A 56014-nucleotide genomic window follows, 5' to 3' on the forward strand; every position below is an offset into this window, starting at 1 on the left:
GGAACCAGTGATTGGTTCCGGATTGTCCTACAGCAGAAGGATCGGTCAATGGATCCTTAACTGATCAGCATTGCGGCACTGGGCCGGCTTGGATGCGTGGGATGCCACTTAGTGGGCAGAGGCGCCGGAGGCACCGAGACCGGTCTGGGAGCGGACGAACTGCGGGAAGAACTTCGCATGCTCGTCGGAGGCTGCCTGGGACTTGTCGGTGACCGAGAAGAACCAGATCCCGGCGAAGGCCAGCCCCATGGAGAAGAGCGCCGGGTATTCGTAGGGGAAGATGGCCTGGGCATGACCCAGTACTTTCACCCAGACGGTGGGGCCCAGGATCATCAGGGTCACGGCGCTGATGAGACCGAGCCAGCCGCCATAGACGGCGCCACGGGTGGTCAGGCGGGACCAGAACATGGAGAGGAAGAGCACCGGGAAGTTGCAGCTCGCCGCGATGGAGAAGGCCAGGCCCACCATGAAGGCGATGTTCTGCTTCTCGAACAGGATGCCAAGGCCGATGGCGACCACACCCAGCACCAGGGTGGTCATCTTGGAGACACGCAGCTCGTCGGCCTCGTTGGCCTTGCCTTCCTTGATGACGCAGGCATAGAGGTCGTGAGAGACCGCTGAGGCCCCCGCCAGGGTCAGCCCGGCCACGACCGCCAGTATGGTGGCAAACGCCACGGCGGAGATGAAGCCCAGGAACAGGCTGCCACCCACGGCGTCGGCCAGATGGACGGCCGCCATGTTGGTGCCCCCCAGCAGGGCGCCGGTGGCGTCCTTGAAGTCCGGGTTGGTGCTGACCAGCAGGATGGCGCCAAAGCCGATGATGAAGGTGAGGATGTAGAAGTAGCCGATGAAGCCGGTGGCATAGAACACCGATTTACGGGCTTCCTTGGCATCGCTCACGGTAAAGAAGCGCATCAGGATGTGGGGCAGACCGGCGGTACCGAACATCAGGGCCAGCCCAAGGGAGATGGCGGAGATGGGGTCGGCGACTAGGCCGCCCGGGCTCATGATGGCCGCACCATTGGCATGCACCTTGACCGCTTCGCTGAACAGGGTACCGACGTCGAAGTTGACGGACTTCATCACCATGATGGCCATGAAGGAGGCACCGGAGAGCAGCATCACCGCCTTGATGATCTGTACCCAGGTGGTGGCCAGCATGCCGCCGAACAGCACGTAGAGCACCATCAGGATGCCGACCAGCACCACGGCCACATGGTATTGGAGGCCGAACAGCAGCTCGATGAGCTTGCCGGCACCGACCATCTGGGCGATGAGGTAGAGGGCGACCACCACCAGGGAGCCGCTGGCGGAGAGGCTGCGCACCGAGGTCTGCTTGAGGCGGTAGGAGGCCACGTCGGCAAAGGTGTACTTGCCGAGGTTGCGCAGCCGCTCCGCGATCAGGAACAGGATGATGGGCCAGCCCACCAGGAAGCCGATGGAGTAGATGAGACCGTCGTAGCCCGAGGTGTAGACCAGGGCAGAGATGCCGAGGAAGGAGGCGGCGGACATGTAGTCACCGGCGATGGCCAGACCGTTTTGGAAGCCGGTGATGCGCCCGCCGGCGGCGTAGTAGTCGGAAGCCGAGCGGTTGCGCTTGGAGGCCCAGTAGGTGATGAACAGGGTCGCGGCCACGAAGATCACGAACATCACGATGGCCGAGATATTGAGGGGTTGGCGTTGCACCTCGCCGCTGATGGCGTCGGCCGCCAGCAAGGGGGTGGAGATCAGACCTGCCAGCGGCAGCAGAAACTTGCCTTTCATGATTGCGCTCCCTTGAGGATCTTCTGGTTCAGTTCGTCGAACTCGCCGTTGGCACGAAATACGTAGATACCGGTCAGCACGAAGGCCGATACGATGAGACCAATCCCGACCGGGATGCCACGGGTGATGCTGGAGCCTTCGCTCAAGGGGGTGCCAAGCCAGCCCGGTGCAAAGGCGATGAGCAGGATGAACGCCAGGTAGAGCCCCAGCATCAGGATGGAGAGGGTCCAGGCAAAACGCTGGCGTTTGGCGACCAGTGTCTGGAAGTTGGGATCTTGCTGGATCCGAAGATACGGTTGCTGTTCCATTGCAGTTCTCCATGACAGTGAATGTCAGCGGTGGATGAGGGGTTCCCTACCGGACAGCACGGCTGTCCATGTAAGCAAAATGTGAATTAAATGTTATTTCCGAACAATTAGACTTTGGGATAAGCCAGCGGGCCGCCCTGATGCAGGCGTACAAAGACAAGGGCGGCGGTGACAGCATCGCTCAGGGCGTCGTGGGGGGGCAGGGCTGGCAGCGCCAGATGGCGACAGATCGCGGCCAGGTGCAGATCGATGGCGGCGTCGGGATAGCGGCGATAGAGGTGATCGTGATAGAGGCGGCTCACCTCGATGCCGCGCTGGGGCAGGGTGAGCCCCCACAGCCGTTGGCAGGCGAGGTTGAGAATGCGCAGGTCATAGGCGATGTGATACCCCACCAGCTCACGGGGGCCGATGAACTCCAGCAGCGCGCGCAGCGCGGGCTCCAGTGCCATTCCCTGTTGCAGATCCTGATGGCGCAGGCCGTGGATCACCACGGACCCGGCGCTCAGGCTGGCGGGAGCCTGGACCCGGATGGCAAGGGCATCGCCCGTCTCTATCCGGTTGCCCCGGATGCGCACCGCCCCGATGGAGACGATCTCCGCCAGCGCCGGATCCAGGCTGGTGGTCTCGAAGTCCAGCGCCACCCACTCGTCGCCAGCAGGGCGGGCAAAGAGCGGGGCAAACTCCCCCTCCCGAAACGTCCTGCCAAGCCAGCGGCGGCGCCAGTGCATCCACATCGCTATTGCCTAAGACGAAAGTGCAAGGTGAGCCATTGCTGGAACTTCTTCACCTGGTGCAGGGCATGGCGCAGCAGATCCCGCTCTGCGGGGCCGAGGTCGGCCACCCGCACCCGTCCGTCTCCCTCCTGCAACTGGCTGCGCAGCCGAAGCCGCATGAACAGCCGGAAGGCCTCCGCCAGATTGGTGCCATAGTCCCGGCTGAGGCGTCCCTGGCCCACCAGGGCCTCGATGCGCCCCGTGGTCGAGGTCTCCAGGATCCCCGCCTCCAGGGAGAGTACCCGGACGCCGTGGACCAGAGGGAAGAGGCCGCCCCGCTTGAGATCCAGCCCCTCCGGGGCTTGCTCCAGCCTGCCAAAGAGGGTGAGGGGGGCGTGAAAGGCGACGGCGGCCCTTGCCATCTCCGCCAGCAGATCCGGCCGGTCGGCGAGGCAGGCCCGCAGGTGACGGGCGACGGGGGCGAGCCGGGCGCGATCTCCCGTGATGGCCTGGGCATCTGCCAGGGTGGCGAGCCAGAGCAGATCCGCTTCGCTGGCGCGCACACAGGCCTGCTCTATCCCTTGCAGCCAGCCGCCAAGCGGCTTCACCCAGGCCGGGTTGTTGACCATCACCCTGCCCGGGCAAGGGGGATAACCCAGGTGCGCCAGCAGGGCGCTGAAGGCGGCCAGATCCGCCGACTGGGTGGGCCACGGCAGGCCATCCGGCAGGATCAGGGCATTGTCCTGATCGGTTTTCTGGATCTGTTCGCCACGCCCCTCCGACCCCAGCATCAGCAGGCACACCTGCTCTTGCTGCGCCGCGGGGATCACCAGGGAAAAGGCCTTGGCGATCAACTGCTCGTTGATGGTGGCGATGAGCTTCATCAGGAACAGGGTGTGGATCCCCTGGGCAAACAGGGAGCGAATGAGCTGCTGCTGCTCCCGGGCGACCGCCTCGAGGGCGGCCGGGGAGTCGGCGCGGGCGATGCGCAGGGTCAACACATGGGAGTGGGTGGAGAAGAGCCCGAGCACCTGGGTCAAATGCAGGATGCCTGCCACCTCCTGCCCCTGCCAGATGACCAGGCGCTTGATGCGGTGGCGGGTCATCAGCAGCAGGGCATCGAACAGATAGCTCCCCAGTGGCAGACCCGTCAGCGGGGTGGGGGTCAGCACCGCCAGCGGCGCACTGAGCGGCAATCCCTTGAGGGTGAGGGCGTGGAGCAGGGTCTTGCGGGTGGCCAGGCTCAGGCTGCCGTCTGCTCCGGGATAGAGCAGGCAGTCGGTGCCCCTGGCCACCATGGCCTCGGTGGCGGCCAGGAGCGAGAGGCTGCTTTCCACGATGAGCGGCGCCTGCAGATGGTCGGGAGCGATGCGGGTCAGGATGAACTCCGCCAGGTTCTGCTGCCCGAGCTGGCTGCGCCGCTCCTGCTCCCGCTGGCGCTCCGCCAGGGTGGCGGTGAAGTAGCGGGCGATATGGGGGTGCGCGTCGCACAGGGCCAGAAAGACGGGGCGGGGAATGAGCTGGCAGAGGGTATCTTCCAGGGCGGCGAAACGGTGGCGGCAGTGCCCGTCAAACTGGGCACGGACGTCGAACATGTCCCCCTCGCCATAGTCGCCAAAGGATTGATGGGGGGCAGACTCTTCCACGGCCCCCTTGATGATGAGGTAGAGCCCGGCGGGCTCCTCCCCGGCGTGCTGCACCGTCTGGCCCGCGCGAAAGTAGCAGATGCTGAGGTGCTGACCGAGCCGCTGGCGTGCCTCCTCGTCCAGGCCGTCGAACGGTGGACGGGCAAAATTGAACAGAAGTGACATGAGAGGCTCCACCGTGACCATGGGGCCAGTCTGACAAAGGCTCTACCACCGGGCCAGCCGACTTTAGTCGCAGGCCCGGGGCGGCCTCCCTGTACCTGCCCATAACACTCTGGTAACGTTGTGGTATGACCAGTTGAATCAAAAGGACGAAGACGGAGATGGAAAAGCCAAGGGTCAAATGGGTGTTTCAGGAGGGGATCGCCGAGGTGATGCTCTGCCGGGGGGACAAGCTCAACGCGCTGGATCGGGCCATGTTCGACGCCATCGACGAGACGCTGAACGCGCTATCCCGGCAAAAAGGGCTGCGGGCCGTGATCCTGCACGGGGAGGGGCGGGCGTTCTGCGCCGGGCTGGATGTGAAATCCATGCTGAGGCAGCCTGTGGCGGCGCTGGAGATCCTCAAGCGCGAGGCGGACGAGGCGACCAACCTGGCCCAGCGGGTGGCCTATGGCTGGCATCAACTGCCGGTGCCCGTGATTGCGGTGACCCAGGGGGTCTGTTTTGGCGGCGGCCTGCAAATAGCGCTCGGCGCCGATTTTCGCTTCAGCACCCCGGATTGCCGCTTCTCGGTGATGGAGATCAAGTGGGGCATCATCCCCGACATGAGCGGCAGCGTCACCCTGCGCAACCTGATGGGGATGGATACCGCCATGGAGCTTGCCATGAGCGGGCGCGAGCTGGAAGCCAGCGAAGCCAAGTCCCTCGGCCTGGTGAGCCGGGTGTGCGCGGATCCCCTGGAAGAGGCGCGGGCCTTTGCCCGGACCCTGATCACCAAGTCGCCGGATGCGCTGGCGGGGATCAAGCAGCTCTACACCCAGGCCTGGGCTCGCAGTGACGAGGCCATGCTCAAGGAAGAGACCCGGTTGCAGAGGCAGATCCTGGGGCGCCCCAACCAGTGGCGGGCGACCCTCAACAGCCTGTTTCGCTGGCGCCTGCCATTCGGACCGCGCCGCAACGCGCTTTGAACCCCTCACCCATCCAACACAAATGAAAATGGCAGCCGAAGCTGCCATTTTGCATTGTGCCGTCTGATTACTTGGCAACGGTATCCGGGTCCGCCTCGAAGGGGTGGCCGGTTTGCTCGCGCATCAGGTTTACTTCGGCGCGGTTTTCAATCCAGTAGTCCGCGTTCTTGATGCCGAGCTTTTCCGGGTGGAACACGGGATCCAGACCCTTGGCCAGCTGTGCCTCGTAGTCTTTCAGACAGGCGAAAGCCGGCTTTTGCAGCATCAGGATGGCACCGATGTTGAGCCAGGCCATCAGGCCGACCCCGATGTCACCCAGGCCCCAGGCCAGATCGGCGGTCTTGACGGTGCCGTAGACGGTGGCAGCCATCAGCGCAATCTTCAGCAGGAAGGTGAGCCAGGGGCGGTTAATCTTGCGGTTGACAAAAGCGATGTTGGTTTCGGCGATGTAGTAGTAGGCCACGATGGTGGTGAAGGCGAAGAAGAACAGGGCGATGGCGACGAAGTAGTTGCCAAAGCCTGGCATCATGCTCTCCATGGCGGTCTGCACATAGCCGGGGCCTGCCGCGATGCCGGCGATGCCGGTGTAGAGGGCGGCACCGTCCGGCCCCTGCACGTTGTACAGGCCAGTGATGAGCAGCATGAAGCCGGTGGCGGAGCAGACGAACAGGGTGTCGATATAGACGGAGAACGCCTGCACCAGGCCCTGCTTGGCCGGGTGGCTCACCGCCGCGGCGGAGGAGGCGTGGGGGCCAGTCCCCTGGGCGGCTTCGTTGGAGTAGACCCCGCGCTTGACACCCCACATGATGGCCAGACCCAGAATGGCGCCGAAGCCGGCTTCCATCCCGAAGGCACTCTTCCAGATGAGCAGGATCACGCCCGGCAGTTGGCCGATGTTCAGGGCGATGATGACGCAGGCCACGATGATGTAACCCAGCGCCATGAAGGGCACCACGGTACTGGCGAAATTGGCGATGCGTTTGACGCCGCCGAAGATGATGAAACCGAGCAGCAGCGCCAGACCGGCGGCGGTCACGTTGGGGTCGATGGCAAAGGCGGTCTGCAGGCTGGAGCCGATGGAGTTTGCCTGCACGCCCGGCAGCAGTACGCCGCAGGCGAAGATGGTGGCGATGGCGAAGGTCCAGGCATACCACTTCATGCCCAGGCCCTTCTCGATGTAGAAGGCCGGACCGCCGCGATATTCACCGTTGATCTTCTCCTTGTAGACCTGGCCCAGGGTGGACTCCACGAAGGCGGAGCTGGCGCCAAGGAAGGCGACCATCCACATCCAGAACAGGGCGCCCGGGCCGCCGAAGGTGATGGCAGTGGCCACACCGGCGATGTTGCCGGTACCGACGCGACCGGCCAGGGTCATGGAGAGTGCCTGGAAGGAGGAGACACCGGCATCGTTGCCCTTGCCCTGAAACATCAGGCGTATCATGCCTTTCAAGTGGCGCAGTTGCAGGAAACGGCTGCGCAGGGAGAAGTAGAGGCCTACCCCCAGACACAGATAGATGAGCGCTGGGCTCCAAATCACGCCATTGATGGCATTGACGATCTCATTCATGTACAACAACTCCTTTGTTGCGCTGTCTTGGCGAGGTCTATATGCCTCGCTCCCTTAACATTGAAATATGCGGTGACCAAGGGGGTCACTCAGGATTGTGCGGGACTTTCGACTGGTTAGTCCGCGGGATTTAACATATCGGTTTGTTCAGGGCCTTCCTAGTGAAAAGTGTTGTGGCTTTGTTAATTTGTGAATTGACATTAACAAATGGTGAATGGAACTGGACAAGATTCGGTACATACCGATCATCTGCCGCTTTGCCATGCCCAGAGGGCTGATTGAGGTAATGCAAATAGGAGGCCAGGAGTGGCAACAAGGGAAAACAGATACATCATTCGCCTCGCCGGGGAGGCGGATGGGGCCGGATTGACGGGGTTGTTTGCCCAGTTGGGCTACCCCAACCCTGACGGGGCGGTCAGCGCCAGGCTGGCCCAGCCCGATCCGGCGCGGGAGGTACTGGTAGCCCTGTGCGAGGGGATCCCGGTGGGGGTGCTGGTGTGGCACCACTTGCAACCCATGCACCTTGCACCAGCCTGGGGCCTGATCTCGGCGCTGGTTGTCGATGAGGGTGCAAGGGGCGGGGGCATCGGGGCCCTGCTGCTGGCGGCGGCAGAGCAGCGGGCGGCAGCCCTGGGGTGCGGCCAGCTGGAGCTCTCCAGCAGCCTCAAGCGCGAAGGGGCGCACCGATTTTATCTGGCGCAAGGGTATTGCGAGCGTCCGAAACGTTTTGTGAAAGCTGTCTGATTGGCAAGAGGAGTCTGTGTGTTCTGGTCCAGGTTGAAAGAGGTATTGGGTGGTGCATCTCCCCGGGAGCCTCGTCTCCCAGAAGAGCAGGAGTGGCGCGAGGCGCTGGCGGCGGTGCCCATCTTGCAGGGGCTTGAAGAAGAAGAGGCGCAGAGGCTGATGGAGCTGGCGCGCCATTTTCTCTCGCGCAAGACCCTCACCCAGATCGGGGTGGAACTGACGCCCCGCCAGCAGGGGGTGCTGGCCCTGCAGGCAGTGCTGCCCATCCTGCACCTGGGGTTCGATTGGTATCGAGGTTTCCACGAGGTGATCATCATCCCCGAGCCCGTGACCCGTCGTCAGGAGGTGCAGGACGAGTTCGGGCTGGTGAGCGAATTTGAAGAGGAGAACGCCGGTGAATCCTGGCCCCAGGGGCCACTGGTGCTGGCCTGGAGCGAATTGCAGCAGGACGGGGACTGGGACGGATTCAACCTGGTGATCCATGAGCTTGCCCACAAGCTCGACATGCTGGGAGGGGATGCGGACGGTGCACCGCCCCTGCCGCGGGGCATGGATCCCCAGCAATGGACCCGGGCGCTGCAAGGTGCGTTTGACGAGATGAACAATCAGTTGACCAGAGAGGAGGTGACCGAGATAGACCCCTACGCCGCCTCGCACCCCGCCGAATTCTTCGCGGTGTGCAGCGAGAGCTTCTTCACCGATCCGTTGCGTCTGCGTGCCGTCTACCCTGCGGTCTATGACCAGTTCGCCCGCTTCTACGGTCAGGATCCCGCTGCCCGCTACCCGGCCACCCGGTTGCTGGCCGGAGATCCCGGAGCGCAGGGCTGACCGGCACTGCGTCCGGGCGGCAGAAACACAAAAGGCACCCCTGAGGGTGCCTTTTTCGTGACAGCGATGTCGCCGGGTGCTTAGGCAGCGGCTTTGAGCTGGGCGGGAGCGGCTTTCTTCTGCTCGCCGATGGGCAGCACGGTGCGACCGAACTGCTCGTTGATCACGGTGGCCATGGCCAGGTAGATGGCGCTGGCGCCGCAGATGATGCCTTCGAAACCGGCGATGGTGCCGATCAGGGTACTGCCGGTGAAGTCACGGGCAGCCAGCAGGAAGAACAGCACGGTCAGGGAGGCGAACACGAACTGCTTCACGCGGGGGAAGTTGACGGTCCCGATCAGCATGAACAGGGTGAACATGCCCCACATCAGCAGGTACCAGCCCATGTAGGCGTGCGGGGTGGCCTCGGCCAGACCCATGGTCGGCATCACCAGCAGGAACACCAGGCTCCACCAGAAGGTGCCGTAGGAGATGAAGGCGGTGACACCGAAGGTGTTGCCACGCTTGTACTCCATGATGCCGGCGATGATCTGGGCCAGACCGCCATAGCACAGACCCATGGCCAGGATCATGGCGCTGATGGGGAAGAAACCTGCGTTATGGATGTTCAGCAGAATGGTGGTCATACCGAAACCCATCAGACCCAGAGGGGCAGGGTTGGCCAATTTTTCGCTCACGTGGTGTTCTCCAACAATAGAGGTGGGGTTGATAAAAGACGCGCGATTTTAGGCAGGCTCAGGGTCCCGGGCAAGGGGGGGACACACAGAAATGGTAAAAAAAGAACACGAAAGTTTAAGTGGCCAACCATTCGTGCCATTCAGGTAGACGAGTGGTGAATGAAAAACGTTTTCAACGTTGCGATTTTGTATAAAAGGCAACTTGGCATGAAAGTCGGCAACGACGATGGTGACTGGGACTGGTGAGGGAAACGCGTCCCGGATGGTCGCGTCATGGCGGTTTGATTGAAAAATGAGTTCATATGCCATCAGACAAGAGTGTTTCCCTCCTGTTTGTGGCGCATGGACCTCCCGTATCGCTTGCCATCGCAGTGTCCGTTGCGCTCCCCATTTTCTCGTCAACCCCGCGCTCGCCACCGTGTTCCCTACACAAGGGCGGGGCGCCTGAGAAACCCGCAGGCGCGCTGTGTTGACTGCCACGGGCGAAAGGGGCGCAAGATTAACGGGCAGGATCAGAGGCTGCCCTTGTCAGAAAGCCAGAGGCGGGATGGGCCCAGATGACAAAAACCAAGACGTAAGAGGGTGAGCCAAGGGATCGCCCTGTGGTCGGAGGCTTCAACATGGCAGACACGGCAGCACGGGGGCTCCTGTGAAGACGCTTCAAAATGTAAGGGGGGCGCGGGGTTGGCCCTGTGGCGTGCGGGAGAGGGTGTTCAGGATTGGCCCGATTAGACACTGTATATCTGATCGGGCCATCTATTTTGACATGCCGACATGCTGGATAAAGGGATAACCGGATTGTTCGGGACGGCTAGCGAGAGACATATCCTGATGGAAGGGGTCAGGGGAGGGAGCCCCTCGGGCCATGTGCCGTCGGGGCAAACAAGAGGGGCATCCGGCGGGCGCCGGATCAGTTGTCCAGGGTCAGCACCACCTTGGCTTCCTTGTCCGTCTCCTTCACCTGGCTGTCGAGCACGAAGAGGCGCTCCGGCGCGATGCCCTGGGTATCCACCAGATACTCCTTGGTGTTCTGGGCGCGGCGCATGGCGAGGTTTCGCAGGGACTTGGCGGTGATGAGCTGCTGATCCCGCAGCAGGAGCACCGCCTGGGCGCGCAGGGCCTCGCTCCCTTCATCGAGTCGCAACCGGTCGGCCAGATCCCCGAGATCTTCGTTGAACTTGGCTTCATAGGCCTCTGCCAGTGCGGATTGCATGGCGGGATCCTGCTCCAGCAGCGTCAAATCCACCGGGCTGCCGGTGGTCTTGGCCAGCAGCCGCTCAAGCTTCTGGCGCTGGAGGATGGGGCGCTCTTCGTTGAAGTTGACCTTGCCGCGGATGTTCATGCTGAGCTTGGGCCTCTCCTTGAGGGCCTGGGCGAGGGTGGTCAGCTTGGTCTGCTGGGTCGGGGTCAGGGCGGGATCGCCAGGCAGGAAGGGGAGCTCGTCGAGATCCTTGGTGCCCCCCGTCAGGGACGCAAGCAGGGAGAAGGGGGAGGTGATAGCCTTGCCGAGGGTATTGCCGAGCACGTCCCAGAAGATGTTGCCCAGGCTGAAATCAGGCTGATCCAGATTGCCCTTCACCTTGAGGTTCATCTTGATGACGCCGCTCGAATCGCTCAGCAGGGCGATGGCGAGGCCGAGGGGCAGATCCTTGGCCTGCTCGCTCTTGACCTTCTCCCCGAGTTGCAGCTTCTTGATGGTGATGTCGTTGTCCCCCTCCAGCCGGTTGCCCTGCAGCTTGTAGTTGAGCTTCATGGAAAGCTGCCCCTTGTCGATGGCATAGCCTGCATAGGTGCTGGAGTAGGGGGTGAAGGTGGTGAGTTCCAGATTGTTGAAGGCCACGGCCACATCCAGCACGGGATCCTCGATGAGCAGGTTGGCGCCCCCCCGGATGGTGACGGGGGCGTAGCGGTCCACCTTGCCGTTGAAGGCGAGCTCGGAGCGCTGCCCCGGGGTGTTGCTGATATGGCGGCTCTGGCCGTCTAGGGAGGCGATGTCCACCACGAACTCAGGGCTCAGGCTGCGATCGGCGAAGCGCAGGTTGCCCTGGGCGGTACGGATCTGATCGATGACGATGTGCGGGGCGGGGGCGCTCTCCCTGGCGTTCGCGGCGGGTTGCGGCAGCAGCAGTTGCTGCACGTTGGTGATCCCCTCTTCGTTGATCTCGATGCGGGCATAGGGTTTGCTGAGCAGGATGTCGGCGATGCGCAGTTGCTGGCTCAGGCCATCATAGTGCAGGCCGCTCAATTGCAGATTCTCTATCTGGAGCAGGCGCTGGTTGTCGGCCCGATCCAGCACGTTGAGCCCCGCGACCTCGAGTCCACCGCTTATCTCCAGCTTGCTGATGGCCCCCTGGCGGTCGGTGACCAGGTCAAGCCTCGTGCGACTGGCAAGCTCGCCGCCCCGCACGCTGATGCGCAGCAGATCCTGCAGGTAGGGTTGGGCCAGGGTCAGCGGCAGCCCCTGCTGGCGGATGGCGCCGTTCAGGGTGAAGGGGGTCAGCCCCAGGGTGCCGTCAAACGCCACCGTCGTCCTGGTGTCGAGGGCTGCGTTGAGGGTGAGGGGGCTGGGTTGGGCGGTCTGGCTGCCAAGGGGCCCCAGGGTGAGGGCGATGGCGGAGATGGCCCGTTTCAGGGGCTTGCCGCTGGTGGCTTCGGTCAGGGTGAGGCTGCCCTGGTCGATGCGGGTCTGCTTGAGGGCCCATTGCCAGGGCTTGGCGGGGGTGGCCGGTTGTTTGCCCCCCTTGGGGGTCTTCTGGGGGATCAGCAGGTCCGCGAGATCGAGTTGTTGCTGGTGGTCGAGGACGGCGGTGATGGCCGGGCTCTTGAAGGTGGCGGCATCGAGCTCAAGGCGCTGCTTGTTGCCATCGATGCGGATCCCGGTCAGCGCCAACTGCTTGAAGCGGGCAAATTCCTCCCCCTTGTTGCGTGTGAGCTGCCAGTTGGCCAGGGTCAGCTTGCCCTTTGACAACTGCCAGTCCAGTCCCTGCTTGCCCTGGGTGAGGCGATAGGCGAGCTCGGCGCTGGCCTCCCCTTTGGCGAGGGTCGCCTTGAGATAGAGGGCCCAGAGGGGGGCGAAGGGGGCGATGGCCACCTTGCCAAGGCTGAGGTTGCCCTTGCCGGCGCCGCTCATCATGTCGAACTCCCCTTCGGCCTTGAGGGGGCTCTTCTCGTTGACGGTGGCGCTCAGGCGATAGGGGTTGAGCACCCCCTCTGCGGTGGAAAAGCCGGGCAGGTGCAGGGCGAGCTTGTCCAGGGTGAGGGGCGGGACCCACCCCGGGCTGCTCTGCTTGCGGCTGTCCCGGTAGCTGAGCCGGCCCTGCTCGACGGACAGCTTGCCGATGGTCACCAGCACGGGCTCGGCGCTAGCTGGCGGCGTTTGCTCCGGCGCAGGGGCGAGCAGGGAGGCCAGTGCATCGGTCAAGTTGAAGCGTGCCTCCCCCTTGAGATCCTCGAGGCGCACCAGATCTGCCCTGGGGGCGGTCAGGGTGGCCTCTTCCAGTACCAGGGCGCGCTGCTGCCAGCTCGCTTTCAAGGCGGGAATGAGCTTCAGCTCTTCAAATGACACCAGTGCTTGCTGCTGGTCATCGAGCAGGGCGCTGGGCCCCAGCACGAGGGAGGGGGAGCGGATCCCCACCTCTATCTTGCCAAGGGAGAGGTGCAGACCGTAATGGGTGGCAAGCCAGCCGGGGAGATGGCGCTGGATGAGGGTCGGCGCCTGCCAGAGCAGGATGGTGATGCCGATGAGCAGGAGCGCGAGAAGATAGAGGGCATAGCGCAGCAGACGAGCGGGCAGAGGCTTGAGCATGATGGTCTCCATTTGATGCGCATATGGTAGCAATTAATCGTGCCCGGTTCATGGGAAGGACTCATGAGGTGCGCCGCACTCTGACCGGGCTGGGGAATTATTGTGCGACCAAGGCCGGATTTCCCCCGTTTGTCCCACCTCGCCGCTTGCCCAAACCGCCCAGTCTGTCCGGCATGCCGTGACGGGCGATGTGGGGAACAAGGGGGTTGCCGGGTCAGGGCCTGCCACTGCGGATATCCACTGGAAAACCGGGATACCGGGGGCGAGATACCCCCAGAGTCTGTCAATCCCCGTCGGTTTTCAAGCCGCCGAGGGAGTGGATGCAGCGCTGCTCGGCGGCATCGAGCTCGGCCATCACCATCTGGATGTCCTCCAGCTGCTGGCGCAGGGAGTGGCGTCTGGCTTCGATGAGCTGGATCATGGAGTGAAGCTGCATCCGGCTGGAGCGGTCGGTGTCGTACATGTCGAACAGCTCGCGGATCTCCGCCAGGCTGAACCCGAGGCGCTTGCCGCGCAGGGTCAATTTCAGGCGGATCCTGTCCTTGTGGCTGTAGATACGGGTCTGCCCCTCCCGGGTCGGGGTGATGAGCCCCTCGTCCTCGTAATAGCGGATGGTGCGGGGGGTGATGTCGAACTCCTGGGCCAGCTCCGAGATGCTGTAGGTTCTCTCCTTGCCACTGGCGTGTCTGGCTCTCATGGTGCGCCCTCCTGATGAGTTGGCGGGGTCCTGGCCCCGCGGCAAGGGCCGGGGTCATGATGCATGATGGCCTCCCGGGGTGCGCTGCTCGCGCTCTTGTGCTAGGCGCCGTCCCCTCCCGTGCAGGGCCTGGCCGACCCGGGAGCCGTTGGGGCGCCCCAGCAGCTCGCTCACCCACTGGCCGGTGGCGGCCAGCTGGTCGAGATCGACGCCGGTGCTCATGCCAAGGCCGTGCAGCAGATAGACCACCTCTTCCGACGCCACATTGCCGGAGGCGCCGGGGGCATAGGGGCAGCCGCCGAGCCCGGCCACCGAGCAGTCGATGGTGCGGATGCCGCGCTCGAGCGCCGGCAGCAGGTTGGCCAGCCCCTGGCCGTAGGTGTCGTGAAAATGAACCGCAAGCCGGCCCGCCGGGATCTCGTGCAGCACCGCATCCAGCATGGGAGCCACGGTGCCCGGGGTGCCGACGCCGATGGTGTCGCCGAGGGATATCTCGTGGCAGCCCAGATCCAGCAGCCGCTCGGCCAGGGCGGCGACCCGTTTCGGGCGGGTCGGGCCGTCGAACGGGCAGGCGATGACGGTGGAGAGGTAGCCGCGCACCTTGATGCCGAGGCTGCGCGCCTCCTGCACCAGGGGGGCAAAGCGCACCAGGGACTCCTCCACGCTGATGCCGATGTTGGCCCGGGTGAAGCCGTCCGAGCAGGCGGTGAAGAGGCCTATCTCGTCGGCGCGTGCGGCGATGGCGGCCTGCAGACCCTGCAGATTGGGCACCAGGGCGCCATAGCGGGTCGGCCCCCTGCGCGGTAGGGCGTTAAAGAGTGCGGCGGAATCCGCCATCTGCGGCACCTTTTTGGGCGACACGAAGGCCCCCACCTCGATGCGCTGCAACCCGCTCTCGGCCAGGCGGGCGATGAGCGCCAGCCGCTGCGCCAGGGAGAGGGTGGCGGTCTCATTTTGCAGGCCGTCCCGCGGCCCCATCTCCACCAGGCTGACCTTGTCGTCCCGGTTCTCGTGCGTGTGGCTCATGAGCGCTCCTCCTGCGCGGTATGGTCCTCGGCAAAGCGCACCAGCACGGCGCCCTGGCTCACCTGTTCCCCCTGGCGGCACTGCAGGGCCTCAATCACCCCGTCCCGGTCAGCCTTGAGGACGTGCTCCATCTTCATCGCCTCCAGCACCAGCAGGGGTTGCCCCTTGCTGACCGGCTGGCCGGCCTCGACCTGCAGCGCCACCACGATGCCGTGCATGGGGGCCTGGATGCCCGGGACATGGCTCGTGTCGTGATCATGGTGGAGCTGATGATGCTGATCATCGAGCGAGAAGCGGATGCGTCTGCCCGCCAGGTGCAGCAAATAGGCGCCCTCGCCGAGGGGCTGCACCGGATAGCGCTGCCAATGTCCACCCTGGCACAGGCGGATCTGTTCTGCTGTGCGCTCGCAGGGGATCTGCTCGCCCTGCCAGAGTAGGTTGCCTGCCCGCTCGGCGAGGGTGAGAGTGCGGGTCTCCTCGCCGATGCGCACCGTGGCGCAAAAGCGGCGGGTGGGGCCCAGCCGAAAGCCTGCGGCCTGCTGCCAGGGGGAGGCATCGCGCTCGCAAGTGGCGAGCCAGAGCGCGGCGAGCGGCCAGGCGAGCGCCGGAACGGGCAGGGTGTCGGTGGGAATGGGCCACTGGGAGTGGTGGCCCATCGCCAGCACCTCTGGCGCTTCGCACAGGCGTTGCAGGAGCGGGCCGTTGTGCACCAGAGGGCCGAGCTCCAGGGCTGCCAGGGCATCGGCCAGAGTGGCAAAGGCTTCGCTGCGGCTCGGTGCGTGGGCGACGAGCTTGGCGATCATGGGGTCGTAATAGGGGCTCACCTCATCGCCAGCGGTGACGCCGGTGTCGATGCGCACCCCCTTGGGCCAGGTGAGCCAGTGGATGGGGCCGCTCGCTGGCAGAAAACCGGCGGCCACGTCCTCGGCGTAGAGGCGCGCCTCCACCGCGTGGCCACGCAGCACCACCTCATCCTGGGTGAGGGGCAGCGGTTTGCCCTCGGCCACCGCCAGCTGCCAGGCCACCAGATCCTGGCCTGTGATGGCTTCGGTAACCGGATGCTCCACCTGCAACCGGGTGTTCATCTCCATGAAGAAGAACTCCTCCTTGCAGAGCAGAAACTCGATGGTGCCAGCCCCCTGATAGTGGATGGCCTTGGCCGCCGCCACGGCCGCCTCGCCCATGGCGCGGCGCAGGGCAGGGGAGATGTCGGGGGCGGGGGCCTCCTCGATCACCTTCTGGTGGCGGCGCTGCAAGGAGCAGTCCCTGTCCCCCAGATAGATGGCGTTGCCGAGGGCATCGGCAAACACCTGCACCTCCACGTGGCGGGCGCGGGGGAGATAGCGCTCCAGCAGCACATGGTCGTCGCCAAAGGCGGCACTCGCCTCCCGCTTGACCGCCGCCAGGGCCGCGTCAAAGTCGGCCAGCTGATCGACCCGCCGCATCCCCTTGCCACCGCCGCCGCTGGCCGCCTTGATAAGGAGCGGGAAGCCCACCTGGCTCGCCTGATCGCGCAAAAAGTCGGTGTGCTGATCCGCGCCGTGATAACCGGGCAGCACGGGGACGCCGGCTGCCTGCATCAGCCCCTTGGCCCCCGACTTGTCCCCCATGGCGAGGATGGCGCCGCCGCTTGGGCCGACAAAGCGCAGGCCCCGCTGCTCGCAGGCGGTGGCAAAGTCGCTGTTCTCGGAGAGGAAACCGTAGCCCGGGTGGATGGCGTCGGCATTCGCCTCTTTGGCAATCTTGAGCACCTTGCCGGTGTCGAGGTAGCTCTCCCGGGCGGGGGCCGGCCCCAGATGCCAGGCCTCGTCGGCTTCGCGCACGTGCATGGCGCGGGCGTCGGCGTCCGAGTAGAGGGCGATGGTGTGAATGCCGAGGCGTCGTGCTGTCTTGATGATGCGCACGGCGATTTCACCGCGATTGGCGATCAGCAGGCGCTTGATGGGAGTGTGATGGGTCATGCTGCCTCCCTGTTGTTCAAGGCGCACAAGTGCGAAGCGTGTTGATCCACACTCCAGTGATATTGACCACAGCTGGCGATCAGCAGGGGCTTGATGGGGTGGTATTGAGTCATGCTTCGTCCTTGAAACGGGGGCGCCAGGTTGGGGGGCGTTTGTCGAAGAAGGCCTGGATCCCCTCCTGGGCCTCGAGGCCGACCCGTACCCGGGCGATGGTCTCGACGGTCTGCTCTTCGTGCTGGTGGCCTGGGCGCCCTTCGAGGGCGGCCAGCAGCCGCTTGGTCTCCTTCATCGCCTGGGGGCCGTTGCGACACAACCGCAGGGCCATGGCGCGTCCCTCCGCCAGCAACTGATCAGGCTGGCTGAGCCTGTGCACCACGTTGAGTCGGCAGGCGGTGATGGCATCGAAAGGCTCCGCGCTCAGCATGTAGCGGCGGGCCTGGCGCATCCCCATGGCGCGCACCACGTAGGGGCTGATCACCGCAGGCACCAGTCCCAGGGTCACCTCGGAGAGGCAGAAGCGGGCATTTTCGCTGGCCAGCACGATGTCGCAGGCGCAGACAAGGCCTAAGGCTCCGCCGTAGGCGGCCCCCTGCACCAGGGCCACCGTGGGGAAGGGCAGCTCGTCCAGTGCCTGCATCAGGTGGGCCAGCACCCGGGCGTCCTCGCGATTCTTGTCAAAGGCGCGGGGGTCGAACGCCTCCCCTGCCATCTTGCGCATCCACTCGAGATCGGCGCCCGCGCAAAAATGCGGCCCCTCGGCGCGCAGCAGCAGCACGTGGGGGCGGTCGGCCAGCGGCTGGCCGTGGGCCAGCTCGTCGAGGCAGTCGAGCAGCCCCTGCATCAGGTCGGCATCAAGGGCGTTGTGACGGGCCGGGCGGGCGAGCACCAGCTCGATCACCGGGCCGTGACGCTCCAGGCGAAAATGGGCAAGGGGATCGTTGAAGAGTGGGTCTGACATATGAACTCCTTACATCCGGAAGATGCCGTACTGCCCGGGGCCCGGCTCGGCCCCCTGGCAGGCCGCCAGCGCCAGGGCCAGCACGGTGCGGCTCTGGACCGGGTCGATGACGCCGTCATCCCACAGGCGAGCACTGGCGTAATAGGGGTGACCCTGGCGCTCGTACTGCGCTATCACCGGGGCGCGAATGGCGGCCGCCTCCGACTCGCCCAGAGTCTTGCCCTCGGCGGCCAGCTTGTCCCGGCGCACCTGCACCAGCACCCCGGCCGCCTGCTCGCCCCCCATGACGGAGATGCGGCTGTTGGGCCAGCTGAACAGAAAATCCGGTTCATAGGCGCGCCCGCACATGCCGTAGTTGCCGGCACCGAAGCTGCCGCCGACGATCAGGGTGATCTTGGGCACCCGGCTGCAGGCCACGGCGGTCACCAGCTTGGCGCCGTGCTTGGCGATCCCCTCTTTCTCCGCCGTACTCCCCACCATAAAGCCGGTGATGTTTTGCAGAAACAGCAGCGGGATCCCCCGCTGGTTGCAGAGCTGGATGAAGTGGGCCCCCTTCTGGGCGCTGTCGCTGTGCAGCACGCCGTTGTTGGCGAGGATCCCCACCTGCATGCCCTCAATGCGGGAAAAACCCGTCACCAAGGTAGTGCCGAACAACGCCTTGAATTCGTCAAACACAGAGCCATCCACCAGTCGGGCGATCAATTCTCGTGCGTCATAGGGGCGCTTGAGACTGGTGCCCACCAGGCCGTAGAGCTCCTCGATGGGGTAGTGCGGCTCATCATAGGAGGGAGCGGATGGGGCGGGTGACGCCGCCGTCTGGTTGTCACCCAGGTTGCTTACCAGGGTGCGGGTGATGGCCAGGGCATGGGCATCGTCCCGGGCCATGTGATCCGCCACCCCGGAGTGGACGCAGTGCACCTCGGCGCCGCCCAAGGCTTCTGCGCTGATCTCCTCACCGGTGGCGGCCTTGACCAGGGGCGGGCCCGCCAGAAAGAGGGTGGCCTGTTCCCTGACCATGATGGACTCGTCCGCCATGGCGGGCACGTAGGCACCCCCGGCGGTACAGAGCCCCATCACCACCGCCAGCTGGGGGATGCTCTGGGCCGACATGCGAGCCTGGTTGTAGAAGATGCGGCCAAAATGCTCCCGGTCGGGGAACACCTCGTCCTGCATGGGCAGGAAGGCGCCGCCGGAATCCACCAGATAGAGGCAGGGGAGGCGCAGCCGCTCGGCGATGGCCTGGGCGCGCAGATGTTTTTTCACCGTGAGGGGGTAGTAGGTGCCGCCCTTCACGGTGGCGTCATTCACCACCAGCATGCACAGGCGCCCCGAGACCCGGCCGATGCCGGTGAGGATGCCGGCGGCGGGCACCGGCTCGTCATAGACCTGCCAGCCAGCCAACGCCGACAGTTCGAGAAAGGGGGAACCCGGGTCCAGCAGCTGGTCGATGCGCTCCCGGGGCAGCAGCTTGCCACGGGCCTGGTGGCGGGCGTTGTTGGCCGCGCCCCCGCCCTGGGCTATCTCCTCCAGGCGGGTATTCAGATCGTCGACCAGTGCCTGCATGGCGGCCCGATTGGCCTCATAGTCGGGGCTCGCGGTGTCTAGGCGGGAGTGGATCCTGCTCATGCGCGCTCTCCCATCAGCTCGCGGCCGATGAGCCAGCGGCGGATCTCCGAGGTGCCGGCGCCGATTTCGTAGAGCTTGGCGTCCCGCAGCAGGCGGCCGGTGGGGTATTCGTTGATGTAGCCGTTGCCGCCGAGCAGCTGGATGGCATCGAGGGCCATCTGGGTGGCGTTCTCGGCAGCAAACAGGATGGCGGCGGCGCAATCCTTGCGGCTGGTGCGGCCCTGATCGCAGGCGCTCGCCACCGAATAGACCAGCGCCCGGCTGCTGGCGAGACGGGTATACATGTCGGCGAGCTTGCCCTGCACCAGCTGAAACTCGCCGATGGCCTGACCGAACTGCTTGCGCTCGCGCACATAGGGGAGCACCACGTCCATGCTGGCCTGCATGATGCCAAGGGGCCCGGCCGCCAGCACCACCCGCTCGTAGTCCAGACCGCTCATCAGTACCTTGACCCCGCCGTTCAGGGGGCCCAGCAGGTTCTCCTGTGGCACTCGGCAGTTGTCGAACACCAGCTCGCAGGTACTGGATCCGCGCATGCCGAGCTTGTCGAGCTTCTGGGCGGTGGAAAAACCGGGAGTCCCCGCCTCGACGATAAAGGCGGAAATCCCTTTGGGCCCGGCGGCGGCATCGGTCTTGGCATAGATGACGAAGGTGTCGGCATCGGGCCCATTGGTGATCCACATCTTGTTGCCGTTCAGCACGAAGTGATCCCCCTCGCGCACCGCAGTGAGGCGCATGCTCACCACGTCGGAGCCGGCACCCGGCTCGCTCATGGCCAGCGCCCCCACGTGTTTGCCGCTGACCAGATCAGGCAGGTATCTCGCCTTCTGATCAGGGGTGCCGTGGCGGTGGATCTGGTTGATGCAGAGATTGGAGTGGGCGCCGTAGGAGAGGCCGACCGAGGCGCTGGCGCGGCTCACCTGCTCCATTACCAGCACATGGGCCAGATAGCCGAGGTTCACCCCGTCATATTCCTCCGCCACCGTGATGCCGTGCAGCCCCAGCTCCCCCATGCGGGGCCAGAGATCCCGGGGGAAAGCGTTATTCTGATCGATCTCGCTGGCGCGCGGTGCGATCACTTTCTGGCAGAAAGCCTCGACCTGTTCGGTCAGGGCCTGGAGGGTTTCATCCATCAGGGCATGCATCCGTGCTCTCCTTGGTGCAGTGGACTGCCGATTTCCCCTGCCATCAGGGTGATGACTGGTCAGTCCATTCGTGATTCAAGTTTACGTTAGCGTAAACGTAAATGAGTTGTTAGTCTAAGGTAAATTCGATGGCAGCCCGCCGCAAGGGGCTACCCGGGCAGAGGAGCGCAAGGAGTGAACAGGATGTGCAACAGCAACATGGATGTGGCCGGCCCAGGGTGGCCTGCCATCGCCTGCCAACGGGCTAGGAGGGGGGCATGAGCCAGCATCACACCCAGTACGGGGATCTGCCGCTCTACATCGGTGGCGAGGCGTGTCCGTCCGCAAGCGACGAGTGGATAGAGGTGACCGACCCGGCGGACCAGCATCTGCTGGCGCGGGTGCCGAAAGCTACCTCTGCGGAAATTGAGCTGGCGGTGCGCACCGCCCACGACGCCTACCTGCAGTGGCGGGAGGTGCCTCCCTCCGAGCGAGCCCGGGTGATGTTCAACTACCAGCATCTGTTGAAAGTGCATCACGACGAGCTGGCGACCCTGCTGGCCCAGGAAACCGGCAAGAACCTGGCGGATGCCAAGGGGGATGTGTGGCGCGGCATCGAGGTGGTGGAGCAGGCCTGTGCCATTGCCAGCCAGACCCTGGGGGAGACCATGGGCAACGTGGCGCGCAGGGTCGACGGCCACTCCTGGGTGCAGCCCCTCGGGGTCTGCGTCGGCATCACGCCGTTCAACTTTCCGGCCATGATCCCGCTCTGGATGTTCCCGCTGGCGGTGGCCTGCGGCAACGGCTTCGTGCTCAAGCCCTCCGAGCAGGATCCGCTCACTCCCATGCGCCTGGCCGAGCTGTTTACCGAGGCGGGGGCCCCCAAGGGCATTCTGTCGGTGGTGCACGGCGGCGCCGAGCAGGTGGATGCGCTGCTGGCCCATCCCGATGTCAAGGCAGTCAGTTTCGTGGGCTCGGCCCGGGTCGGCGGCCACGTCTATCGCAGCGCCACGTCACAGCTCAAGCGCGCCCAGTGTTTTGTCGGCGCCAAGAACCACATGGTGATCATGCCGGATGCCAACAAGGTGCAGGTACTCGGCAACCTCGTGGGAGCGGGAGTCGGCGCCGCCGGTCAGCGCTGCATGGCCATCAGCGTGGCGGTGTTCGTGGGGAGCGCCCGGGAGTGGATCCCCGAGCTCGCCGCCGAGTTCGCCAAGGTGAAACCCGGCGTCTGGCACGACCCCGAGGCGGCTTATGGCCCCCTCATCAGCCCGGAGGCGAAAGTCAGGGTGGAGGGGCTCATCGAGGCGGGGATTGCCGAGGGAGCCGAGTGCCTGCTGGACGGCCGTTTTTGCGACGTACCCGGCTACCCGGTGGGCAACTGGGTGGGGCCGACCCTGTTTCGCGGCGTGACCCCTGAGATGCGCATCTACCGGGAGGAGATCTTCGGGCCCGTGCTGGCCTGCCTCGAGGTGGCGAGCCTCGACGAGGCGCTTGCCCTCATCAACGCCAACCCCTACGGCAACGGCACCTCCCTCTTCACCGGCTGTGGCGCTGCCGCCCGCAAGTTTCGCCATGAGGTGGCGGTGGGCCAGGTGGGGATCAATGTACCCATCCCGGTGCCGCTGCCGTTCTTCTCCTTTACCGGCTGGCGCGGCTCCTTCTACGGGGATCTGCACGCCTACGGCAAGCAGGCGGTGCGTTTTTACACCGAGACCAAGACGGTGACGGAGCGCTGGTTCGACGAAGACATTCCCAGCGGCCCCAATATGACCATTCAGCTGCGCTGATGGCAGGTTGCCCACTTTGCCCGGGCGCCCCCATTGACAGCAACGGATCGACGGAACAAGTACAAAGGAAGCGAACAAGATGGATTTTACCCTGACCGAATCCCAACGGGCCTGTGTCGAGTCGGCCGGCGCCTTCGCCGATCTGGCGCTCAAACCCCACGCCGCGCGCTGGGACAGGGAGCACGAGTTCCCCATCCCCACCATCAAGCAGGCGGCGGCGCTGGGCCTGTGCGGCCTCTATACCCCGGAGCAGTATGACGGCCTGGGCCTGAGCCGGCTCGATGCCAGCCTCATCTTCGAGCGCCTCGCCATGGGCTGCACCTCCACCACGGCCTACCTGACCATCCACAACATGGTGAGCTGGATGCTGAGCAGCTGGCTGCCGGTTGAGGTGGCGGCAGAGTGGGTGCCGAGGCTCGCCTGCGGCGAGCTGCTGGGCTCCTACTGCCTCACCGAGCCGGGGGCGGGATCGGATGCCGCCGCCCTCAAGACCTGCGCCGTGCGGGAGGGTGACGGCTACCTTCTCGAGGGCAGCAAGGTGTTTATCTCCGGGGCGGGCAGCACTCAGGTGCTGGTGGTGATGGCCCGCACCGGGGGGGAAGGGGCCAAGGGCATCTCCGCCTTTATGGTGCCCGCCGACACGCCTGGGGTGAGCTATGGCAAGGCGGAGGAGAAGATGGGCTGGAACAGCCAGCCGACCCGGGAGGTGAATTTCAGCGCTGTGCGCATTCCCGCTCGCTTCCGGCTGGGGCAGGAGGGGGAAGGGTTCAAGTTCGCCATGCAGGCGCTCGATGGGGGGCGCATCAACATCGCCAGCTGTTCGCTGGGCACCGCCCAGCAGGCCCTGGACGACGCGTTGGAGCACGTGCGCCAGCGTCAGCAATTCGGGCGTCCGATCAGCGAATTCCAGAGCGTGCAGTTTCGCCTGGCCGACATGGCCACCGAGCTCGCCGCCGCCCGCCTGCTGGTGCGCCAGGCGGCCGCCAAACTCGATGAGGGCAGCCCGGACAAGAGCGCCTGGTGCGCCATGGCCAAGCGTTTTGCCACCGATGTGGGTCACCGCATCTGCGACGACGCCCTGCAACTCTTTGGCGGCTATGGTTATATCCGCGAGTATCCGCTTGAGCGCTATCTGCGCGACACCCGGGTGCACCGCATTCTGGAAGGGACGAATGAAGTGATGCGGCTCATCATCGCCCGCCGCCTGCTGGCCGACCCCGGCCTGTCGCTGGAGTAGCGGGAGGGGCCTGCTCTGAGGACGCAGTCGGCGCGTCCTCAGGCTTTGTGAGCCAGGTGCAGGTTGGCTCCATTCAACCCTGTCATCATGGGGCAGTTTTTTTGACAAGGACAACGCAATGACAAGGATCAGGCTCGAATATCACGGCCACGTGGCCTACATCACCCTCGATCACCCACCCGCCAACACCTGGACGCTCGCCAGCCTGAAAGCCTTCTTGCAGATGATGGTGGAGCTGGATGGTCGCCCCGACGTGGTGGCCCTGGTGATCCGCGGTGCCGGAGAGAAATTCTTCTGCGCCGGCGCCGATCTCAAGATGTTCGCCGACGGCAGCCTGGCGCATGCCCGCGAGGTGGCCGAGGCCTTTGGCCACGCCTTCGAGGCGCTGGCCCGCTTTCACGGGGTCAGCATCGCCGCCATCAACGGTTATGCCATGGGAGGGGGGCTTGAAGTCGCGCTGGCCTGCGACATCCGCATCGCCGAGCAGCAGGCCAAGCTGGGGTTGCCGGAGGCCTCGGTGGGGCTCTTGCCCTGCGCTGGAGGCACCCAGCGCCTGACCGAGCTGGTGGGGCCGGGCTGGGCCAAGCGGATGATCCTCTGCGGCGAGAAGGTGAGCGCCACCCTGGCCTACGAGATGGGGCTGGTGGAGGAGGTGGTGACAGAGGGGCACGCCTGGGAGGCGGCGCAGCAGATGGCCCAGCTGGTGGAGCGCCAGAGCCCGAGCGCCCTGCGCGCCTGCAAGCAGCTCATCAATCAGGGGCGAAGCACCCACAGGGACGCGGCGCTGCCGCTCGAGCGCAGCCTCTTTCTCGCCCTGTTTGACGATGCCAACCAGCGCGAAGGGGTGGCGGCCTTCCTCGAGAAGAGGGCCCCGCGGTGGCGTTATGACCAATCCAGGCCGAAAGAGTGAGGGAGTGAAGGATGAATGAGGTATTGATGGCGACCCGCCATGTCGCAGGGGCTGACACCCGGTCTGCGGGGGCCGACCATGAGTGAGCCTGTGCGTATCGAGACCCACCCCACGGCGGATGGCCGTCACATCGGCATGATGACTCTGGACAGCCCCGCCTCCCTCAATGCCCTGAGCCTTGAGATGATCCAGTTGTTGCAGGGGGCGTTGACCCGCTGGGAGCAGGATCCGGCCATCGTCTGCGTGTTGTTGCAAGGGGCCGGCGAGAAGGCGTTTTGCGCCGGTGGCGACATCCGCTCCTTCTACTACCGCAAGCAGGAGGCGAGCGAGTCGGCACTGTTTGGCTATGCTCGCGACTTCTTCCTGCAGGAGTACCGGCTCGATCATCACATCCATCGCTATAGCAAGCCCCTCATCTGCATGGCGGACGGCATCTGCATGGGGGGCGGCATCGGCCTCTTTGCCGGGGCCGCTTTTCGGGTGGTGACAGAGAAGAGTCTGTTCGCCATGCCGGAGGTGACCATAGGCCTCTATCCGGATGTGGGGGCCAGCTGGTTTTTGAGCCGGATGCCGGGGCGGCTCGGACTCTGGCTCGGCCTCACCGGTGCCCGCTTCAACGGGGCGGACGCCATCGGCCTGGGGCTCGCGGATCACGCCATGGGGAGCCGCGAGCGGGTGGAGCTGCCGGCGCGCCTCGCCGCCCTCGACTGGTCCGCAGGCGACCCCTGCGAGCAGATCGAGGTGCTGCTCACCGATTTGCAGGAGGTCCCTGGTCAGGCATTGCCCCCTCCCGTACTGCTGCCCCACCAGGCCCGCATCGATGCGCTGTTGGCTGGCCGCTCTCTGCAAGGGGTGCTGGCACTCCTCGAGGGCGCCGAGCTGGACGAACCGGCGCTGACTCAGGGGCGGGAGACCTGCCTTCGCGGCAGCCCCATCAGCCGCGCCATCCTCTGGCGCCAGTTCTGGCAGGCACGGCGCCAGTCCCTGGCCGAGGTGTTTGCCGACGAGCTGACCCTCTCGGTCAATTGCGTGCTCAGAGGGGACTTCGTGGAAGGGGTGCGGGCTCTGCTCATCGACAAGGACAAATCCCCTCGCTGGCAGGCCCCGCAGGCGGGCGAGGCCTGGCTGGATGCCTTCTATCGCTGGCCCGAGGGGGACAACCCCTTGCGCCTCCGCTGACGCGTGATCACACACAAGGAGCACACCATGACAAGGATTGGGTTTATCGGGCTTGGCAACATGGGGGGCCCCATGGCCGCCAACCTGGCCAGGGCGGGGCACAGGATGCAGGTGTTTGATCTGGTGCCCGAGAGCCTGAGCCGGGCCATCGAGGCTGGCTGCATTGCCGCCGGGAATGCCCGGGAAGCGGTGAGCGGCTGCGAGCTGGTCATCAGCATGCTGCCAGCGGGGGAGCACGTGCGCAGCCTCTGGCTGGGGGAGAGTGTCGGTGAGCGGGGTGGCCAGGATCTGCTGGCGGCCCTGTCGCCCGGCACCTTGGTCATCGACTGCTCCACCATAGACGTGGCCTCGGCCCGTCAGGTGGGGGCGGCGGCGAAGGCGAGCGGCATCCGTTTTCTCGATGCCCCCGTCTCGGGAGGGGTGGCCGGTGCGGCGGCGGGCACGCTCACTTTCATCGTCGGCGGCGAACAAGCGGATTATGAAGCGGCCAGACCCGTGCTCGCCTGCATGGGGCAGAACCTGTTTCACGCCGGGGCGCTTGGCGCCGGCCAGATCGCCAAGATGTGCAACAACATGCTGCTCGCCATCCACATGGCGGGCACCGCCGAGGCGCTGGCGCTCGGGGTCAAGGAGGGGCTGGATCCCGTCGTGCTCTCCACCATCATGGGCAAGAGTTCGGGCAACAACTGGAGCCTGGAGCGCTACAACCCCTGGCCCGGTGTGATGGAGAACGTGCCGGCGTCCCGTGGGTATGCAGGGGGCTTTATGACCCGGCTGATGGTCAAGGATTTGGGGCTCGCCATGGCGTTGGCGGAACATGCCCACAGCGCCGTGCCCATGGGGGCCCTGGCCCGCAACCTCTTCAACCTGCACGCGAGCCTGGGCCAGGAGAACAAGGATTTTTCCAGCATCCTCGAGCTCTATCGGGACAAGACAGCGCCGGGTTAAGGGCCGCTATCTACCTATTTACCCGATAGTCTTTGACTCGACAGTCACCGGCCATCTCACCAGGAGCATTTATGGATATCACACGGAAAGTCATCGCCATCACGGGGGCGGGTAGGGGGCTGGGCCGCGCCATCGCTCTGAGTCTGGCGGAGCAGGGGGCCGTGCTTGCGCTCATCGATGTCAACCGCACCGATCTGGAGGTGACCGAGGCAGAAGTGCGCAGCCGTGACGGCCGCTGCGCCCTGTTCGTCTGCAACGTGGCAAGCGAGCCAGAGGTCGAGGCGACCTTCGCCGCCATCAAGGATCAGTTCGGTGCGCTGCACGGCCTCGTCAACTGTGCCGGCATCCTGCGCGACGGCATGCTGATCAAGGTGAAGGAGGGGGCACTGACGGAGAAGATGAGCCTGGCCCAGTGGCAGAGCGTCATCGACGTCAATCTCACCGGCACCTTCCTGTGCGGGCGCGAGGGGGCGGCGCTGATGGCCACCGGCGGGGAGGGGGGCGTCATCATCAACATCTCCTCCATCGCCCGGGCCGGCAACATGGGCCAGAGCAACTATGCCGCCAGCAAGGCGGGGGTGGCCTCTCTGGTGGTCACCTGGGGGAAGGAGCTGGCCCGTCACGGCATCCGGGTGATGGGCATCGCCCCCGGCGTCTTTGCCACCGACATGACGGCGGCGATGAAGCCCGAAGCCATGGCCCGCATGCAACAGGCCATCCCGGTGGGCACCCTGGGGCAGGCGGCGCAGCTGGCCCAGACGGTGCAGTTCATCCTTGCCAACGACTATCTGTCCGGGCGGATGATCGAGCTGGACGGCGGCTTGAGGCTCTAGTCCCCCCTGCATATACCCTCTCTGACGCCCCTCCTGCAGGGGCGTTTTTGCAGGGGAAAGGCCCCAGTGCAAGGGTGCATAGCCATGCAGGTCCGGCTTTTGAAAAGCGGGGCGACATCATGAAAAGTCGTGAAATATCAACGGGTCTTTCTTAATTTGAACCAGCTCACAGGCACCCCGGGTCAGTGCTGTAAAATTGCGCGCGGTCAAGGCGGCTCATGATTGACGGCAAGAGGGATTGCGGCCGGAATAGTCATGCAATATAGTTGCCGCCTTTTTCACGGGGTACGGATTTCTAGCCCCTCCCATGTCGCGCGCTGTATGAATACGGATGCTCAGCCGCCGCCTAATAAAACAGGTTTGAGATGGACAAGAAACTGGGGCTGGGTGCCCTCATTTCGCTGGTGATCGGCTCCATGGTCGGTGCCGGGGTTTTCAGTCTGCCGCAAAACATCGCAGCGCACGCCAGTGCCGGGGCAGTCGCCCTGGGATGGGCCATCACGGGGATCGGCATGATCTGCCTCGCCCTGGTCTACCAGAATCTCTCCATGCGTCGACCGGATCTCGATGGCGGCATCTTCAGCTACGCCAAGGCGGGGTTCGGGGATTTCGTCGGCTTCAACGCCGCCTGGGGTTACTGGCTGTGCCAGCTGCTGGCCAACGTCTCCTACGCCATCGTGGTGTTCAGTGCGCTGAGCTACTTCTTCGACACGCCGGACAATGTCATCTTCGGTGACGGCAACACCCCGGTCGCCATCACGCTCGCTTCCCTGCTCATCTGGTCGGTGCATGCCCTGGTGCTGCGCGGCATCCAGGTGGCGGCGCTGGTGAACATCGTCACCACCATCGCCAAGATGGTGCCCCTCATCGTCTTCTGCGTGGCCATCCTGCTCGCTTTCAACATGGAGACCTTCACCCTGGATCTCTGGGGGCAGGGGAGTCCCGAGCTCGGCTCCGTGATGGATCAGGTGAAGTCCACCATGAAGGTGACCCTCTGGGTCTTCATCGGCATCGAGGGGGCCGTGGTGGTCTCCGCCCGTGCCCGCCATCGCAAGGACGTGGGCCGCGCCACCGTGCTGGCGCTGCTGGGGGCCCTGGCGCTCTACGTCATGGTGACCCTGTTCTCCCTGGGGGTCATGAACCAGCCGCAACTGGCGGCCCTCAAGAACCCCTCCACCGCCATGATCCTGGAAGCCGTGGTCGGCCCCTGGGGCGCCTGGCTCATCAACATCGGCCTGGTGATCTCGGTGATGGGGGCCCTGCTGAGCTGGACCGTGCTGGCGGCGGAAGTGCCCTACATCGCGGGCAAGACCGGGGTCTTCCCGGCCTGGTTCGCCAAGGAGAACAAGAACGGCTCCCCCAAGGTGTCGCTCTGGTGCTCCACCTGCCTGGTGCAGATCTTCCTCATCATCATCTACTTCCAGAACAGCACCTATCTGGCGTTGGTGAACATCGCCACCTCGGCGGCCCTGGTGCCCTATGTCTTCTCCGGTGCTTACGGCCTCAAGCTGGCGTTGAAAGGGGAGACCTACGCGGGCCAGCCCCATCAGTGCAAGCGCGACCTGCTGTTGGCCCTGGTGGCCACCGTCTATGGCTGCTGGCTGGTCTATGCCGCCGGGGTGGAGTACCTCTTGCTGGTGGCGCTGCTCTACAGCCCGGGGATCTTCATCTACTGGAAGGTGCGCCAGCACCACGGCCTGCGCAGCCTCAACCGGCTGGAGCAGGGGATGACGGCAGCCCTGCTCGGTTGCGCCGTGCTGGCGTTCTACAAGGTGATGGACGGTACCATTCCCCTGCATTAATCGGCACAATAAAGGGATGGCAAGATGCCATCTCTTTTTTTATGGGCAATGGCGGTCAAGTTGACCGCTGTTTCGTTATTGAAGGAATGTTTATGCTGTTTGTGGGCTATCTGGTGTTGGGGGCCTTCGCGGGCATGCTGGCCGGGCTGTTCGGTATCGGCGGCGGCCTCATCATCGTCCCCGTGCTGGTCCTGAGTTTTCACGCACAGGGCGTGGCGCCGGAGATCATCACCCATCTGGCCCTCGGCACCTCGCTGCCCACCATGATCTTCACCGGTTTCAGCTCCCTGCGTGCGCACCAGGAGGCAGGAGCGGTAGACTGGGGGATGATTCGGCGCCTGGGCGCCGGCATGCTGGTCGGTGCCTGGCTCGGCGGCATGACCGCCAACCTGCTGAGCGCCAGCACCCTCAACATCATCATCGGCTGCTTCGCCTGGACCATGGCCCTGCAGATGGGGCTCAATCTGAGGCCAAAAGCGGAGCGACACATGCCGGGCCCCCTTGGTACCGGGATCGCCGGCACCGTCATCGGCTGGATGTCGGCCTTGTTCGGCATCGGTGGCGGCTCGCTGACCGTGCCTTACCTCACCTGGAATTCGGTGCCCATGCGCAACGCCGTGGCCGCCTCCGCCGCCTGCAGCATGCCCATCGCCCTGGCAGGCAGCCTCAGCTACCTCTATGCCGGTTGGGGAGACGTCGATCTGCCCGAGTGGAGCGTCGGATTCATCTATCTGCCGGCCCTGCTTGGCATCGTGCTCACCAGCACCCAGTTTGCCCGTCTGGGCGCCAGACTGGCACACAGAATGTCACCCCGGCGGCTCAAGCAGGCCTTTGCCCTGCTCATGTTGCTGGTGGGTGCCAAATTCATGCTCTTTAGCTGAACCCTTGGCCAGATTGTTGAAAAATAAGGCGAACGGCTCGCGATGCGGTAGAAAGCCATTGCATTGAGGGGCCAGTTTGCCTATTCTCCTCGCCGGTGGTCCTATTGGTCCTCTCGCATTGATAACCCGTCGACCTGGTCAGGACCGGAAGGTAGCAGCCAAGGCGGGGGACTCGAGTGCCGGGATGTGGCTGGTAGGGCCACCACCTGTTTCTGCAATTCAATAAGTTAGCTTCCTAAAGCCCTTGGTCATCCACTTTGTGTGGACGACGAGGAGCTCATCGATGAATCTCTGGCTCAGTCCCCACGGCATCTGGTATTACCGGAAAGTCACCACGCTCCCCTGTGGTCGTCGTAAAGAGATCAAAAAATCCCTGCATACCCGAGACAAGCTGACGGCCCGTACAGCTGTTGCGAAGCTGCTTGCCTGTGTGCGTTCCAGACCGAAATCTGGCGTTGAGCCTGCAGAGGTATCAGAGACCCCACCAAATCAATCGAGCACCAAGCCGGTGGCTCGGGCGGTTAAACCGCTTGCTCCGCTCCTGTCAGTCCTGAGTGACCGTTATCTGAAAGAGAAGGCCCTCTCTTGGGCTCCGAAAGAGCTCAGCAACCAGAAGAACTACATCGGCTGCTTCATCAAGGCGCTGGGGGATAGACCGGCTGCTGACTATGCGAAAGCGGATGTGGTCAAGTTCAAGGGGGACCTGCTGAACTCCGGCAAAAGCCCAACGACGATCAACAAGTATCTCCAGAAGCTCTCCCTGCTGTTTAACTGGCTGGCTAACCATCAGGAGGGAATCATCAACCACTTCGCCGGATTGAAGCTGCAGCGAGCCAAGGAGGTGAACTCACGAAGTGGGTATACTGCGGAAGAGCGTCGCAAGTTTATCGGGTGGGCTAAGCAGCAGGAGCCCCACCGCAGGTGGATTGCTCTGCTGGGTCTGTTCACCGGAGCTCGTGCCAACGAAATCTGTCAGCTCTATGCCGATGATGTGCAACAGGTTGACGGTATATGGTGCCTGAATATTCGCAGTGGACGGCCAGACCAGAAACTCAAGACGGCCAACAGTGCTCGTCTCGTTCCTCTCCATCGACACCTCCTCCAGAACGGTTTCATCGAGTTTGTGAAGGGGAGGATAGGGGGACGCCTCTTCCCTGAACTGCCACATCGCCAGGATGGATACAGCCACCTGTGGGGGCAGTGGTTTAGCCGCCATCGCCCCGTCGACAAGGATTTCCACAGCCTGCGGCATACCGTGGGGACAGCCCTCAAAGATCACGGTGTGCCATTGCAGTATGCGGCGGCGATCTTGGGTCACACCAACGGGGCGATCAGCTATGACCGATACGGAGGGGATGTCTCGCTGGAGAAGCTCAAAGAGGTGATAGAAGCGGCCCTTTCATCCTTTGCTGATGCCGGATAAAGGGAAGGATGGGTCTGCCGAGATGCTGAAATTTTGGCATTTTTAAGAACTTTTTCTACGATGTTTCATACAGAAAAAGTTCTATAAATAGCTGAAATTTCGGCAGATTGACTGCTTGGTTTGGTCCATTTTCCTTTGTTGGCGGGCAAAAAGGGAAAGTCAAAAACGGCAGAGGGGCCCGCAGGCCCCCCATTCGTCATACTGTGTAGTTCGCTCCTGTCTCCGGCTGCTCTCGGTGGGTTGAGACCGTCATGTCCGCCATCTCGCTATCGAGCAGGGTCAACCCGATGACGGTTGCCTTGCTGTTGTAGCGGGGGACAGCAAAGCCCTTCTCCATCAGCTTCTTCTTGAGGGCCAACTGCTTCATGGCCCATTCACCGTTCTGCTGTGCCCAGCGGCTGTAGACTGCGTAGACCTCGCTCATGGGCACTTTGGCCCCTGCTCTGGTCTGTGTGCACTCTTCCAGGAAGCAGCCTACCATATCCGACTCGGCACGGTAGGTCTCGACATCCTGCTTGAGGCGAGCAGGAATCGATGCCTTGAGTCTCTGCTCTTGCCACATCTGGCAGCCCTGGATGGCCCAGTTCAGAATGCCGGGCATCTCGGCCCGCAGCTTCTCCATCAGCATGGGGTCCAGCTGTGCCTTCGTAAAGGAGGCATTGAAGGGCAGCATCAACATCCGACGCCACATGCCATTGCTGGTATCGCGGATCTCGGGCTTGTGGTTGCCCACCATCACCAGAGAGAAGGATGGGCGGAACTCCATCTCCTTCTTGGCGTAGGGAGCACGAGCGACAATCACGTCATCCCCCGTCATGGCCTTCACCAAGTTCTCATCCATACGGGCCCCCTCAGGCAGCTCGTTGGCGACCACCAGACGTGCATCCACCAGCTTGGTCAGTGATGGATTCGGACCGGTATTGCCGTTGCGGTTGAACAGCAAGACGTTACTGTTGATCTGCCGACTGAACTCTCCCAGCAACTGCTGAATGACCGACATGAAGGTACTCTTGCCGTTGCAGCCGCCCCCGTGGAGGAAGAACAGGAGCTGTTCGTCGGTGCGGCCGGTGATCCAGTAGCCCACACAACGTTGCAGGAAGGCAGCGTACTCGGCATTACCACAGCAGATCTCGTCGATGAACTGCTCCCATCGCGGGCAGACAGCAGCTGGGTCGTAGACCACCGGGCTATGGTGGGTCATCATGAATGCCCGTCTCGGTGCCAACAGGCGACCCGACTTCAGGTCGATGACACCGTTCGCCGTGCCCAACAGCATCGGATTGGCGTTCAGCTCGTGCAGTCTTGCCGTCATCATCGGCTTGGCCAGTTCCAACATGTTCTGAATGCCAGCCCGGTTAAGGCTGCTAGAACCGTGTCTGAGCACTGCATAAGCCCAAGACAGCTCCTCTTTCTTGCACGCCTGCTTGATCAACATCTGCCCGATTTCCTGGATCTCTTTGCCCACGGTTTGAGCAAGGATCATGGGCGTCAAGTCATTCTGGGTCCAGTGCGTACCATCGAAGTGGATGAAGCCACCTAACTCAGGGACGAACTTCAGGTTATGCCCGTGCATCTGCACGAACCGTTCGGCGTTGGCCGAATCGTTGAGCTCGTTTTCAAAGATGGCTGTACGTGGCAGGACCTTGACGACTTCCAGATGCTGATCATCGTCCTGAACGGCTTCGGCTTCGGCTTCGGCTTCGGCTTCGGCTTCGGCTTCGACCTCAGCCACAGGCTCAACCAGGGTGAATGCCGCCACCAGCTCGGTTAGAGGCAAGGGGTTGTCGCCATGCAGGTATTCGTCGATATCCTTCACGCAATCTGGCAGCTTGACTTGGGTCAGCTTGAGGCCCAGCCGAGCCATCTTTGAGCGGTACTTGTCGCCCGCGTCATCAGTGTCGAAGAAGGTTACGACGTCACGGTCAGCTAGCTCACGCTTCAACCACTCCAGCTGGGTCTGTGACAGCGTGCCAATGCTAGCCAGCACAGGGCCCGGCCAACCGGCATCCACCAGCGACAGGCGGTCATTCTCCCCCTCTACCAAGGCGACAGGGCCGGGGGCATTCAGGCTCTCTTCTCCGTAGAACTGCACCCCGTTAAGCCAGTGCTGGCTCGGCAACTGGAACTGATACTGCTTGTTTGGGTCCTTGAAGGTGAAGCGGCTGACTTGTCCGTTGCGGTCGAAGTGCGGGAACACATAGACGCCACTCGGGAAGAAGTCGCGAAGCTGGTCAGGTGCATCCTTGCGAGGCTTGACCAGACCGGAGGCCAGCCGTTCCTCTTGGCTGAACCCTGCATCCTTCAGTGCCTTGTTCAGGCCACCGGAGAAGCCGATATCCAACCCCACCAACACCTCCTCAGAGTGGCCACGCCGCTCCATCAGTTCGTCTACATCCAGACGGGACTGATAGTGACTAGCTGCGAGATTGAAGAGTTCTTGCAGGCGAGCAGGTGGGGCCGTGTAGATCGGCTGCTCCAGCTTCACCACTTTGCGAACGGTTGGGGTGACTGACAGCTCGCCCAGCAGAAGCAAGCGGGCTGCATCAACAGAGCTACGGGCTTTGTCGCACTTGACGACTAGATCGAACACGTCGCCTCTTTCCTCGCAACTGAAGCAGTGGAAGCTATCGTCGTCAGGGTAGAGGGTGAAGCAATCATTATGGCCGCACAGTGGGCAACTGGCATCATCCAGTCGGTAGGTGTTGGAGCCGACTTTTTTGACGTCTTGCCCGGTCAGGGCTGAGGCGACATCCATAATGGGGAACTGCTCTTTGATGGCAGCAAAGTCGATAGTCAGGGAGTGGCCAGCATCGGCCAGGGCAAATTCAAGGTCAAATTGAGTGGATTGAGACATGGTGTCTCTCCTCTTAGAGGACCGCTGCTGTGGAACTAAAATTAGGTTGAGTGTGTTCCAAGCGGCGGTAATCAGATCGGGTAACAGCGCCCCCCGTGGGCCTATGGCGTGAGCCAAGGTGCGATGTGCGGGGGCGTCTGCCCGCCGACAACCCCGACTATACGGATCGGCAGAAGCAATACAACCCCTCTTTTTTCCTCCCCAAGGTCCCATTTCGAGTTTTCGTTGTGAACAACGCAAAAACGGCTATTCATGAAATATTCTAATGATTGACAACAGGTGATGTAGTGACATTCCTTGCTAAGTTGATAGCTGGCCTCCGCCCCCGCCAAATAGGTGGGATATGAGGTCTGCCGATCTGCTGAAATTTTGGCAGATTTAAGAACTTTTTCTACGAAGTCTCACACAGAAAAAGTTCTATAAAATGCTGAAATTTCCGCAGATTGAGCACCCTAATTGGCCCCTTTGCCCTTGTTGGCGGGCCAAACGGGAAAATCAAAAACGGCAGATTTTCACAGCCAGCACCGAGGCCACGACTGGAGGCCAGATGCTGTGATAGGATCACGCTGTTTCGAGCGTCCCACGGGGTTTCCATGACAACCAATATCTCATCCCTTGCCAACCTTATCTGGTCGGTGGCTGACCTCCTGCGAGGTGATTTCAAACAGTCCCAGTATGGCCGCATCATCCTGCCATTCACCGTGTTACGTCGTCTTGAGTGCGTACTGGCCCCGACCCGTGACAAGGTGCTGGCCACCGCCGAGAGCACCAAGGCCATGCCCGAGCTGGCCCGCCATAAGCTGCTGCTCAATGCCGCCGGACAGAGCTTCTACAACACCGCCAAGCTCACCCTCGACAATCTCGGCGAGAAGCAGATTGGCGATAACCTGGATGCCTATGTGCGGGGCTTTTCCCGTGAGGCATTCGAGGTGTTCGAGCACTTCAACTTTGCCGCCAGCATCGATCTGCTGGAAGATGCCGACCTGCTTTACAAGGTGGTCCGTAACTTCGCCAACGTCGATCTCTCCCCCGAAACCGTCGACAACTACCACATGGGTCTGGTGTTCGAGGAGCTGATCCGCAAGTTTGCCGAGAGCTCCAACGAGACTGCCGGTGAGCACTTCACCCCCCGCGACATCGTCCGCCTGACCACCTCCCTGGTGTTTGCGGCTGATGACGAGGCTCTGACCACTGCGGGCGTGGTGCGAACCATCTATGATCCCACCGCTGGCACCGGCGGCTTCCTCTCCTGCGGCATGGAGTATCTGCACGAGCTGAACCCCGCTGCCCGTCTGGCCACCTTCGGGCAGGAGCTCAACCCCGAGTCATTCGCCATCTGCAAGGCCGATATGCTGATCAAGGGGCAGGACATCAGCAACATCAAGCTCGGTAACACTCTGTCCGATGACCAGTTGCCGTTGGAGAAGTTCGACTACTGCCTATCCAACCCACCGTTCGGGGTGGACTGGAAGAAGGTCGAGAAGCAGGTGCGGGATGAACACCTGCAAAAGGGCCACAGTGGTCGTTTCGGGGCGGGGCTGCCTCGGGTCTCCGACGGTTCGCTGCTGTTCCTCCAGCACCTCATCGCCAAGATGAAGCCGGAAGGTGCCCGTATTGGCATCATCCTCAACGGCTCGCCACTTTTTACCGGCGGGGCCGGCAGTGGTGAGAGCGAGATCCGCCGCTATATCCTGGAGCATGATCTACTCGATACCCTGGTGGCCCTGCCCACCGACATGTTCTACAACACCGGCATCGCTACCTATATCTGGCTGCTGTCGAACCACAAACCGGCCGAGCGTAAGGGCAAGGTGCTGCTGATCAACGCCAGCGAACTGCACAGCCCCATGCGCAAATCCTTGGGCTCCAAGCGTAAGCAGTTGAGTGACGAAGCGATTGAGGAAGTAGTGCGTCTCGCCAGCCGCTACGAAGCAGGCCCCATCGCCAAGATCTTCCCCACTACCGCCTTTGGCTACCGTCGCATTACCGTGGAGCGGCCGCTCAAGCTCGCCTTTATGCCCCATGACGCGGAACGACTGGCGAGCCTGCAAGCCGACAAGGGCTGGGCCAAGCTCGATGCCGAGCTGCAGCAGGCCATCCTCAAGGCACTGCCAACGCTGCCGGAGCGGCTGCTCTGCCGCGAGCAGTTCAAAAAACAGCTCACCAAGGCGCTCATTGTGGTGAATAGCACTGTGAAGCTGCCAGCCCCGGCCCTCAAGCTGCTGGTCAGTACCTTCGGCGAGCAGTGCGATGAGGCTCAAGTCTGCAAGACCAAGGGCGAGGTGGAAGCCAGTAGCGATCTGCGGGACTACGAGAACGTGCCACTGGGGGAGGACATTCACGACTACCTCAAGCGGGAGGTGCTGCCCCATGTGCCGGACGCCTGGATTGATCTCGGCAAGACCGATCCGCTCGATGGCCAAGTCGGCATCGTCGGCTATGAAATCCCCTTTAACCGCCACTTCTACCAGTACCAGCCGCCCCGTTCGCTGGAAGCCATCGATGCCGATCTGGATGAGGTGGCCAGGGAGATCATGCAATTGCTGGCGGAGGTGCATTCATGAGCGAGGTAGTGGCAACTCAGCAACAAGGGCTGACAGGCAAGTACCACTCCTATCCTGAGTACAAGGATTCAGGGATCGCTTGGTTAGGGAATGCGCCCAGTCATTGGGCTGTTTTTCACGGTAAGAGACTTCTTACCCAATGCAGAGAGACGGCTAGACCAGAATCTACGCAACTAGCTGCGAGTCAGGCATACGGTGTTATTCCACAGTCTTTATTGATGGAGATGACCGGAAATAAAGTGATGCTTGCCTTGAAGGGAACGGACAACTTTAAGCATGTTTCTGAGAATGATTTTGTTATAAGCCTGCGTAGCTTCGAGGGTGGTATAGAACATAGTTCTTACTCTGGTTGTGTGAGCCCTGCATACACTGTTCTTCAAGCAGTGAAACCTATTTATCCTTGGTTTTATCGGTATCTTTTCAAGAGTTCACCCTATATTGCAGCACTACAGGCATCTACTGACAGCTTGAGAGATGGTAAATCAATCACTTTCGAGCAATTTGGCGCTATATCATTACCGCTTCCTTCACACGAAGAACAACGTACCATCGCTGCATTCCTCGACTACGAAACAGCCCGGATTGATCGGTTGATTGCCCAGCAGCAAAGGCTGATCGAGTTGCTCAAAGAGAAGCGGCAGGCGGTGATCTCCCACGCCATCACCAAGGGCCTCAACCCCAATGCCCCCATGAAAGACTCCGGCGTCGAGTGGCTCGGCCAAGTGCCGGAGCATTGGGGAGTATCTGCACTCGGTTACTACTCGATGCTAAATACTGGAGCTACCCCAGATCGGTCAAAAAATCAATACTGGGGAGGGACAATACCTTGGATAAAAACAGGGGAAGTTCGTTACGATACTATTTATGAAACAGAAGAGACTATAACTCAGGCTGCTTTATCTGAAACATCTGTCAGATTGTCAAAGCCAGGGACATTACTGATGGCAATGTATGGTCAGGGAATAACCAGAGGAAGAGTTGCTATCCTTGGTGTTTCTGCAACCTACAACCAAGCATGCGTAGCCATCACTCCCAACTCAAAACTTACAAACGATTTTCTCAAGTTTTTTTTCATGGCAGGATATGATGCTCTCCGTGATGGTGGCAACGAAACAAGCCAAATGAACTTAAACGCAGATATAGTTTCCAAGTTCAAGGTTTTGGTGCCCTCATATGAGGAGCAAATTGACATCGTTTCTTTCTTAAGAATAAAGCTTGCTCATTATGAGCAGTTGATTAATAAATCTGAACATGCCATTGCATTGATGCAAGAACGCCGTACCGCCCTGATTTCTGCAGCCGTCACCGGCAAGATCGATCTGCGAGGCTGGGAGCCACCAGCAGAAGAGGCGGCTGCATGAGTTCAATGCCGCCAACCGAGGCGACTGATGCGATTGCTCCAGCCAGCAATGACGAGCAGTACCGCTCGCTGACGGAGCTGATTTTCGATAGCAAGGAGCTCGATAAGCTGGGGGGGATGGTCTCCGAGTTCAACCTGTTTGAAGCGATGGGGATGGTGCGTCAGGAGATCCGCCACTCCCATTTTCTCGGCACCCTCTTTAATCCCCGTGAGCCCCATGGTTTGGGCTCTCGCTTCTTTGAGTCACTGCTTTCAAGGTTGCTCTATGACTTGCCGGATCGGCGTAGTGGCGAAGTATCTCTGCTCGATATCGATCTCTGTGATTACGACGACCTGCAGGTGTTTCGCGAGCAAGATCGTATCGATCTGCTGCTGGTGAGCCCGTAGGTTCGATTAGCGAAGCGTAATCGGACGATCGCGTTATCAGACCTTCTCGTTTTCTCGCACAGGAGTGAATGGTATGACTCTGCCTACCCTCACCGCACAGTTAGCCGCACTCGCCGCCGCTCACCCCGAGGTGATGGTGCTGTGGCTCTATGGTTCCCACGCCAAGGGGAACGCTGGGCCCCACAGCGACTGGGATCTGGCGGTAGCCTTCGACCCCGTCAAATTGGTTGACTCTCTGGATAACCGGTTGCGGCCCGAGTTGCTGGCCCTCGACTGGCAGCGAGCCTTGGGGCTGGCCGAGGGGCAGTTATCGGTGGTCGATATCAATCAGGCGCCCATTCCGCTTGCCTTTGCGATTGTCGATGCCAACCGGGTACTGTTTTGCCGCGATCAGGGTCGCCGTCTGCGTGAAGAAGCCCGTATCATGTCGCAGATGGAATTCCTTCTCTACAGCCAAGCCAATGAGCATAAGAAATACTGAGGTCTGGTATGCAGCTTGCCGATTACCAATTTCTACAGGCACTGGCGAGATTACCGTTTGTCGAGGCGATCTGGCTATTTGGCTCGCGAGCCCGGGGTGAGCAGCGTGAACGCTCCGATATCGATCTCGCCATCGAGTGCCCCGGTGCCTGCGAGGCGCAATGGCAGCAGGTGTTGGCGATCATCGATGAGGCCGATACCCTGCTCCCTATCGATTGTGTGCGACTCGATGAGGAGTCGCCCCAGAGCCGGCTGTATCAGGCCATCCTGCGTGACAGGGTGCCTCTCTACCGACGAATGACGCCTTAAGGAAGTGCAATGAGTCTGGATCTGAATCTGGTTGCCCTTGGCAACGCCCTGCAACGTCTCGCCGAATCCCTGAGCTATGACGCGAGCCAACCGCTGGTGGTCGATGCCAGCATCCAACGCTTCGAGTTCTGTATCGAACTGACCTGGAAGACCCTGAAAAAGGCGCTGGCGGCGGAAGGTATCGAAGCCAATACCCCCCGTGAGTGCATGAGCCAAGCCTATGCGGCCCACTGGCTGGCCGATGAGACGGTCTGGTTGTCGATGCTCAAAGATCGCAACCTGACCTCGCATACCTACAAGGAAGCTCTTGCGGTCGAGATCTATAGCCGTCTGCCGGGGCATCTGGCGGCGATGCAGTCGCTTTATCAGGTACTGCTGGCCCGAGGGGGTCAGCCATGAGCCTGGACCTCAGTTTGGAAAATAGGGCTCGGGAAAAAGCCTTTCAGGACCATATCATCGAGCAACTGGCTGCATCAGGTTGGCTGGTCGGTGAGTCGTCTCGCTACGACAAAGAGCGAGCACTCTACCCGGAAGATGTGATCGCCTATGTGCAGGAGAGCCAGCCAGAGGGGTGGCAGAAATACTGCAAGACCTACGGTGAGGAGCCAGAGCGTCATCTGCTCAACGCCGTGGCTCGATCCCTTGACAGCGATGAGCGGGGCACCTTGTGGTTACTCCGTCATCAGGTAGAGGATCGAGGGCACCGGCTGGCGGTGGCCACCTTCAAGCCCGACCATGACCTTAACCCAGAACTGGTCGAGCGGTATGCCAAGAACCGACTGCGGGTGGTGCCGGAGCTGGTCTACAGCCCCCATGGCTATGAGGGGCGGCTCGATCTCACTCTGTTTCTCAACGGCATTCCGGTGGCAACGCTGGAACTCAAATCGTGCTTCAAACAGAGCCTGGAGAACGCCAAGCAGCAGTACCGCTTCGACCGCCCACTGGTGACGGCGGGCAAGCGTGAGCCCTTGCTGGCTTTTCGTCGCGGAGCACTGGTGCACTTTGCCGTCAATCAGTTTGAGGTGGCGATGACCACCAAGCTGGCCGGAGCAGATACCTTCTTCCTGCCGTTCAACCGGGGCACCGCCAAGGGTGGGGCAGGGAACGATCAGCCTGAGACAGGCTATGCCAGCGAGTACCTATGGCAGGAGATTTTCGCGCCTGAGACCTTCCTCAATATTCTGGGCCGCTATCTGCATCTGCAGGTGAAATTGGATGAGGACGCACTGGGCCGTCTCAAGAAGAAAGAGACGATGATCTTCCCCCGCTATCACCAGTGGAAGGTGGTGGAGACGCTGTTGGCGACCCTCCGGCAGGAAGGCAGCGGCCAGAAGTACCTGATCCAGCACTCGGCGGGCTCGGGCAAGTCGAACTCTATTGCCTGGTTGACCCATCAGCTCGCATCGCTGCGGCGTGACGGGGATAAGCTATTCAATTCGGTCATCGTCGTCACCGACCGGACCGTGCTCGATAGCCAGTTGCAGGAGACCATCGCTCAGTTCGATCACGCATCCGGGGTGATCTCCCGCATTAATCGGGAAGAGGGGGATGGCAGCAAATCTGCTCAGTTGGCCGAGGCACTGACCAGCGGCACTCCCATCATTATCGTCACCATTCAGACCTTCCCCCATGTGCTCAAGGCGATTCAGGAGAGCTCCAGCCTGAAGGCCAGCCGCTTTGCGGTGGTGGCCGACGAGGCTCACTCCAGCCAGACCGGCAAGACTGCCCGTCAGCTGCGTGAGGTGTTGATGGCCGAGCAGTTGAATGATGAAGAAGAGCTCTCGGCCGAGGATGTGATGAACCTGACCTTGGCTGCCCGTGGCGGCAGCCAGAACATCAGCTACTTCGCCTTCACTGCTACCCCGAAGGCCAAGACGCTGGAGCTGTTCGGTCGCCCGCCCAAGCCCCATCTGCCCATTTCTGATGAGAACAAACCCGAGCCATTCCATGTCTACACCATGCGCCAGGCGATCGAGGAGGGGTTCATCCTTGACGTGCTGCGGAACTACACCAGCTACCAACTGGCCTATAAGCTGGCGATGGAGAGCGAAGCGGCTGATGCAGAAGTGGACAGCAAGAAGGCCAAGCGCAAGCTATCCCAGTGGGTCCGGCTGCACCCGCACAACATTGGCCAGAAAGTGCAGGTAATTGTCGAGCACTTCCGCCAGCACGTTGCACCGCTGCTGGCCGGGCAAGCCAAGGCGATGGTGGTGACCAGCAGCCGGATGGAGGCGGTCCGCTACAAGCTGGCGTTCGACAAATACGTTAAGGACCAAGGCTATCAAGCCATTCGGGCCATGGTGGCCTTCTCGGGCGACATCGAGGACGAGGGACAGACGTGGAACGAGCGGAACATGAACCCGGAGCTGAAGGGCCGGGACATGCGTAAGGCGTTCGATACGGCTGACTATCAGGTGATGCTGGTGGCCAACAAGTTCCAGACCGGGTTCGATCAGCCCAAGCTGTGTGCCATGTATGTGGACAAGAAGCTGACGGGGGTGGACTGCATCCAGACCCTCTCGCGGCTCAACCGCACCTATCCGGGCAAGGAGAGTACCTATGTGCTCGACTTCGTGAACGACCCGCAGGATGTGCTGGAAGAGTTCCAAAAGTATTACGAAACCGCCACGCTGGATTCAGTGTCGGACCCGAACCTTATCTATGACCTGTTCCACAAGCTCAAGGGCGAAGGGATCTTCACCTGGCCCGAGGTGGTAGCGTTTACCGATGCCTACTTCGACCCCAAACGGGGGGCCGATGCCTTCTTGCGGCACGCCGTTCCGGCCAGAGATCGCTTCGCCAAGCGTTACCGGCTGGCCATCGATGCTATTCGGGAGTGCCGGACCCAGCTCAAGTGGCTGATCGAACAGGGCGGCTCAGGGAGTGATCAGGCCAACGCCGAGCGGCGGTTGAAAGAGGCCGGGGAAGCCCGTTCGGTGTTGGAGCTGTTCAAGAAGAACCTCAACGGCTATGTGCGGTTCTACGAGTTTGTCTCCCAGATCACCCCCTTCGACGATTACGACATGGAGCGGCTGTGTGTCTTTGCACGCCACCTGCTGCCCCTGCTGCGGGAAGAGGTGTTGGATGAAGAGCAAGTAGACCTTTCATCGGTGATGCTGAGCCACTACCACCTTAAGGCCAAGCGGACACAGGATCTGCAACTCAAAGAGAATGCGGCCGGTTATGGGCTGGAGGGGATCGCCTCCCTCGGCAGCGCCAAGCCGAAAGAGGAGAAGAAGGATTTCCTCTCCGAACTGCTGGCTCGGATGAACGATCTGTTTGGCCTGGAAGTGACTGATGGGGACAAGCTCGACTGGGTGCAGGGGATGGTCAGCAAGCTAAGCGAGAACGGCCCCCTGATGGAGCAGGTCCGCAATAACCCACGGGAATCGATTCTGCATGGCGATTTCCCGAATGCGGTGGATGAAGCCGTCATCGGGCGAATGGAAACCCAGCAGGGCATGTCGCTGACGTACCTCTCTCACCCCGATAAGGCCAGGGCATTGCAGAATATGCTGCTGGACTTGCTGCTCGAGGGGTTGGCTGGCCATCAGTCATTACGGACACAGAGCCAGTAGGCGTTTGCTGGAGAGGCATGTCAGGGTTGACGTGCTCCTTCAGCGGGCAACGAGACCGAGCAAAGGAAGTGGGAACACCATCCTAGGTAGGTCGAGGAGGTCTGCCGATCTGCTGAAATTTTGGCAGATTTAAGAACTTTTTCTACGAGATTTCATACAGAAAAAGTTCTATAAAATGCTGAAATTTCAGCAGATTGAACATTCAAAATGACCCCTTTGCCTTTGATGGCGGGCAAAAGGGCCAGATTCAAAATCAGCAGATATTAGCCTTGCGGGTTCCGCAGTGGACGCCAGACGTATCCTGATAGCTCTTTGGCATTTGCCGGGGGCAGAGTATGCAGATCATCTGCTTCGAAACCGAAATGGTTCATCATCTCTGACAGGGAGTAGCAGAGTTGATCGCCTTCCGCTTGACTGAAGGTGCCGTCATAGCGCTGGATGAAGTTCGGGGTGAAGCTCTCACCTGTTGTGCAGACCGGCAGCGTCTGTATCTTGAGATCTTCTGGCCCACCTTCTGTAATCTTGACGGCGTACCCGAGCAATGGGTAACGCTCTAGGGTCGTTTCTCCGTTGTCATTTGGTTCGACAATGATGTAACCGTACTCACTGGGCTGAGCGGGGATAAAATGAGTAGTTGCCACTGGTGTTCTCCTTCACACAAAACGAGACGATATTGCTAAAAAATGGTCTCAAGTGAGTTTTAATCCCTCTTTTTTGACCGCAAGTGGAAACATATCGCGTCATGAAGGGGAAAACCGTGAAATCCGTCTAAAAATTTCTAAGAGGGCTCATAGGTGAATGTGGGCCCCTGCACCCCTTATACCAGTTCCGTTCGGATTCAATAACAACCAAATCCCCTGGCATAAGTAACTCGTGTACCCAAACGACGCGAGGTTACTGTTATGTCACAACACTATGATGATCACCCCGGACAGGGCGATCACATCATCAATCAGGCATTGGCCATTCTGGAGAGCCGACAGCGGCATCTTGGCAATGCCTTCACTCAACCCAAAGCGGCAGCAGACTTCCTTCGGCTCAAGATGGGGGAGTACGAGCGGGAAGTGTTCGCCGTCATGCTGCTCGACAATCAACACCGACTGCTCGATTACCAGGAGCTGTTCTTCGGCACCATCAATGCAGGCACCGTTCACCCCCGTGAGGTGGTCAAGGCGGCCCTTAACAGAAACGCCGCTGCGGTCATTCTGGCCCACAACCACCCCTCCGGTATGGTCGACCCCTCGGATGCCGACAAGGCTGTTACCGCTCGTCTCAAGGATCTGCTTGAGATGGTAGACGTGCGAGTGCTCGACCACTTTGTGGTGGGACAGCACGACATCTTCTCGTTTGCCGAGCGGGGGCTGCTATGACTCCATCCAAACCGCTACAGACTCTGTTCGCCAAGATCATCGGTAGCTACCCCGATGCCACCGCCCTGACCCTCAACTTCCGTAGTCCCGATTATTCCGCCGACACTGGCGGTTACCGTCCGGTCGAAATCCGTCTGGAAAAACGGGCTGAGAGCTGGGGGATGGCCTACGTCACCGAGTTCACTTACCTCGGTGGCGAGCTGGTCAAGGATCTCGATTTTGACTTCAACGCCGGGCTGGCCTCACAGCTCTGGTGTGGAGATCGGCCGTTGGCCACCACCATGGACCTCTACCGGCTCTGGGAGAGGAACTTTCTCGACTATCACCGGATGGAGGTCTACCGCCTAAAGATAACCCCTGAGTAATCGCCATGAACGACTTCACGAAAGCCCTGCTGCTGGATGCCTTGAAGGCAGCCCTGACGGCGTTTGCGTCTGTCATCGTCAACGCGATGATGGCCCGCTACATGCCGCCACACTTCTACAACATGAACGAAGAGGACTACCCATGAACAAAATGATCCTGACCTCGGTGACTCTGGTTGCCATTGCAGGGGGAACCCTGATGATCCGCCTAATCGCCCGTGACAAGGCTCACGCTGAGGAGCTGGCCAAGGTATTACGGATGCCTGGCGGGTCGACGCGTCATTGAGATCCCCTGGTCGGCACCCTGCATGACCAATAGATAGAGCAGCCAGAGCATCTGGTTGACTACCCCTGCGGGCCCTCCATCACGGAGCGGCCCGTTTTCATTTGTATCACTGGCTCAGGTCAATAGACCAAGCCCGTGTGACGCGAGCGAAAGTGCCACTTTTTGCCGGTCACATGGGTTCCTTTCGACCTTCTGACCGGTCGCGTCAGTGTACCTTGCCCTATTGACCAGGAGGAGACCATGGCACTGGTGGGCTATGCACGTGTCAGCACTGTGGGGCAGAGCCTGGATGCCCAGCTTCAGGCTCTGGCCGAGTGCAGCAAGATATTTCAGGAGAAGGTGAGCGGGGCCAAGGATGACCGTCCCCAGCTCTCGTTGCTGCTGGATTTTGTTCGTGAGGGAGACGTGGTGATGGTGACCAAGCTGGATCGCTTGGCTCGCAACACCCGCCACCTGTTGGAGATCTCGGAGTACCTGCACGCTAAGCGGGTGGCCCTGAGGATTTTGAATCTGGGTATCGATACCTCGACACCTACCGGCAAGCTGATGCTGACCATGATCGGTGCCATCGCCACATTTGAGCGGGAGTTGATGCTGGAGCGTCAGGCAGAAGGGATTGAGCTGGCTAGGCGGCGTGGGGTCTACAAGGGCCGCAAGCCGACAGCCATGGCAAAGGGGGATGAGGTGCAGGCGCTGGCAGCAAGAGGGCTTGCCAAGGCCGAAATCGCACGTCGGACGGGGATCAGTCTCTCCAGTGTGCAGCGGATCTTGCGTAGGATGGAGATAAATTCAATGGAATCATAGGTATGTAGGATAATGTCCACTCTCATGAAAACGGTATCAATCACATAAATATATCCGCAGATTCTTTAGTATTTCGCCTTTGGAGCGGTCTATTGAATCGTTATGAAAATATAGGGAACAAGGAGAAACTGATGACAGTTCGTTCGTGGGTATGCATTGGGGTTTGTTTGGCTCTTTCAGCTTGTGGTGGTGGAGGGGATGGTGGCAGTGATAGCACCAACCCTCCGGCCGTTAAATCTTCTATCCAAGGAAAGGCCATCGATGGTTACATCAAGGGTGCCACTGTTTACTTGGACCTGAACTTCAACAAGCGGCTCGATGCAGGCGAACCCAGCTCTGTCACCACAGAGCTTGGCGACTACCGTATGGAGCTTACCGGTGCCCAAGAGCAGTGTGCCGAATACGTGCCTCTGGTTGTGGACGTACCTGTTGGTGCGGTTGACCTTGATACTGGCGTTGTCGAGCAGGCTTACCAGATGGTTCTGCCGCCGAAGTTCGCACCGATCACTGACGATGACCTCAAGCACGTCACTCCGCTGACCACAGTGCTGTGGAATGAGGTGGAGAAGCAACTGGCCAACGACGGTACTCTGACTTGTCAGTCCGTCATGGATAACCGACAGACGCGCGAGAAGATCGCACGCGAGCTGGATGCCGCTACCGATCGCATGGTTCATCACTACAACATCTCCGAGCAGAAGTTGTATGACGACTATATTGCCTCAGGTGATTCTGAAACCGCCACTATGGCAAAGGAAATCGTTCGCGGCCTGCAAGCTTCCTTCAAGGAGACTGACGAGCTCAAGAAAGCCAACCCGACTGCGATCTATGCGTACGTCGATTACCATATGGGTGACTATCGGGATGCTGATTATGCGTACCCCGATGCTTGGTATCGTGAGCAGGAGGTCTTCTGGGATGATCATGTAGTATCGAAGTTGGATAAGGTATCCTCCGACTTCACTCAGGTAGTCCGCAAGATATCTTATAGCGAGCGGTTCATCCGTAAGACTGCAGACTACAGCTATGTCAACTGGTACACCTTCGAGTCTCGCCAAGGAGATGATTCACCATACAGCTGTAGTGTCGAGGAGAAAATTGAGCACGTAGCGGGCAGTAAGGCGTATGAAATTGTTAATAAGGCAGACTTCCAAGCCGACACCTTCGAAGAGTGCGTCATTGACAATCTCAATGAGGCTATCACTCACCGTAGTGCATCAGTGGGTTCTACAGTTGATGGCGTCGGTTCTAATGCAACCTTCTTCTATGATCGCCAGGCTGGCAGCTTCCCATTCCTGAACGACTGGGTGGATATAGGGGATACTCTGAGTACTTTCAATAAGGCAGATATGATAGATGCTCTCGAGCAACTACCATATGGTTTCGAGGATGATACCCCGGAACCTGATGCTATTAACTGGATGAAGCGTCAAACCTCTACCGATGCTAACGGTGTGAAAACTGAGATCCGCTATACGAAGGGCGGTGATTACACCAAGATCGTAACCCAAACCGACGGCACCAGCACCACTGAGTGCGGCACGGATGGCGTCACTTGGGGTACTTGCAAGAAGTAGCCCTTAGGGAGCCCTCGTCGGGCTCCTTTCAATTCTTCCCACCCATATATACCCGATGCGGCACGGACTCCAACTGGCTAGAACAGTCAGAGGGCTGATGCCTGTTCAAAATGCGTGTGGGGACTTACCGGCGAATTAATGGTTTTGACAACAAGGATAACGACATGGAACAAGAAAAGATAAGGCAAGAGTCTGGCCGGTTTTTCGAGCAGCGGGATACGTTCTCAACACAGATGGCGGGCAAGTGGGCCCGTTATCGTCTGTGGCTGAAGCAGTCGCTGCGTAGAGACCCTGAACTAGATTCGAGTGATGTCAACAACAATCCCTACCAGCGGGGGGGAATATGCAGTTACAATGCTTACCTCTCGGGGATGTTGAAGGCTCACTTGTGGGGGATATGGCTAACCGCGGTGGCCGTTATCGTGTTCTACTTTGGGTTGGGAATGGCAGGCTTTCGGTCAAATCGCTTCCCAGGCTTGCCGATCATGCTGTTGGTCGCGGCCTTTTGGTCATTCCACTGGGCCCTGATCAGCTTTATCTGCCTCGAAAAGCGGCTGAGGGCGATAGGGATGGCTCAGAGTAAGCTGCGAGTCATTGCCCTGGCGTCGGTTGGTATGACAACAGCAGGCATCATGTTCGGATGGTTTATCCGCTTTAAACGTGATGGCATGGCTGGGAACCCCTTGATTGATTTCGCGATGTCACAGTACGAAGCTGTGGGCCAGATAGGTGCCGGTATGGTCTACCTCGGTTTTGCCATGCTCTTCGTACTGCCTTGCTACCGTAATAGCGATGCGTTATCAGAGGGGGTAAAAGAGGAGCTGGGGAAGGTGCAGGGCTATCCTACCCCGATCCTGTTGCTGTTCCATTTGCTTCTGCTGTTTCCCGCAGTGGCGATTCTGGCCTAGTAGACTTGAAGGAGCTCACATCAGAGCTCCTTTTCTTTAGCAGGTATGCAAGGCATCAAGCCGGTAGCGGCGCTTGGCTCGGCAACCGCGGCACCATGATTGTATCCTGGTTACACCAGCCATCCGCCTGAATCCGAACTCTCCTGCTCGATAGAACACATGAACGCCAGCCAGTTCTGAACAGTTCGGGCAGCTTTTGAGTTTCTGCCCGTTTTGATGGAACACAACGGAATGATTGAGGGGCTGGCCACAAGAACACTGGTCGGTCATCGATGAACTCACTTCCGGCGGTTGTCGGTTTCTTTGGCTACCCCTTTGAAGGGCTCCCCACCTTGTTTCTGCTCGATAAACTTGCCGCTATCCGTATCGCGTTTCGTCCAGTTCCCATTAACCGGGTTCTGAACTTGGGTACGGTCGTTGACGGAACCTTGTCGATAGCCTTTGCCTGTGTTCGTAGCCATATGTCACCTCGGGTTTAAGTGAGACCCAAAGTTACCATTAGATTTCATTTTGCTCAATATTGGGTTGATTGTTGAGCTTCTGAGGGAGGGGATGGGGCCTGTAATGAGGTGCTTGCAGTGTACGGGAGAGGGCGGGTAGGATTGGCCTGTTTGTTACCAATTTAAGCATGTCCACTTGATGTGGATGACCGTACTTGCGGCGGATTCTCGCTTGTTGAGGTTTCAGAACACTGTGATGGCAATCTGTTCCATCCCTAACTGCCTGATTTATTTGGGCTCGCATTGATAACCCGTCGACCTGGTCAGGACCGGAAGGTAGCAGCCAAGGCGGGGGACTCGAGTGCCGGGATGTGGCTGGTAGGGCCACCACCTGTTTCTGCTATTCAACAAGTTACAGCTAATACCCCCCTTCAGACCTCTTGGTAATCCACTTCATGTGGATGAATCAGGAGTCTTCAAAGTGCATTTTCAGCTCTCTTCACATGCTATTTGCTCTACCGCAAGGTGAGCCTGTGCCCTATGGGCGTTCATCAGGCTTCAGACCGCGCCTGGCTCAAACTTCCTCTTGATCTTCAGCACTGTCCCCTTGAGATCATGCTTTCCCTCAGTCACCTCCCGTGGCCTCTATGGCCCAGCCATCTTCTGACTTTCAGCACTGCAAGCTCTTGCAGTACGCCATCTGACGCCTCCTTGTTTTGGCGCCGGCAGAGCAGGTGAGGCCATGTGCGTGACGCGACACCATGCCGGGGACACGCGGCAACGCGACCCCCTCTGGTGGCGGGAGCCCGGGCAGGCTATCTTGCCGTTGCTGAAGACGCCGGGCACCGGTTTCATACCGTGCGACTCTCCCGTTCTGTTTTATGGAAGGTGCGGCCCCGTGCAGGGGTTGCTCCCGACTCACCAGAGACCAGGCTGACAGGCGTGTCATGAATGCAGACCCGTCAGCCTCTTTTCGCGCCCCTGAGGGGCGCCGTTTTCTGTGGTTGCTCAAAGGAGCCCTGATGATTGGCATGATCTCATCTCTACTCAAACCGGGTCTGCCCGAACACCCGGACTCTTCGCAATATCAGGGGGGCCGGTTCAACAATGCCGTGACACCCCAGGCGCGAAGCCTCTGGGAAGGGGTCAGGCTCTGGTGGGACTTCCTGTTCGCCAAGCCTGAGGGCACGGTGCCGGATCGCGCCATTCCGGTACAGGTCATGACCCGGGAGGGGCTCATCGCGGCGCCGGACAACAGCGTGTGGCGCCTCGGCCACTCCACTCTGCTGCTGAAGTTGCAGGGCACGTTCTGGCTGACGGATCCCGTGTTCAGCGAGCGTGCCTCACCGGTGCAGTGGTTCGGCCCCAAGCGCTGGCATCAGCCGCCCATCACCCTGGAGGCGCTGCCTCCCATCGAGGGGGTGATCCTCTCCCATGATCACTACGACCATCTCGATCACGGGGCCATACTGGCGCTGCAGGAGAAGGTCGGCCACTTCATCACGCCCCTCGGGGTGGGGGCGCGCCTCATGGCCTGGGGAATTGCGAAGGAGAAGATCCGCGAACTGGACTGGTGGCAGCAGACCCGGGTGGGCGGTGTCACCCTGGTAGCGACCCCGGCCCAGCATTTCTCCGGCCGTGGCCTCGGGGACGGCAACCAGACCCTCTGGGCCTCCTGGATCATTCGCGGCGAGGGGGTCAACCTCTTCTTCAGCGGTGACAGCGGCTACTTCGACGGTTTCAAGGAGATTGGCAGGCGCTACGGTCCGTTCGACGTGACCTTCCTCGAGACCGGGGCCTACGACAAGCGCTGGGAGCTGGTGCACATGCTCCCGGCGCAGACGGCGCAGGCGTTTCACGATCTCGGGGGGAAATGGCTCTATCCGGTGCACAACGGCACCTTCGATCTGGCCATGCACCGCTGGAACGACCCGCTTGAGCAGATTGCCCGACTGGCTGCCGAGCAACAGATACCTCTGACCACGCCTCTCATGGGGGAGCCTCTGGAGGTGCTGAGCCCCCATGAGGGCAGCCCCTGGTGGCGCGATTGACCTGAGTGCCCTCCAAAGACGGTGTCACCCCTCAAAGGGGCGTGCGGGAGGCTGGGGGCGGGCCCTGTGAGCGCCCCCGCTGCCTCCCCATCCTCTGCGCCGGACCTGCTATGGCCAGGCGGGGAGGGCGCACGGGAGCGCCTTGCCCGCGTTATCTTCTGCCACCAGAGTCTTGCTGATACCTCACTCGGGCTGGGCGGCAACCTGGCGCTTGAAGGGACCTGGCTTGTTGGCCTTGCGGTGTTCCGAGACCAGGATCAGCAGGCGCTGCAGGGCGATGAAGCTGAACAGCAGCAGGCCGATGATGATCTTGGTCCACCAGGAGCTGAGGGTGCCGTCGAAGTTGATGTAGGTCTGGATCAACCCTTGGATCAGCACCCCGAACAGGGAGCCGAAGACGGTACCCACCCCGCCGCTCAGCAGGGTGCCGCCAATGACCACGGCGGCGATGGCATCGAGCTCCACCCCGACGGCGGCGAGCGGATAGCCCGCCGAGGTATAGAGCGCGAACACGATGCCTGCCAGGGTCGCCAGGGTGGTGGAGAGCAGGTAGATGCGAATGGTGGTGTGGCGCACCGAGATCCCCATCAGGGCCGCCGAGGTGGCGTTGCCGCCGATGGCGTAAACGTTGTTGCCAAAGCGGGTGCGGTTGGCGAGCAGGATGCCGAAGACCACCACCGCCAGCATGATGAGGGCCAGCAGGCTCAGGCGACCGCCCCCCGGTATCTTCCACGACAGGCTCGACAGGTAGGTGAAGGTGGGATGATCGATGGGCAGGGACTGCTCGGAGATGAGAAAACTGGCCCCCCGCAGGAAGAACATGCCCGCCAGGGTGATGATGAAGGCGGGGATCTTCAGGGTGTCGATCAGCCAGCCCATGAGGGCGCCAAAGCCTGCCCCGAGCACCAGTACCAGAGGGATGGCCAGCACGGGGCTGACGCCCAGCTTCCCGATGAGCGTTGCCAGCAGCACGCCGGTGAAGGCGATGACGGCCCCCACCGACAGATCGATGCCCCCCGAGAGGATGACGAAGGTCATGCCCACCGCCACAATTCCCAGAAACGCGTTGTCCGTCAGGATGTTGCAGATGATGCGGGTGGATATGAAGGCTGGGAAGGAGGCCAGGCAGAGCAGATAGCCCAGCACGAAGACCATGATGGTCACCATCAGGGGGAGGTTGCGTTTAAACATGGCGAGTCCCTCGCTGGAAGAGGTGGTTGAGGGTCGGTGACTGCATGACCAGCACCGCCAGTACCACCAGGGCTTTGACGATCTGGTTCCACTGGGGCTGGTAGCCGGAGAGCAGGATCCCGGTGTTCACCCCCTGGATGATCAGTATGCCGATCAGGGAGAGGGCGAGGTTGAAGCGCCCCCCCATCAGGGAGGTGCCCCCTATCACCACCGCCAGAATGGCGTCCATCTCGAGCCAGAGCCCGGCGTTGTTGGCATCGGCACCCCGGATGTCGGCGGCGACTATCATGCCGGCGACGGCGGCCATCATGCCGCTCAACAGGTAGGTGGCGATCACAACCATGGGGGTGTTGAGCCCGGCGTTCTTGGCGGCCTTGATGTTGATCCCCACCGCTTCGATGAAGAGGCCGAGGGCGGTGCGCTTGGTCAGCAGCCAGAGCAGCAGCGCCATGCCCAGGGTGATGATGACCGGGGTGGGCAGATAGAAGAGGGAGCCGCTGCCGATCCAGGCGAGGGCGTCGTTGTTGAAGGTGATGATCTGCCCCTCGGTGATGAGCTGGGCGATTCCCCGGCCCGCCACCATGAGGATCAGGGTGGCGACGATGGGCTGGATCTTGAACACCGCCACCAGCAGGCCGTTCCACAGGCCGCACAGAAGGCCCACCCCGATGACGGCGGCGAAGATGACCGGCAGGCTGTGACCGCCGGTGGCCAGGCTGGCCATGGTGGCCCCGCTGATGGCCATGACGGCGCCCACCGACAGGTCGATGCCGCCGGTGGCGATCACCAGCGTCATGCCGAGGGAGAGCAGGGCCACCGGGGCACAGCGGTTGAGGATGTCGATGAGGCTGCCAAACAGCCGCCCATCCTGGATGTGGATGGCGAAGAAGTTGTCGGCGACCAGGGCATTGATGAGCAGCACGCACACCAGGGCGGCGCACTGGGCCGAGCCCGTGGGCCACTCCCTGCGGGCGCGCGACCCCTTGGCGAGGGGAAGAATGGATGACGTCATATCAGGCCTCACATGCAATGGCGTTCATGATGGCAGGGACGCTCAGGGCGTCCGTCGCAAGCTCTGCCACCTGTTTTCTGTCACGAAGGACGATCACCCGATCGGCATAGCCCACCAGCTCCTCGAGCTCGGAGGAGATGACCAGCAGGGCCAGCCCGTTGGCGCAGAGGGATTCGATGAGGCGGATGATCTCGGCGTGAGCCCCCACGTCGATGCCCCGGGTGGGCTCGTCCAGGATCAGGAACTGGGGTTTGGTGAGCAGCCAGCGGGCGAGCAGCACCTTTTGCTGGTTGCCCCCGGAGAGAAACTGGATGGGCTGCTCTGGTCCCGGGGTCTTGATGGCCAACTGCTCGATGAGGCGGGCGGTGATCTCGTCCTGTTCCTTGCGAGACAGGGGATGCAACCAGCCCCGCTGGGCTTGCAGGGCCAGCACCATGTTCTCCCGCACCGAGGCCGAGGCGATGATGCCGGCGCTCTTGCGATCCTCCGGGCAGAAACCAAAGCCGTTGGCGGCCGCCTGGCGTGCAGAGCGGATGGTCACCGACTTGTCCCGCACCCGGCACTCGCCGCTGTCGCTCGGCACTATGCCGAACATCAGCTCGGCGGTCTCGGTACGACCGGACCCGAGCAGGCCGGCGAGACCCACTATCTCCCCGGGCATGACGTCGAGACTGAAGGGGGCGATGACTCCCCGCTTGCCATAGTCCCTGAACGACACCATGGGCTGGTTGCTGCGCAGTGTCTTGCCCGCCCGCTTGAGGGCATTGTCGTCCAGCTCGCGTCCCAGCATCATCTTGACCAGCTCCAGTTGTGGCAGTGCCTGGGTGTCGCGGGTGCCGACCAGCTCGCCGTTGCGCAGCACTGTGATGCGATCGCTGATGGCGTAGACCTGATCGAGAAAATGGGTGATGAAGATGAGGCTCACCCCCTGATCCCGCAGGCGCGTCATGAGGGAGAAGAGCATCTGGACTTCGCTGGCATCCAGGCTCGCGGTGGGCTCGTCCAGGATCAGGATCCTGGCGGAGAGTGACACCGCCCGGGCGATGGCCACGATCTGCTGCATGGCGACCGAGTAGTGGCCCAGGGGCAGGGTGACATCCATCTCGAAGCCGTGGCTGGCCATGATGGCGCTGGCCTGCCGGGTCATGGCGCCCCGGTCGATGAAGCCGAAACGGCGGGGCTCGTGGCCGATGAAGAGGTTGTCCGCCACCGACATGTTCGGCAGCAGGTTGACCTCCTGATAGACGGTGCCTATCCCCAGATGCTGGGCATGGGCGGTGTCCGTGGGGGAGATGGGGACGCCATCGAGTTCGATACGGCCGGCGTCTCGCTGATAGACACCGGTGAGGGTCTTGATCAACGTGGACTTGCCGGCCCCGTTCTCGCCGAGCAGCGCCATGATCTCTCCGCGGCGCAGGGAGAAGTCCACCTGATGCAGGGCTCGTACTCCGGGAAACGCCTTGCATATTCCGCGGGCATTCAATACGACATCGTGAGTGTTCTCTGACATGAACATTGGCTCTCCGATATAGCGCGCCATACAAGTTCAATCACTTATATGGCGCGCTATGTGACAGTCTGGCGGGGGAGCGGGATTAATAACCCATGTCTTTTTTCAGCTCGAGCTGCGCCTCGGCACTCCCGGGCTCAAACAGTTTGGACTCCGTCTTGATATGTTTGGGGGGCAGGGTGCCATCTTTCTTATAGGCCAGCAGGGCATCGAAGGCCGGTCCCGCCATATTCGGCGTGAGCTCCACCGAGGCATTGGCTTCGCCTGCGATCATCGCCTTGAAAATATCCGGCACGCCATCGATGGAGATGATCTTGATATCCTTGCCCGGTTTCAGCCCGGCCTCTTTAATGGCCTGGATGGCGCCGATGGCCATGTCATCGTTATGGGCGTAGACGGCGCAAATATTCTTGCCGCTATTTTCCGCCTTGATGAAGCTCTCCATCACCTCCTTGCCTTTGCTGCGGGTGAAGTCGCCGGACTGGGTGCGGATGATCTTGATGGTGGGCACGGCCGAGACGGTGTCGAGGAAGCCCTTCTTGCGATCCAGCGCCACGCTGGCACCCACCGTGCCCTGCAATTCCACCACGTTGCACGGTTCGCCATCCTGCTGCTTGATGAGCCACTGGGCTGCCACTTCCCCTTCGTGGACGCTGTCGGCGGCGACCCCGGTCATGAAGAGACCGTCATCTTTTACCGTGATATTGCGATCCAGCAGGAAGACCGGGATCTCGGCCTCTTTCGCCTCCTGCAGTACCGGCTCCCAGCCAGTCTGTACCACGGGGGCAATAAAGATGGCATCCACCCCCTGGGCAATAAAGGAGCGAATGGCCTTGATCTGGTTCTCCTGTTTCTGCTGGGCATCCGCAATTTTCAGGATGATGCCGCGTTTTTGGGCTTCGCTCTTGGCGACTGATGTTTCTGCAGCTCGCCACCCGGATTCAGAACCAATTTGCGAGAAGCCCACGGTCATCTCTGCAGAATATGCAGTGGCCGAGAGAATAAGGGTGCTGATAATGCTCGCCAGTTTCACTTTTTTATACATATGACACTCCTTTGTGATGCATGGTGAAATAAACCGGAACACGTCAGGTTTTTATTGTACGGGTCAAGGTTATAGGCTCTTGAATTAAACGGCGGGAGGTGGCTCACAGAAAATTTTCAGCAGCACGATGCTTCATACAAACAGCAGAAGAGTTCATATATCGAGCCCTGCCTGTATTGATTTTTATGCATATTTATTTAATTAGGCAACCATTGTGTCCAGAGTGCCACCTGCTTTTTGCCCCCGGTATCGGGGGCGCAGGCACGCAGATCGGGAATTCAGATAATAAGTGCGACACTCATGGATGAATGGCGAGAGGTGGCCAACTGCTGATTGGTGGTACCCT

At 61.3% G+C, this 56014-nt stretch carries 47 protein-coding genes and 2 other RNA genes; 29 read left to right on the forward strand and 20 right to left on the reverse strand.

Translation table 11 applies throughout. The features are described 5' to 3' along the window. Positions 1 to 108 precede the first annotated feature (108 nt). The 4 genes from PG887_RS11055 to PG887_RS11070 form a co-directional block, all read right to left on the reverse strand. A complete protein-coding gene (locus tag PG887_RS11055; RefSeq protein ID WP_270821701.1) occupies positions 109 to 1764 on the reverse strand; it encodes a cation acetate symporter in 1656 nt (551 codons plus the stop codon). Beyond that, positions 1761 to 2072, reverse strand: coding sequence for a DUF485 domain-containing protein (locus tag PG887_RS11060; protein ID WP_010674578.1), 312 nt, complete (start codon positions 2070 to 2072; stop codon positions 1761 to 1763). The genes PG887_RS11055 and PG887_RS11060 overlap by 4 nt, the downstream gene beginning before the upstream one ends. A gap of 107 nt (positions 2073 to 2179) precedes the next feature. Beyond that, positions 2180 to 2806, reverse strand: coding sequence for a 3'-5' exonuclease (locus tag PG887_RS11065; RefSeq protein WP_029314461.1), 627 nt, complete (start codon positions 2804 to 2806; stop codon positions 2180 to 2182). Positions 2807 to 2808: 2 nt separating this feature from the next. Beyond that, complete coding sequence (locus tag PG887_RS11070; RefSeq protein WP_270821703.1) at positions 2809 to 4596, reverse strand: putative nucleotidyltransferase substrate binding domain-containing protein; 1788 nt, start codon at positions 4594 to 4596, stop codon at positions 2809 to 2811. A 158-nt stretch (positions 4597 to 4754) separates the two neighbouring features. Between PG887_RS11070 and PG887_RS11075 the strand changes: the two genes are divergently transcribed. Further along, positions 4755 to 5561, forward strand: coding sequence for a crotonase/enoyl-CoA hydratase family protein (locus PG887_RS11075; protein ID WP_010674581.1), 807 nt, complete (start codon positions 4755 to 4757; stop codon positions 5559 to 5561). 67 nt (positions 5562 to 5628) lie between these two features. Here PG887_RS11075 and PG887_RS11080 read toward each other — a convergent pair whose 3' ends face one another. Beyond that, positions 5629 to 7128 (reverse strand): alanine/glycine:cation symporter family protein, encoded by a 1500-nt coding sequence (locus PG887_RS11080; protein WP_010674582.1) that lies wholly within the window; start codon positions 7126 to 7128, stop codon positions 5629 to 5631. Between the two features lie 330 nt (positions 7129 to 7458). On the opposite strand from PG887_RS11080, the gene PG887_RS11085 reads away from it, so the two are divergent. Next, a complete protein-coding gene (locus tag PG887_RS11085; RefSeq protein ID WP_029314462.1) occupies positions 7459 to 7872 on the forward strand; it encodes a GNAT family N-acetyltransferase in 414 nt (137 codons plus the stop codon). An 18-nt stretch (positions 7873 to 7890) separates the two neighbouring features. Next, entirely contained in the window at positions 7891 to 8700 is an 810-nt protein-coding gene (locus PG887_RS11090; RefSeq protein ID WP_069784711.1) for a zinc-dependent peptidase, read from the forward strand. A gap of 80 nt (positions 8701 to 8780) precedes the next feature. Here the strand turns inward: PG887_RS11090 and PG887_RS11095 are convergent, their stop codons facing one another. From PG887_RS11095 to PG887_RS11130, 8 genes are all read right to left on the reverse strand, one after another. Then, positions 8781 to 9377, reverse strand: a complete 597-nt coding sequence (locus tag PG887_RS11095; protein WP_029314465.1) for an acetate uptake transporter — start codon at positions 9375 to 9377, stop codon at positions 8781 to 8783. Between the two features lie 910 nt (positions 9378 to 10287). Next, positions 10288 to 13194 carry a DUF748 domain-containing protein gene (locus tag PG887_RS11100; RefSeq protein WP_442866336.1) on the reverse strand — a complete coding sequence of 969 codons (2907 nt, stop codon included), beginning with the start codon at positions 13192 to 13194 and terminating at the stop codon, positions 10288 to 10290. A 271-nt stretch (positions 13195 to 13465) separates the two neighbouring features. After that, positions 13466 to 13879, reverse strand: a complete 414-nt coding sequence (locus PG887_RS11105; RefSeq protein WP_010674587.1) for a MerR family transcriptional regulator — start codon at positions 13877 to 13879, stop codon at positions 13466 to 13468. Between the two features lie 54 nt (positions 13880 to 13933). Next, positions 13934 to 14905, reverse strand: coding sequence for a hydroxymethylglutaryl-CoA lyase (locus tag PG887_RS11110; protein WP_069651185.1), 972 nt, complete (start codon positions 14903 to 14905; stop codon positions 13934 to 13936). Further along, positions 14902 to 16866 carry an acetyl/propionyl/methylcrotonyl-CoA carboxylase subunit alpha gene (locus PG887_RS11115; protein ID WP_270821707.1) on the reverse strand — a complete coding sequence of 655 codons (1965 nt, stop codon included), beginning with the start codon at positions 16864 to 16866 and terminating at the stop codon, positions 14902 to 14904. Before PG887_RS11115 ends, PG887_RS11110 begins: the two co-directional genes overlap by 4 nt. Positions 16867 to 16975: 109 nt before the next feature. Beyond that, the gene (locus PG887_RS11120; protein ID WP_042878770.1) at positions 16976 to 17824 is read right to left on the reverse strand and encodes an enoyl-CoA hydratase-related protein; all 849 of its coding nucleotides are present in this window, start codon (positions 17822 to 17824) and stop codon (positions 16976 to 16978) included. 9 nt (positions 17825 to 17833) lie between these two features. Next, entirely contained in the window at positions 17834 to 19450 is a 1617-nt protein-coding gene (locus tag PG887_RS11125) for a carboxyl transferase domain-containing protein (RefSeq protein ID WP_270821708.1), read from the reverse strand. Then, entirely contained in the window at positions 19447 to 20595 is a 1149-nt protein-coding gene (locus PG887_RS11130; protein WP_270821709.1) for an isovaleryl-CoA dehydrogenase, read from the reverse strand. The genes PG887_RS11125 and PG887_RS11130 overlap by 4 nt, the downstream gene beginning before the upstream one ends. A gap of 257 nt (positions 20596 to 20852) precedes the next feature. Between PG887_RS11130 and PG887_RS11135 the strand changes: the two genes are divergently transcribed. The 10 genes from PG887_RS11135 to PG887_RS11180 all read left to right on the forward strand — a co-directional run bounded on the left by PG887_RS11135 (position 20853) and on the right by PG887_RS11180 (position 31577). Beyond that, positions 20853 to 22364, forward strand: a complete 1512-nt coding sequence (locus PG887_RS11135; protein WP_270821710.1) for a CoA-acylating methylmalonate-semialdehyde dehydrogenase — start codon at positions 20853 to 20855, stop codon at positions 22362 to 22364. A gap of 79 nt (positions 22365 to 22443) precedes the next feature. Further along, positions 22444 to 23601 (forward strand): acyl-CoA dehydrogenase family protein, encoded by a 1158-nt coding sequence (locus tag PG887_RS11140; RefSeq protein WP_270821711.1) that lies wholly within the window; start codon positions 22444 to 22446, stop codon positions 23599 to 23601. Between the two features lie 118 nt (positions 23602 to 23719). Then, on the forward strand, positions 23720 to 24511 hold the full coding sequence (locus tag PG887_RS11145; RefSeq protein WP_041215244.1) for an enoyl-CoA hydratase: 792 nt from the start codon (positions 23720 to 23722) through the stop codon (positions 24509 to 24511). Positions 24512 to 24589: 78 nt separating this feature from the next. Then, entirely contained in the window at positions 24590 to 25690 is a 1101-nt protein-coding gene (locus PG887_RS11150) for an enoyl-CoA hydratase/isomerase family protein (protein ID WP_270821712.1), read from the forward strand. A gap of 27 nt (positions 25691 to 25717) precedes the next feature. Continuing rightward, the gene (mmsB, locus tag PG887_RS11155) at positions 25718 to 26638 is read left to right on the forward strand and encodes a 3-hydroxyisobutyrate dehydrogenase (RefSeq protein WP_104452897.1); all 921 of its coding nucleotides are present in this window, start codon (positions 25718 to 25720) and stop codon (positions 26636 to 26638) included. 71 nt (positions 26639 to 26709) lie between these two features. Beyond that, positions 26710 to 27471, forward strand: coding sequence for an SDR family oxidoreductase (locus PG887_RS11160; protein ID WP_010674599.1), 762 nt, complete (start codon positions 26710 to 26712; stop codon positions 27469 to 27471). A 365-nt stretch (positions 27472 to 27836) separates the two neighbouring features. Then, positions 27837 to 29273 (forward strand): arginine-ornithine antiporter, encoded by a 1437-nt coding sequence (gene arcD / locus PG887_RS11165; RefSeq protein ID WP_270821713.1) that lies wholly within the window; start codon positions 27837 to 27839, stop codon positions 29271 to 29273. 92 nt (positions 29274 to 29365) lie between these two features. After that, positions 29366 to 30154 (forward strand): sulfite exporter TauE/SafE family protein, encoded by a 789-nt coding sequence (locus PG887_RS11170; protein ID WP_045524789.1) that lies wholly within the window; start codon positions 29366 to 29368, stop codon positions 30152 to 30154. Positions 30155 to 30256: 102 nt separating this feature from the next. Then, positions 30257 to 30353, forward strand: an RNA gene (gene ffs, locus PG887_RS11175) — signal recognition particle sRNA small type. Between the two features lie 84 nt (positions 30354 to 30437). Further along, positions 30438 to 31577 (forward strand): site-specific integrase, encoded by a 1140-nt coding sequence (locus tag PG887_RS11180; RefSeq protein WP_024943937.1) that lies wholly within the window; start codon positions 30438 to 30440, stop codon positions 31575 to 31577. Between the two features lie 196 nt (positions 31578 to 31773). Here the strand turns inward: PG887_RS11180 and PG887_RS11185 are convergent, their stop codons facing one another. After that, positions 31774 to 34431, reverse strand: coding sequence for a phage/plasmid primase, P4 family (locus tag PG887_RS11185; protein ID WP_270821714.1), 2658 nt, complete (start codon positions 34429 to 34431; stop codon positions 31774 to 31776). Positions 34432 to 35024: 593 nt separating this feature from the next. Between PG887_RS11185 and PG887_RS11190 the strand changes: the two genes are divergently transcribed. From PG887_RS11190 to PG887_RS11220, 7 genes are all read left to right on the forward strand, one after another. Further along, positions 35025 to 36995, forward strand: a complete 1971-nt coding sequence (locus tag PG887_RS11190) for a type I restriction-modification system subunit M (protein WP_270821716.1) — start codon at positions 35025 to 35027, stop codon at positions 36993 to 36995. Further along, a complete protein-coding gene (locus PG887_RS11195) occupies positions 36992 to 38356 on the forward strand; it encodes a restriction endonuclease subunit S (protein WP_080688720.1) in 1365 nt (454 codons plus the stop codon). The genes PG887_RS11190 and PG887_RS11195 overlap by 4 nt, the downstream gene beginning before the upstream one ends. Continuing rightward, positions 38353 to 38742, forward strand: coding sequence for a PD-(D/E)XK nuclease family protein (locus PG887_RS11200; RefSeq protein WP_080688719.1), 390 nt, complete (start codon positions 38353 to 38355; stop codon positions 38740 to 38742). Before PG887_RS11195 ends, PG887_RS11200 begins: the two co-directional genes overlap by 4 nt. A gap of 73 nt (positions 38743 to 38815) precedes the next feature. After that, positions 38816 to 39223 carry a type VII toxin-antitoxin system MntA family adenylyltransferase antitoxin gene (gene mntA / locus PG887_RS11205; RefSeq protein WP_024943932.1) on the forward strand — a complete coding sequence of 136 codons (408 nt, stop codon included), beginning with the start codon at positions 38816 to 38818 and terminating at the stop codon, positions 39221 to 39223. An 8-nt stretch (positions 39224 to 39231) separates the two neighbouring features. Continuing rightward, a complete protein-coding gene (locus PG887_RS11210; RefSeq protein ID WP_024943931.1) occupies positions 39232 to 39531 on the forward strand; it encodes a nucleotidyltransferase family protein in 300 nt (99 codons plus the stop codon). Positions 39532 to 39540: 9 nt separating this feature from the next. Then, positions 39541 to 39930 (forward strand): HI0074 family nucleotidyltransferase substrate-binding subunit, encoded by a 390-nt coding sequence (locus PG887_RS11215; protein WP_005345157.1) that lies wholly within the window; start codon positions 39541 to 39543, stop codon positions 39928 to 39930. Beyond that, positions 39927 to 43109 (forward strand): type I restriction endonuclease subunit R, encoded by a 3183-nt coding sequence (locus PG887_RS11220; RefSeq protein WP_080688718.1) that lies wholly within the window; start codon positions 39927 to 39929, stop codon positions 43107 to 43109. The genes PG887_RS11215 and PG887_RS11220 overlap by 4 nt, the downstream gene beginning before the upstream one ends. A 263-nt stretch (positions 43110 to 43372) precedes the next feature. Here the strand turns inward: PG887_RS11220 and PG887_RS11225 are convergent, their stop codons facing one another. Then, complete coding sequence (locus PG887_RS11225) at positions 43373 to 43750, reverse strand: hypothetical protein (RefSeq protein ID WP_024943929.1); 378 nt, start codon at positions 43748 to 43750, stop codon at positions 43373 to 43375. Positions 43751 to 44011: 261 nt separating this feature from the next. Between PG887_RS11225 and radC the strand changes: the two genes are divergently transcribed. The 7 genes from radC (at position 44012) to PG887_RS11260 (ending at position 48419) form a co-directional block, all read left to right on the forward strand. Further along, on the forward strand, positions 44012 to 44479 hold the full coding sequence (radC, locus tag PG887_RS11230) for a RadC family protein (protein ID WP_005324908.1): 468 nt from the start codon (positions 44012 to 44014) through the stop codon (positions 44477 to 44479). Continuing rightward, positions 44476 to 44844 carry a DUF2787 family protein gene (locus PG887_RS11235; RefSeq protein WP_024943928.1) on the forward strand — a complete coding sequence of 123 codons (369 nt, stop codon included), beginning with the start codon at positions 44476 to 44478 and terminating at the stop codon, positions 44842 to 44844. Before radC ends, PG887_RS11235 begins: the two co-directional genes overlap by 4 nt. A 5-nt stretch (positions 44845 to 44849) precedes the next feature. Continuing rightward, positions 44850 to 44990 (forward strand): hypothetical protein, encoded by a 141-nt coding sequence (locus tag PG887_RS11240; protein WP_005324906.1) that lies wholly within the window; start codon positions 44850 to 44852, stop codon positions 44988 to 44990. Further along, positions 44987 to 45130, forward strand: a complete 144-nt coding sequence (locus tag PG887_RS11245; protein WP_167332170.1) for a hypothetical protein — start codon at positions 44987 to 44989, stop codon at positions 45128 to 45130. Before PG887_RS11240 ends, PG887_RS11245 begins: the two co-directional genes overlap by 4 nt. A 240-nt stretch (positions 45131 to 45370) precedes the next feature. Continuing rightward, complete coding sequence (locus tag PG887_RS11250; protein ID WP_024943927.1) at positions 45371 to 45934, forward strand: recombinase family protein; 564 nt, start codon at positions 45371 to 45373, stop codon at positions 45932 to 45934. 131 nt (positions 45935 to 46065) lie between these two features. Beyond that, complete coding sequence (locus PG887_RS11255; protein ID WP_024943926.1) at positions 46066 to 47511, forward strand: hypothetical protein; 1446 nt, start codon at positions 46066 to 46068, stop codon at positions 47509 to 47511. A gap of 164 nt (positions 47512 to 47675) precedes the next feature. Continuing rightward, positions 47676 to 48419 (forward strand): hypothetical protein, encoded by a 744-nt coding sequence (locus PG887_RS11260; RefSeq protein ID WP_270821717.1) that lies wholly within the window; start codon positions 47676 to 47678, stop codon positions 48417 to 48419. 278 nt (positions 48420 to 48697) lie between these two features. Here the strand turns inward: PG887_RS11260 and PG887_RS11265 are convergent, their stop codons facing one another. After that, positions 48698 to 48880: a hypothetical protein gene (locus PG887_RS11265; protein WP_021230269.1), complete on the reverse strand. Its 183-nt coding sequence runs from the start codon at positions 48878 to 48880 to the stop codon at positions 48698 to 48700. A gap of 269 nt (positions 48881 to 49149) precedes the next feature. On the opposite strand from PG887_RS11265, the gene ffs (PG887_RS11270) reads away from it, so the two are divergent. Both ffs (PG887_RS11270) and PG887_RS11275 read left to right on the forward strand, forming a co-directional pair. Beyond that, positions 49150 to 49243, forward strand: an RNA gene (gene ffs / locus PG887_RS11270) — signal recognition particle sRNA small type. 638 nt (positions 49244 to 49881) lie between these two features. After that, positions 49882 to 50910 (forward strand): MBL fold metallo-hydrolase, encoded by a 1029-nt coding sequence (locus PG887_RS11275; RefSeq protein ID WP_270821718.1) that lies wholly within the window; start codon positions 49882 to 49884, stop codon positions 50908 to 50910. 183 nt (positions 50911 to 51093) lie between these two features. Here PG887_RS11275 and yjfF read toward each other — a convergent pair whose 3' ends face one another. From yjfF to ytfQ, 4 genes are all read right to left on the reverse strand, one after another. Continuing rightward, on the reverse strand, positions 51094 to 52101 hold the full coding sequence (gene yjfF, locus PG887_RS11280; RefSeq protein ID WP_104455876.1) for a galactofuranose ABC transporter, permease protein YjfF: 1008 nt from the start codon (positions 52099 to 52101) through the stop codon (positions 51094 to 51096). Next, on the reverse strand, positions 52094 to 53113 hold the full coding sequence (ytfT, locus tag PG887_RS11285; protein ID WP_104455877.1) for a galactofuranose ABC transporter, ATP-binding protein YtfT: 1020 nt from the start codon (positions 53111 to 53113) through the stop codon (positions 52094 to 52096). The genes yjfF and ytfT overlap by 8 nt, the downstream gene beginning before the upstream one ends. Position 53114: 1 nt before the next feature. Next, the gene (gene ytfR / locus PG887_RS11290; protein WP_270821720.1) at positions 53115 to 54623 is read right to left on the reverse strand and encodes a galactofuranose ABC transporter, ATP-binding protein YtfR; all 1509 of its coding nucleotides are present in this window, start codon (positions 54621 to 54623) and stop codon (positions 53115 to 53117) included. 85 nt (positions 54624 to 54708) lie between these two features. Then, positions 54709 to 55668 carry a galactofuranose ABC transporter, galactofuranose-binding protein YtfQ gene (gene ytfQ / locus PG887_RS11295; RefSeq protein ID WP_104455878.1) on the reverse strand — a complete coding sequence of 320 codons (960 nt, stop codon included), beginning with the start codon at positions 55666 to 55668 and terminating at the stop codon, positions 54709 to 54711. Positions 55669 to 56014 lie beyond the last annotated feature (346 nt).

Source organism: Aeromonas sp. QDB14 (genome assembly GCF_027707845.1).
Classification (GTDB): Bacteria; Pseudomonadota; Gammaproteobacteria; order Enterobacterales; family Aeromonadaceae; genus Aeromonas; species Aeromonas caviae.

What these genes read in the sequence shown, in the direction of transcription:
- PG887_RS11055 (WP_270821701.1), bottom strand. Translation starts at nt 1,764, where the DNA reads ATGAAAGGCAAGTTTCTGCTGCCGCTGGCAGGTCTGATCTCCACCCCC.
- PG887_RS11060 (WP_010674578.1), bottom strand. Translation starts at nt 2,072, where the DNA reads ATGGAACAGCAACCGTATCTTCGGATCCAGCAAGATCCCAACTTCCAG.
- PG887_RS11065 (WP_029314461.1), bottom strand. Translation starts at nt 2,806, where the DNA reads ATGTGGATGCACTGGCGCCGCCGCTGGCTTGGCAGGACGTTTCGGGAG.
- PG887_RS11070 (WP_270821703.1), bottom strand. Translation starts at nt 4,596, where the DNA reads ATGTCACTTCTGTTCAATTTTGCCCGTCCACCGTTCGACGGCCTGGAC.
- PG887_RS11075 (WP_010674581.1), top strand. Translation starts at nt 4,755, where the DNA reads ATGGAAAAGCCAAGGGTCAAATGGGTGTTTCAGGAGGGGATCGCCGAG.
- PG887_RS11080 (WP_010674582.1), bottom strand. Translation starts at nt 7,128, where the DNA reads ATGAATGAGATCGTCAATGCCATCAATGGCGTGATTTGGAGCCCAGCG.
- PG887_RS11100 (WP_442866336.1), bottom strand. Translation starts at nt 13,194, where the DNA reads ATGGAGACCATCATGCTCAAGCCTCTGCCCGCTCGTCTGCTGCGCTAT.
- PG887_RS11105 (WP_010674587.1), bottom strand. Translation starts at nt 13,879, where the DNA reads ATGAGAGCCAGACACGCCAGTGGCAAGGAGAGAACCTACAGCATCTCG.
- PG887_RS11110 (WP_069651185.1), bottom strand. Translation starts at nt 14,905, where the DNA reads ATGAGCCACACGCACGAGAACCGGGACGACAAGGTCAGCCTGGTGGAG.
- PG887_RS11115 (WP_270821707.1), bottom strand. Translation starts at nt 16,866, where the DNA reads ATGACCCATCACACTCCCATCAAGCGCCTGCTGATCGCCAATCGCGGT.
- PG887_RS11120 (WP_042878770.1), bottom strand. Translation starts at nt 17,824, where the DNA reads ATGTCAGACCCACTCTTCAACGATCCCCTTGCCCATTTTCGCCTGGAG.
- PG887_RS11125 (WP_270821708.1), bottom strand. Translation starts at nt 19,450, where the DNA reads ATGAGCAGGATCCACTCCCGCCTAGACACCGCGAGCCCCGACTATGAG.
- PG887_RS11130 (WP_270821709.1), bottom strand. Translation starts at nt 20,595, where the DNA reads ATGCATGCCCTGATGGATGAAACCCTCCAGGCCCTGACCGAACAGGTC.
- PG887_RS11135 (WP_270821710.1), top strand. Translation starts at nt 20,853, where the DNA reads ATGAGCCAGCATCACACCCAGTACGGGGATCTGCCGCTCTACATCGGT.
- PG887_RS11140 (WP_270821711.1), top strand. Translation starts at nt 22,444, where the DNA reads ATGGATTTTACCCTGACCGAATCCCAACGGGCCTGTGTCGAGTCGGCC.
- PG887_RS11145 (WP_041215244.1), top strand. Translation starts at nt 23,720, where the DNA reads ATGACAAGGATCAGGCTCGAATATCACGGCCACGTGGCCTACATCACC.
- PG887_RS11150 (WP_270821712.1), top strand. Translation starts at nt 24,590, where the DNA reads ATGAGTGAGCCTGTGCGTATCGAGACCCACCCCACGGCGGATGGCCGT.
- mmsB (WP_104452897.1), top strand. Translation starts at nt 25,718, where the DNA reads ATGACAAGGATTGGGTTTATCGGGCTTGGCAACATGGGGGGCCCCATG.
- PG887_RS11160 (WP_010674599.1), top strand. Translation starts at nt 26,710, where the DNA reads ATGGATATCACACGGAAAGTCATCGCCATCACGGGGGCGGGTAGGGGG.
- arcD (WP_270821713.1), top strand. Translation starts at nt 27,837, where the DNA reads ATGGACAAGAAACTGGGGCTGGGTGCCCTCATTTCGCTGGTGATCGGC.
- PG887_RS11170 (WP_045524789.1), top strand. Translation starts at nt 29,366, where the DNA reads ATGCTGTTTGTGGGCTATCTGGTGTTGGGGGCCTTCGCGGGCATGCTG.
- PG887_RS11180 (WP_024943937.1), top strand. Translation starts at nt 30,438, where the DNA reads ATGAATCTCTGGCTCAGTCCCCACGGCATCTGGTATTACCGGAAAGTC.
- PG887_RS11185 (WP_270821714.1), bottom strand. Translation starts at nt 34,431, where the DNA reads ATGTCTCAATCCACTCAATTTGACCTTGAATTTGCCCTGGCCGATGCT.
- PG887_RS11190 (WP_270821716.1), top strand. Translation starts at nt 35,025, where the DNA reads ATGACAACCAATATCTCATCCCTTGCCAACCTTATCTGGTCGGTGGCT.
- PG887_RS11195 (WP_080688720.1), top strand. Translation starts at nt 36,992, where the DNA reads ATGAGCGAGGTAGTGGCAACTCAGCAACAAGGGCTGACAGGCAAGTAC.
- PG887_RS11200 (WP_080688719.1), top strand. Translation starts at nt 38,353, where the DNA reads ATGAGTTCAATGCCGCCAACCGAGGCGACTGATGCGATTGCTCCAGCC.
- mntA (WP_024943932.1), top strand. Translation starts at nt 38,816, where the DNA reads ATGACTCTGCCTACCCTCACCGCACAGTTAGCCGCACTCGCCGCCGCT.
- PG887_RS11210 (WP_024943931.1), top strand. Translation starts at nt 39,232, where the DNA reads ATGCAGCTTGCCGATTACCAATTTCTACAGGCACTGGCGAGATTACCG.
- PG887_RS11215 (WP_005345157.1), top strand. Translation starts at nt 39,541, where the DNA reads ATGAGTCTGGATCTGAATCTGGTTGCCCTTGGCAACGCCCTGCAACGT.
- PG887_RS11220 (WP_080688718.1), top strand. Translation starts at nt 39,927, where the DNA reads ATGAGCCTGGACCTCAGTTTGGAAAATAGGGCTCGGGAAAAAGCCTTT.
- radC (WP_005324908.1), top strand. Translation starts at nt 44,012, where the DNA reads ATGTCACAACACTATGATGATCACCCCGGACAGGGCGATCACATCATC.
- PG887_RS11235 (WP_024943928.1), top strand. Translation starts at nt 44,476, where the DNA reads ATGACTCCATCCAAACCGCTACAGACTCTGTTCGCCAAGATCATCGGT.
- PG887_RS11240 (WP_005324906.1), top strand. Translation starts at nt 44,850, where the DNA reads ATGAACGACTTCACGAAAGCCCTGCTGCTGGATGCCTTGAAGGCAGCC.
- PG887_RS11245 (WP_167332170.1), top strand. Translation starts at nt 44,987, where the DNA reads ATGAACAAAATGATCCTGACCTCGGTGACTCTGGTTGCCATTGCAGGG.
- PG887_RS11250 (WP_024943927.1), top strand. Translation starts at nt 45,371, where the DNA reads ATGGCACTGGTGGGCTATGCACGTGTCAGCACTGTGGGGCAGAGCCTG.
- PG887_RS11255 (WP_024943926.1), top strand. Translation starts at nt 46,066, where the DNA reads ATGACAGTTCGTTCGTGGGTATGCATTGGGGTTTGTTTGGCTCTTTCA.
- PG887_RS11260 (WP_270821717.1), top strand. Translation starts at nt 47,676, where the DNA reads ATGGAACAAGAAAAGATAAGGCAAGAGTCTGGCCGGTTTTTCGAGCAG.
- PG887_RS11265 (WP_021230269.1), bottom strand. Translation starts at nt 48,880, where the DNA reads ATGGCTACGAACACAGGCAAAGGCTATCGACAAGGTTCCGTCAACGAC.
- PG887_RS11275 (WP_270821718.1), top strand. Translation starts at nt 49,882, where the DNA reads ATGATTGGCATGATCTCATCTCTACTCAAACCGGGTCTGCCCGAACAC.
- yjfF (WP_104455876.1), bottom strand. Translation starts at nt 52,101, where the DNA reads ATGTTTAAACGCAACCTCCCCCTGATGGTGACCATCATGGTCTTCGTG.
- ytfT (WP_104455877.1), bottom strand. Translation starts at nt 53,113, where the DNA reads ATGACGTCATCCATTCTTCCCCTCGCCAAGGGGTCGCGCGCCCGCAGG.
- ytfR (WP_270821720.1), bottom strand. Translation starts at nt 54,623, where the DNA reads ATGTCAGAGAACACTCACGATGTCGTATTGAATGCCCGCGGAATATGC.
- ytfQ (WP_104455878.1), bottom strand. Translation starts at nt 55,668, where the DNA reads ATGTATAAAAAAGTGAAACTGGCGAGCATTATCAGCACCCTTATTCTC.